This window comes from Exiguobacterium sp. s166, assembly GCF_018618855.1.
In the GTDB taxonomy this organism is placed as follows: domain Bacteria; phylum Bacillota; class Bacilli; order Exiguobacteriales; family Exiguobacteriaceae; genus Exiguobacterium_A.
This window is the reverse complement of sequence record NZ_JACSMU010000005.1, coordinates 57,672-115,342: the sequence shown is the minus strand read 5'-3', so window position 1 is coordinate 115,342 and position 57,671 is coordinate 57,672. Positions and strand designations below refer to the sequence as shown.

Genomic DNA, 57,671 nt, shown 5'->3' with positions numbered 1-57,671 from the left:
AAGATGATAGTCGTTGCAATCAACAAGAAAGCTAAAATCGACAGGCTGAAGGACATACGTTTATACTCTGCCGTCATTTCAGTAGTCAATTCCAATTTTTGTTCAAGATCACGATATAATTTTTCTTTGATTTGTGACAAGTCTTCAAGAATCGTTTGTGTGGTTTGAGTTGTTTGCTTGGCTAATTTTTTAGCACGTTGCGGATGATCTGTTTCGTAAACGGTAAAAACTTCTTGAATCTCTTCCTCCCACACATTGTTACGTAATAGTAAATCTTTAACCGCACCGGGTGTCTGATTGGATGAATTCAGTACACGTCGCAAATCATGAACTTTAGAAGTGGAAAAGTAATATTGTTCAATGTAACGGTCATCTTCATATAATAACAGGCCGCGAACGGCATTTGCCCGATCGCGATTATGTTCGATCAATTGGTCGACTTGTTTAATCATTAGAATATCTTGTGTATGCATCTCTTCCGTCAAATTAGAAATTGTACGATATCCGCTTAAGGCATACAAAAGGGGAATCGAGGCAAACAGACTGACAATCAGGATGAGGATGATACAGTGCCGCCATAGTTGATTCATACAATCCATCCTTTTTCTACAAAACTTAATGTCATTAGCTTAACCACTATTTCCCAAAAAGTGAAGGATTATTCAAAAAAATATGGAACATTTTCTTTGATTTTGCGTATTATACACAAAAAACCGCTACAACGAGTGTAGCGGCTACAGAATGTTAGACGATTAAAAAGAATAGGAGTGTTCTTTATAGTTCCCGAAGACCGTATGAATTTCAGAAAACGTAACAAAAGCGTTTGATTCGACAGAGGACACAATTTCCTGGAGTTTGAGAATTTCATTATTCTGGACGACGACATAGACCATCTTTTTCGTCCGTTTCGAATAACCGCCACGTGCATCAAGAATTGTTACGCCACGTCCGAGTTCTTTTGTGATTACTTCATTGATTTCATCGGCTTTTTCACAAATGATGATACATTGTTTAGAAGCGGAGTAAAAACTATACACCGTCTGAAGTGCTTTCGCCCGAACGAAACTCATGATTAACGCATACATGACATGCTTCAAATCAAATACGAACCAGACGAGTACATAGATGACTAAATCCTGCATTAAAAAAATACGGGGAAGCGGCCAATTGTGAAAGCGGGCATAAAAGAATTTTCCGAGGATGTCGAGTCCGCCTGTCGAGGCGCCGCCAAAGAAAATTAAAGCCATCGCTAAACCAGAGACGAGGCCGGCAAAGATGGAAGCAACCAGTGGATCATTTAAGGATTCCGGAACGATTTGCGTCGGAATCCAATCAATTAAAAATGATGAAGCCAGGACGATGAGACCGGATAAAAACATAAAACGTTTTCTCAAAAAACGAAATCCAAGTAAAAAAAGTGGAATGTTTAAGACAAGTTGTGTCAAACCAATTGGCGTGTGGAATAATTCCTGAACAATAAGTGTGATTCCCATGATTCCGCCGGATCCGATATCGTTTGGCGACAAGAGAAGACTGATGTACAACGAGTACAGCAATGTCCCAATCAAGAGAAAACCGATTTTCTCTGTACGTTTTTTCTTTGCAGGCTGTTTAGTTTTCATTGTAAGTGATGAGAAATCTCATGCTCCTCCTCCATAAAGTATCTGCCTGCAAGAGTACGCTGATATGAAGATTAATTCAACCCCTGATTTGAAAAAAGAACAATAAGATCAGCTGGTTTTAAGAAAGGAGAGCATTTTTTTGAAAAAAATCATACTGTTCATTCTGTGTATCGGGATCGGGCTGTCGGCAGGTTCGTGGGTCGTCTGGAATCAGCAGCAGCCACCGGAAGAAGAAAGTTTTAAAGATGGTCATGTCATTGCACGTCATGTCGGGACATCAGTGTCCAATACCGCTGCGATTGAAGAATTGGTCAAGCAGTTGCCGTTTTCCGAAGTGCTGACCGGTGTAACAGTGGATGGTACGGCAGTCAAGCTGACATACAAACCTACCGAAAAAGAACAGGCGGACTGGACAGGAAGCAGCGGGAAGATGATCGAATCCGGCAAGGCCTCATTTTTGGAAAGTCGTTTATCCAAGTTGATCATGCATCATACGTTAGCACTTTTTTTGAGTGTATCTGATTTATCCGAACTTCAAATTCATTATCGGGACTCATTTTCTGATGTCACGTTTGATATGGACAGACTACGTATTGAAGACTATACACCCCGGGATATTGAACGTGCCAGTTCTTCCGCAAACCGGTTTAATCGTGTCGTTGTCGAGGACTATGTACTCGTAGATTCCAGGCGGGCGGTATTCTTTGAAAAGTTCCAAGAATCGTTGCGGATCCTTCCTGAAAAGTAGTTGTATTCACCAAGAAAAAGCACTTTTCACAAACTTGACACAATGGTATCGGTTACATCCTTTTCTTTTAATAAAACGCTAAATAGTGTCTATTCATGACTTGAACATCTTATAAGATGGAAGTATGATAATAAATGAACAGACATTGTGAAGTGCTGAACAAAAGAAAGCGGGGTTTCTACAATGAATGAAGTAGAAGCATTAGAAGGATTACGGAAAAAAGCTGTCAAATCGACGCAAATGCTACGGATGCGTCCGCTCGAATATTTGGTTCGAGCGATGTTAGCAGGAGTATTCATTGGTTTTGCCATCATATTTACACTTAAAGCAATCAACGGTTTATATTTAAATGAATCACCGGTTACGACACTGGTCGGTGGGTTAACGTTTGGTGTCGCGCTTGTCTTGATCGTGTACGGGGGAGCAGAATTATTTACCGGAAATACGATGTATTTCACGACGTCGACAATGCGTGGTTTCACTTCGAAAATGGATACGTTTAAAGTATGGACATTATGTTTCATCGGGAACGGTCTCGGTGGACTCGCTTTCGCTTTACTTTTCTCACAAACAGGGATTATTCAGGAACTTGGAATGGAGAACTGGTTGTTTGCTGTTTCCGAGACGAAAATTCATCATACGACATGGGAGATCTTTACACGAGCCATTTTCTGTAACTGGATGGTCTGTCTAGCGATTTTCATTCCGAAAAACATGAAAAATGAACTCGCACAAATCATGATGATGATGATTTTGGTCGCTGTATTCTTTGCATCCGGCTTTGACCATGTCATTGCCAACATGGCATTGTTCTCACTTGCTTTAGTCGTCCCGCATCCGGAAGCGATTTCCTTTGCCGGCGCGATTCATAACCTGGTTCCGGCGTTGTTGGGAAACATTATCGGTGGAGCACTGTTCATGGGAATGGTTTACACATGGCTCAATAAATCGAAGCTTGAAGTAGATCAATCGAACGAACAGGCCGCAACAATCAATATCGCTTCAAAACAAAAAGCGTAAAATGGTAAGTTCTATGCGTTGAAGAGCAAAAAAAGAAGGATCCGATGAAAAAATCGGATCCTTCTTTTTTTGATGTTTGCCATTAGTGCCTGTTGTCATTCAAGGTGTTGAAAACGATCAACATCTGCGGCCAGTTCTTCATAAATAGCCTCGACGATTTGGGCATCATCAAACAGTCCTAAAATATTTTCGTCAGGTAAAGCATCGACCGGGGACGTGAAGTAAAGAACAGCGGTCAATAAAAGTTGCTCCTGTTCCGGTTGCATCTCGAAACGTTTGTTGTACAAAGCGCGTAACATGTCGAGCAACTGTTTGAGTTGGAAGTAAAGAACAAGTTCTGCTTCGCGTTCGACATCCGAGCCGTCCTCAGAGGCAAGGTCTGTCGTCAACCGGGCTAATCCGAGTTCTCCTTGGATTAATAAGTCTTCTTGTGCTTTCGCATTTCCGACAGCTGTTAATGCTTGTCGGTGGAAATAGGTATAAGCGGATTTAAAATCTCCTGGTGTAAATTCCATCATCAACACTCCTTCTGTATCTCTAGTTTCGCCTTATTTCTTGCAAAATTGCAACTATTTCGTGAAAATAAGAGTAATAGTTGAAAGGGGATTACATAATGCCGACTCAAGAACAATTAAAAAAGTATGCTGCACTTGCCGTACGTACAGGAATCAACCTGCAAGCCGGTCAACAGCTCGAAATTCGGGCGGGGATTGAAAATGCACCGTTAGTCCGTGAAATCACGCGTGTTGCTTATGAAGTGGGAGCTTCAAATGTCTACGTTCAATGGTCAGATGACGAAATGACGAAAATCCGTTATTTTGATGCACCGGAAGATTCATTTGATGCATTCCCGGAATGGTTAAAAGCCCGTTTTGATCAATTGGCAGAGGAAAAAACAGCCTTCTTGTCCGTTGTCAGTGAAGATCCGGATTTATTGAACGGTGTGGAATCAAGTCGAATTGCACGAGCGAACAAAGCCGCTGGTGTTGCGTTGGCAAATTGGCGCAAGTTCGTCATGAGCGATAACGTCAGTTGGTGCGTCATTGCAGCGCCGTCAGATGCCTGGGCGGCAAAGGTATTCCCAGACTCAGAAAACGCTGTAGAAGACCTATGGGATGCAATCTTGAAAGCGACACGTGTCGACCAGGACAATCCGGTCGTATCTTGGGAGCAACATGATGCCAACTTGCGGACGAAAGCTACCTTCCTGATAGAAAAGAAATACAATAAGTTGCATTATTCAGCACCAGGTACAGAACTGACGATTGAATTGCCGGAGCGTCACGTCTGGCTCGGTGGAGGTGGACCGAATGCGGATGGCGTCGACTTCATCGCCAACCTGCCGACGGAAGAAGTCTTCACGTTACCGAAGAAAACGGGCGTCAACGGTCATGTGTCAAGCACAAAACCACTCAGCTACAGCGGGAACCTGATTGATGAATTCACGTTATGGTTCGAAGACGGAAAAATCGTTAAAGCTGAAGCGAAACAGGGACAAGCAGCGCTTGACGAACTCATCTCATTGGATGAAGGTGCCCGTTATCTCGGAGAAGTGGCCCTCGTGCCTCATCACTCACCGATTTCAGATTCCGGTATTTTGTTCTACAATACGTTGTTTGACGAGAATGCTTCATGTCACTTGGCGATTGGTCGCGCCTATTCCACTTGCCTTGAAAATGGACCAGGTTTGTCGAACGAAGAATTAGCCGCACAAGGTGCGAACGATTCAATGACACACGTCGATTTCATGATTGGTTCAGGTCAGATGTCAATTGACGGCGAATTGTCTGATGGTACACGCGAACCACTGATGCGTGACGGAAACTGGGCAATCTGATAAAGATTTTTGCGTATTGGAAAGAAAAAAGGGAGCCACCGGACATGATGAACATGTCGGTTGGCTCCCTTTTTTGATCTGATGTGCTTGAAAAGAATTAAGCTTCTTCTCCGATGATTTTCACTTCAGGTTCAAGTAAGATGCCGAACTTTTCTTGAACGGTTTCCTGCACGTGGCGAATAAGCGAAATGTAGTCAGTCGCTGTCGCGTCTTGGATGTTGACGATGAAACCGGCATGTTTTTGAGAAACTTCTGCACCACCGATGCGTGCACCCTGTAATCCGCTATCCTGAATTAATTTACCAGCGAAATATCCTTCCGGTCGTTTAAAGACACTCCCGCAAGAAGGGTATTCAAGTGGTTGTTTTGTCTCACGTTTATGTGTCAAATCATCCATCATTTCTTTGATCAGGGCAGGATCGCCTTCTGTTAGTGAAAAACGTCCTTCTAAAATGATGTACTCTTTTTTCGAAAAACAGCTCGTCCGGTATCCGAGCTCAAGCTCTTCCTGTGAGATATTCAATAACTCGCCTTTACGTGTCAAGACGGTTGCGCTGTGGAGACAGTCTTTTACTTCTCCGCCATATGCTCCGGCATTCATGATCAGGGCTCCGCCAATCGTTCCGGGAATACCGCAGGCGAATTCAAGCCCGCTTAAAGCATGGTCGTAGGCGATACGTGAAGCCTGAATAATCGCAGCACCGCTTTGAGCAATCAGTTCGTGACCTTCAACCGAAATATCCGTTAACTTTTCAAAAGATAAAACGATCCCACGGATACCCCCGTCACGGACGACGAGATTCGAGCCGTTTCCGAGCATCGTCAACGGGAGATCATTTTCGTACGCATACCGGACGGCGAAGGCAGTTTCTTCGTATGTCGACGGGATGAGGAAAAGATCTGCCAATCCACCCATCTTCGTATACGTATGGTTTTTTAAGGGTTCATTAATTAAAACAGCTTCTTTTGCAATACCTTCATATAATCCAGCTAACAATTGCTCAGTCATCATGTCTCAGTCCTTTTTCATAAATTCCATTCAGCCAAAAAAACGCTCAAAATATATTTTACACTAATTCCGTGATTGATGTTTAGCATACTGTTCCCAAAATACAGAGTTGACAGATAAAAAGCAAGCTGTTCGGGAAGAATGTAATCGAATCAACATGTATATGTTGTTTTCTTTTTATAAAAATGAATGGATTAGGAATGAATGAAAGTAAAAAAGGGAAAAATAAAGAAAAGACTGTTATTCGGAAAGCGGGAGATTGAAATGGAGAGTGAACGACTGGAAATGCGACCGTTTGTGGAAGAAGATTTTACTTTTTATAAAAGTCTTGTGCAAAATGAACAAGTCATGCGGTATATCAACGGCGGTGTCATGCTGGAAGAAGATGAGGCGCGAAATTGGTTCGAACGTCAATTCGATCGTTATGAGGATGAACGGCAAACAGGTTTTTTACTGTTGATCAAAAAAGAGACGCATGAACCCGTGGGTTTTGCCGGATTAGTTTTACAACAAGTTGATGGAATCGATGAATTAGAAGTCGGCTACTGGTTGACGCCCATTCATTGGAAAGTAGGGTATGGCAGGGAAGCGGCCAAACGATTAATGCGTGAAGCGTTCGAACGGGGACATGATCGTCTGATTTCAATCATGCACCCAGAAAATCATTCTTCGCAAAATGTCGCTCGTGCGAATGGGTTACAATGGGAGAAAGATACGATTTTTAACGGAATTCCAGTTGTCATTTATTCTTGCCGGTTATCCCGGCTGTTCAGAGGTTGATTTTTCAAAAGTACAGAGGAGCGGATCAGGTATGTATCACACGAAGTGGATGGCATTTGATGAGTTGGATGGTGCACGCTTATATCAATTATTAAAATTAAGAACGGATATATTTGTGGTAGAACAGAACTGTCCGTATCCAGAACTCGATAACCGTGACCAAGAGGCGCTGCATGGTCTAGCGTACGACGGGGAACGCTTGATTGGCTGTCTGCGTATCTTACCGAGGAAGCCGTCGGGCGCAGTCGCAATCGGTCGGGTGGCGGTACAAACCGATTACCGGTCAAACGGTGTAGCGAGAAGACTGCTGAATGAAGCGATTGCCCACATTCAAGGACAGGATGAAGCATTGATTGATCTTCAGGCTCAGGCACATTTAAAACAATTTTACAGTTCATTTGGTTTTAAGGAAATATCGGACGTATATTTGGAGGACGGAATTCCCCATCTGGACATGCAGATGAGCGTAAAGGAAGTTTCAAAAAGACTTCAGGAATAGGACGGACGAACCGATGAAGAGAGCAGGAAGAACTTTGTCTGGAGGTGAGTCAGTCATTGAAAAAAGTACTGGTCATTCTCGCGTTAAGTTTGATTGGCGTGTTGTCGTTTGCTGTCGGAATTTCCTACGCTGAACTTCAAAGCAGCCAGCGCAGTGCGGAAGAGCAGTTAGCGAAGATGTTGCAGGCACAACATGACATCGATAAAACGTCACTACTCGAAGTAAAGGCCTCTTTTTCAATTCAACATCGTCAAGTGATTAAAGTACGTCTGCGCGGTGAACCGGCCATCACTTATAAATTCATTCAGCCTAAACAACAGATTGAATACAGCGGTTCGATTGGAACCAGTGTCGAAAAAACCGGAAAACAGGATGAAGCATTCCGGAATTCACATCTTCAGGTCAGTAAAAAATGAAAATCTTGGTCGCTTCCTTTTCCGTAGAAGCCACCAAGATTTTTTTTGAGCCTTTCAAGACGATTCAATATTGCGTACACTACGAAGAGAGACAACATGCAGGAGGACTAAAATTATGAAAAGATTTGTTAAAAACGAAGCAATCGCTCCAGCGATGACTGCTTTTCTTACACTTGAGAGTGAAACCTTTCAGACATACAATCAACTATTGACAGAACAAGAACGAAAAGCTTTGAATTTTATCGGACGAGCCGTTGCGTTGCAATCAGATAAACACCTTACTTTAGCCCTTGAGACGAAACAACCGCTGATCGAGGTGGATCGCCTGTTGATAAAGTTGGCAGAAAGCGGTCAGGGAGCGTCACTCTTTCAACAATTACTTACGAATGGACTGGATTTGAATCAAATCATGACAGTGGAAGGCCACCGGTCGCTTGTCAGACAGCCGTTATCTTTCCCGGTAGGTCTATATACCGTCTATGATCACGTCTTGTTTCAACTTGCCGTCGATTCAGGTTTGTACCTCGATTACACAACGGTTTTGCAACGGAGTGACCGTTTTCTTGAAACGGATGAAATCAACACACTGGATATCGTCTTATTGTTGACGCACGAACAAGCACTGGATGAACAGAGCCTTTCTCTGTTTAAACATCCGGCGACCGTCGGCTTGGTTGAACGTCTTCAACGAGCAAAGTTCGAAAGTGTCCGACCAATCATTGATCATACCCGTTACGAAGTAGCATTTCAGTATGCCAAACATTTTCCGCTCTTTTATGCCATCGTCGGTCGCCAGACTGAGCAATTTCCGAAAATGTTAGAGGATGTTTTGACGGAACCAAATCAGCAAGAAATCGTAAAAGATGCATTGTTGGCGTTCCATAATCATCAGCCGGGTCTTGCGGCAAGCATGGGAACGGACTATTACGAAAGTTTATTTGTCATCGGCAGCCAATTAAAACAACAGGCAGGCATTGATTTTAAGGAACTCGACAATCAATATGTACTCGATGAATACGTGGACATCGTTCAGCGGTTACGTGACTAACGAAACCGGTTCAGAGGAGTAACGGTGCCAATTCGAAAAAATTTGAATATCACAAAAAGCAGTCGGCTGATACAGACGAAGCGCTTCTTGATGTGTAGAACAACAATACACTTCAAACGATAAGATATTTTTCTTGTGTAACTTCGTTTGGAAGGTGTCTAAAATCCGGCGCCCGTAGCCTTGATTTTTTAATTGCGGCAAACAGGCAATTTCCAAAAGGCGGACGACTTGTTTATGCTGTTCCATTAAAATGGTTCCAACAATCGTTTTCTTGTCATAGACGAGATAAGGCAAAACACCTTGGTCGATTAAATAATCAAGATGGGCAGCATCGTAAGGAAAAAGAAATTCAGAATAACGGATGGCGTCGTTACGAATCGTCAAGAACAAATGCCGATTACGTGAGGAGAGAGGTTTGAACTGGACGGAGGCAGGTCGATCGTGTGTCAGACCAATCAGCCGAAACTGTTCACTGGATAAACAGTAACCTAAAGCGTTCCAAGTCGTGACAAATCCAAAGTCGTAAGGCGGTATGATTTGGACATCGATGTGACGGGGAGAAAACAAAAGTGCCTGTGAATGGACATAATGTGCGAGACGTTGGAATGCCTGTAAATCGGTGTAGGAAGCATTTAAGAGCTGAACAGAATGTTCGAAAACATGAAATCCGAGCGTAGCCTGCACACACTCTTCATTCCAAATCGTCCATTGCTGATGTTCGGTCGGTGGATAGGAAAATGATGAAGGGGGAGACGGATTGGTGCGGAGTAAATGATGGACCAAACGGCGTTGTGGATGAGATAACTGATCATACGATAAAATGTTCAACACGTGCACGTCCTTTCAGAAAAAATGAAAGCCAGTACATGAAGTATAACAAATAAATGGAATTAAAATGGTTATAACTGAAATTTAAGGTAAATGATTAGGTGGTGATGAGATGGCGAAACTGCTGATGGCGTTAGGCCTTTTTTGGATCTTGATTGGCATGAATCCTGTCCAAGCACAGGAAATCGAAAAAAAAGAAACAATCGTCCGGGAATCCACGACGTACGGTAGCTACGGGACGATGGATGAGATTATCACGGATCAAAAAGAGCCGACTTATGATGGCTTCGACTCACCAAATGACATGGCTTTTTTATTCGCCTGCATTGCGTTACTTGCGACAGTCGGATTAGGAATCGTGAATGCAACAGACTAAAGGAAAACGACGATAGGTTCTCGGGGATTACCGGAGAACCTATCGTCGTTTTTTTACCGGACATTGTCTTTTAAAAATGAATATGTTTTCGACGACCGACCCGTTCGATTCGGTCGTGTTCGTCATTTAATCCGGCCTTTTCAAGCAAATCCAAATAATACCGGAAGGGTGTCGAACGATGTGAAAAATAAGGGATATATTCTGTAAACAGCATTGCTTCAGCACGTTCGAGTTCGCGTAAGGCGATTAGGGCATGCAGTTCAGCAAAACGTATCTCTTGATATAACACGAGAATATCTGCGTCGATTCGAACTTTCATCTGAAGTTTCTTCGCATGTGTGTTCAACAATGCGACATAGGATTCCCGTTCACTCACATTCGTGCAATGGGTGAGGACGGCAAGGAAGAGATCACTTCGCTCCGTGTCGACATCGATTGGCACTTTGACAGCTGTATATATGGCTCGTTGCATCCAAGACTGGTCTGATGCATCAAGTTTATAATAACCGACAAGTTCCTCGAACAATTCCACTTGCGTCACTTTAATCAACCGGAAGGGATCATTACTTAAAAAAAGCGGTTCTTCTCCGGCAGCTGAGGAGAGTAAAAAAAAGAATTCCTCAAAAGCAACCCGTGTTCCATTTTTCCGACCGATATAATGCCGTAAGTGTTTGAGCAGGCGTTTCGCAGTCACATACCAGTTTTTTTGTTCGCGCATGGAGACGAGCTCATTTGGCTCCAAATAGTGAAAATCATAAGCAAGCTGGATGAATTGTTCCGTTTGTTCGATGGTTTGTTCAACGGTCGGTTGGTCGTGTTCTTTTTGTAGTCCTTTATACTTAGCAAACTGGGATAACATCAAATCAAGGTCTTTTTCTTCGATGACTTGTTTGGGGAGCTGGCGATAGATTTCTACGATGATGTCGCGAAGGGTCGTATCGCCATATTGTTCAAGTAAAAGACGGAGCTTACGAATTCTCATGATCGCCCTCCTTCGACAAAAAGACACAACACTAGTTCTATCCTTTTCCCGATTTTTTTAAGAAGTAACCGACAGCGGGCGGAATTAACAGACGATTGTTTTTGAACATGGATATCTAACATTTGCACTTACTTAAATGTTTGCCTATCGTTAAGAGAATCATTAATCAAAGGGAGCGATTATTCATGAATGAAACAATCGAACAATTACTTAGCCACCGGTCTATCCGTAAATTTAAGCCCCATCAATTAGATCAAGAGACAATTGAGACGCTCGTTCGTTCTGCACAGTCGGCTTCTACGTCTTCTTATCAGCAGGCCTATGCCATCATCGGCATCGAGGACGAAGGACTTAAACAACAGTTGGTAGGTGTGGCGAGCGGTCAATCCTATGTCGCGGAAAACAGTTACTTTTTCGTTTTTTGTATCGATTATCATAAGCATATCTTAGCAGCAGAAATCGCATCAGGTTCCGTCGATCGGACGGTCGAAACGACGGAAGCGCTGATTGTCGGTGCGGTCGATGCCGGCTTAGCCGCCCAAAACTTAGTCATTGCAGCGGAATCATTAGGATACGGGACAGTCTATATCGGTTCGCTACGCAATGATGCTGCCAAAGTGAGTGAACTGTTGGCGTTGCCGAGCCATGTCGTTCCATTATTCGGAGTCGCGGTAGGGATTCCTGATCAACAGCCAGGGAAAAAACCCCGCCTTCCGATGGATGCGGTCTTCCACCGGAATACGTATACTAATGACGACACGATGCGCCGATTGTTGTCACAGTATGAAAATGAAACGTCTGCATACTACGGCGAACGGACGGATGGACGCCGGACAGAAGGCTGGGTCTATCAGATGGCTGCTTCGATGAAGGATCCGAAACGGACGTATATGCGTGACTTTTTACAGGAAAAACATTTAGCCCGAGATTGATACGGAGGTAACCTATGGAAGAATTTCATTCAGGACGTTCTCGTCTAGAACGTAAACGTCAGGAAGAGTTGCGTGAATCAGAAAAAATGGAGCAGGAAAAGGCATCGCGGGAATTCGCGGATGCACCTCGTGAGAGCGGACGATCTGCCAGTCAACGTTATTTAGACGAGCCGTCAAGACGATCGCGCGCGCATGAGGCTGCTCCTGAAAAGGCATCTAATGCAAAACGTCTGCAATCGGGTGCCTTAACCATCGTACGTTCAGGAACCCGATTAATTAGTTTATCGCTGAATCGTTTTAGCCAACGCCGTGCATCAAGAAGCGGCAGAACGAAAGAACCAGTACGTGAAGCAGGTTCTGAGCAACGATTGAAAAAACAGCCGGTCCCAAAAAAGAAACGCCGATTCAAATCAAAGCTGATTGGTTTCTTATTACTTGTCGTGATTGCGGCCATTATCTTTGGATCACAACCGTTTACGTTTCTTCTAATCGGAAGTGACGCGCGACCGGGAGAGTCGCTGCGCGGTTCGAGATCAGACTCACTGTCCGTCATGCAATTCGTACCGCTCTCGCGGACAATTCAATTGACGTCGATTCCGCGGGATACGTATACGCCGATTGACTGTGAAAACGGGAAAAAAGATAAGATCACCCATGCGTTCGCTTACGGTGGCGAAGACTGTACGACCAGTGCAGTCAGTGGACTTCTGGATCAAGAGATCGACAGTAAGATTGTCATTTCATTTGACAGCTTCATCGGATTAATTGATGAAATCGGAGGGGTTGATTTAGTCTCGACAGGAACCTTCTCGGAACAAGATGCGAGCGGAAAAGCCAATCAGTATTCCTTCCAAAAAGGGAAAGAATATCATATGGACGGAGCGATGGCGTTAGCGTATTCCCGTCACCGTAAAACGGATACAGACGTCGCACGGGCGAATCGTCAATCGGAAGTCATTCAAGCAGTGGCGACGCATTTGATGAAACCGACGGGCTGGTCCAGTATTCCCGGAGCGAACCGCTATATGAAGGAAGAAATGAATTTAGATGTCAGCTTCCGTCAGATGATGTCAGCCGGTTTATCACTCGCTTTGTTCTCAGAACGGGAACACTTTGAAGTTGAAGGTGTCAGTGAGCGGATGAATGGTATTTTCTATGATTTCCCGAAAGAAAAAGAGCTGAAGGAATTACGTGCGAAGCTCGATACGACATTTTATGGGACACTAAAAAATGATTAATTTTTCAAAACGGGTTTGTTCTTTCTCGAACAGTGGAAATTACTAAAGGTGACTAATCTATCGAGGAGGGACCTATCATATGAAAGTATTAGTTGTAGGTGCATCAGGTACAATCGGAGCTCGTGTCGTCAAGTCGCTCGCAAAAGGTCATCAAGTTACGGTCATCGTCCGCCATCAACACCTGGTGGAACGATTTGAAAAACTTGGTGTCAAGGCGCACTATGTCGATATCGAAACAGAACTCGAAAAAGTCATCGAACAGGGTGTTTCCGGTCAGGATGCTGTCATCTGTGCAGCGACAGCCGGTGTTGACGGGGAACCTACGGAAATCGAGTTACTCGACCGGACGGTTGCTTTAAAAACGATTGATGCTGCGAAAAAGGCGCGTGTTCGTCATTTCGTCCTCCTCAGTGCCTATGGTGCTGATCGTCCCAATCAGTTTAAAAAAGAAATGTATCCGTTTTACGCTGCAAAAAACGCAGCGGAAGAACAGATTGAACATAGCGGACTCACTTACACCATCATTTGTCCGGTTGACATCGTTGACGGAGAAGGACGCGGATTAATTGAGGCTGATGAAGACTTGAAGGATGTTAAGGAAGCTACAATTTCGGAAACGGATGTTGCTTCAATCCTGGTCGCTGCTGTCGACAACCGAGCGGTCTTTAATCGCCGCCTGGAAGTTAAAGAAGGTAAAACGGCATTAAACGAAGCGCTTGGTGGAGATGAAGCAGTTGGAAGCGTTAAAGACAACCGCCAAGTGAAAAAGCAATTACCACGTTATAATTAACGAAATGATGTAAAAATCGCTGAACGTATAAAGGTCGAAAGAAAAGTCGGTCTGAATCAGGAAACAGGAGTTGGAGAATATCCAGCTCCTGTTTTTTTGTACGCAAAACAAATTTCATACAAGACTGACAAAAAAGGTGAGCCCACACAGTCTACCTTTTTTGTCACAAAATAAGTGGACGATTCTGCTACACTGAACACATAGAGGAGTGACGAAATCAGTGAAAAAATATGTAATGTACCTGATGGCAGCAGTAATCATTTCAGGGATTGCCTATACGAGTTATAGCGCGTACCAGACCAAACAAAACCAACAACAAATCCAGGCGAAACAACAAGCAGAAGGTGGACTCGAAACAGGAATGAAAGCGCCTGACCTCGAAATAGAACAAGACGGTCAACCGATTCAATTGTCTGATTTGACGAATCAACTCATCGTCATCAATTTTTGGGCGACCTGGTGTCCTCCATGTCAGCAGGAAATACCAGAGTTAAATGCTTTCGCCAAGTCAACATCGATTCCGGTGTATGGGATCAATGTGACGACCGCAGAAAGACGATTGAGCGACGTGGAGCAGTTTTTGAAAAAAAATCCTATTACGTACTCGGTCCTTTACGATACAAAAGGACAATCAGAGAAAACGTATCAACTAGTGGCGATGCCAGCTACTTATATTATTGACGAAAAAGGGGCAATTGTCGGGAAACATGTAGGACCGGTCACGGAAGAAATGTTGAAAGAAATGGTGCGGAAGATCGGAGGATAACCGGATGGAATTATATTGTGCGGTGTGTACGTATCGTCAAGTCATTGAAGTCGGTCAGCAAGAAGAGTGGAAAGGATTTCCGTCCGTGTTGACTTATGGTATGGATAATTACGCATCAGCGTTACCTTTTTTATTCGTTCCGCCGTATCAAGAGCCGTTAGTCAGTCGTCAAAAAATTGATGACCGGATTCGGGCAGATTTGATTCGAACGTACCACGCCCACATCGATGAAATTGGGGACGGGTGGGTACCGCATCAATATGATGTATTTCAGTGTCCGACATGTCAACAAATCTCAACACGATTTTGGTGTGCCTTGTTTTTGAGGTCGTCAATCATTGAACCGATCCATCGGTGTGAACAAGATAAATCGGTGTTGGTTCGACTTTCTTTGGATGAAATCACACAAACGTCCTGTCCCAACTGTGAACAACAGACACTCCATATCCGTTAAACGTACAAAAGCCATCTGTCGCAAGAAACGACTATTCGAGACAATGTGTCTGCTAGTCATTTTAAGCGGTCAGATGGCTTTTTAAGTGTCAACCCATTTGCCGAAACGAAAACGTTTGAAAGGAAGACTGAGTAGAACTGGTTGCGTCAATTGAGTAATTTGATCCGTCGAATAATATTGTGTCACCAAGCCTTGCTTCAGTAGGCAAATAGCGACGGGGGATGAAACTTGAACCGTTCTCCCAGAGAAGAACAGCATATTTGCCATCAAGCCGTTCCAGTGTGCCACGTTTGATCATAATCGAACTCCTCCTACAAAATTACATCGAACGCATCCTCAGGGGCAGGTGCAAGTTTCTCTTTTTATAATTCGCTGTAATTTTTTAATCTTATGTTTGGTATATTCCCATTTCCTTTTGAATTTACACATCTTTATTTGCAATTGCTGAATTCTGTACAATATTTGTCAAACAAAATGAAAATGAATATATTTTTAAATAATTTTCCAAGAAAAAAGCAGAACTGAAAAATCAGTTCTACTCTCAATACTATTCGGTGAAAGATATTGTTTAAGCCACCAAGTTTTCGGCAACCTTTTTAGTCGGACGAGTAAAGGCAAACACAAATGTGAAGAACGGGGAAAGCAATAAGAAAAAGGCAAATGGTACGTACGCGGTAACGGGAACACCGAGTGTGGATGCGAAGAAGGCACCGGATACGCCCCAAGGAATCAACGGATTCACGAGAGTTCCCCCGTCTTCGAGAGCGCGTGAGAGGAAGCGCGGATCAATCGAACGATCTTTAAAAATCTTTTTAAATGCTTGACCGGGTAACAAAATCGACAGGTATTGCTCACCGGCCATAAAATTGACCCCGATTGAAGCAAGAGCAGCCGCTGAGATAATACTGCCATCCCGTTTTAGTTTTGAAACCGTTCTTTCGATGATGACATCAATGACGCCAATCCCGCGAAGAACGCCACCAAAAGCCAGAGCGAGCATGACAAGCGAGACGGACCACATCATCGACTGGAGACCACCTTTACTGACGATACTCGCGACAGTGTTGTTGTCTGTTTCGATCTTTAATCCATTTTGAATGACGCTCATCCATTGTCCGACATTCCAGTTGCCTTGTGTCAATCCCGTCAATAGCAGACCGCTTAGGACGCCGGCGATCAAAGTCGGAACGACAGGAGTTTTTCGTAATGCAAGAATCATTACGAGTAAAGGGGACAGTAGTGTCCAAGGTGAAAGATTGAACAGAAGCGCCAACTCTTGTTGCGTAGACCCGATGGTTTGCGAATCAATTGCGCCATTTCCCTGTCCGAAGATGAAGAAGAGGATGAAAGTGATTGTAATGGCGGGCACTGTCGTTCCCATCATAAAACGAATGTGATCAAAGACAGAGACATTAACGATTCCGGGTGCAAAATTCGTTGTATCTGATAATGGAGACATCTTATCTCCGAAACAGGCACCGCTGATGATGGCACCGGCGGCAAGGGCAGGATCGACACCAAGTGCTACTGCGATTCCCATCAAAGCAACACCGACCGTTCCGATTGTTGTAAAGGAGCTACCGGTAAACGTTGAAACAATCATCGTAATGATTAAAGCACTTGGTGCAAACCATGTTGCAGAAAGTGTTTCAAGTCCGTAGTGGAGGAGTGTCGGAACAGCTCCGCTCATCATCCAGACAGCAATCGTCATACCGACAAGTAACATGATCAAGATCGGTTTGATTGCTTCACGAATACCATTGATCATATGTTGTTCCAGCTGTTCGTATTTAAAGCCACGAAAAGCGGCATACGCTACGACAAAAATCAGACTGGATAATATGGCGAGGTGCGGTTCGGCTTTGGCACCGAATATGACAGATAATAATATAATGATACTAACTCCTAGGACAGCTGCGGATTCACGAAAGGATATACGCATGCTTCCACCTCCTTAATTCTATGTTGCGTTTATGCTTGTTTGCTTTTACGTACGAAAGTAAAGAACAGTTGTTATGTTAAAGGATATGAATTCATTCGTCAACTATCTGAATTTCACTCGATATAACTAAAAATCATCAGAATATACGAAAATGTGACGATTTTTTGTCGTAAACGCTTTCTTTTTCACTGAAAATCTTGCACAATAGGAAATAAGAGATGTCGATTTTGTGAACAGGAGGGAATACATATGTTTACTGCAATTTTTTTCGTAGTCATTGCAATAATGGGAGCCAGTGTTTATGGAATTGATCACATGGTCGCTCAGAAAGCAGAAAAAAGATAATTTGATTTTTAGATAAAAAAGGCTTTGATCAGTCACATCTACCACGATGTCATTGATCAAAGCCTTTTTTTTATGTTCAAAATAAATAAAAATACATTTGACAGCATAAATATACATATGTTTAAATCGAGTTATCATTTAACGGCAAAGGAGTTTCCATCATGAAATGTACGATTGTAGGTGCGACCGGATATGCTGCGATTGAGCTGATACGACTGATTGAATTACATCCTCATTTAGAAATCGTCTCCTTGATCAGCGATTCGCAGACCGATCAGGAAATGAATCAGTTATACAGTTTTATGAATAAAAAACAGTTTCCGGTACTGACAGGTTTCTCATTGGAACAGATTGAAGCAGTTGAAACCGATCTTTTATTTTTAGCAACGCCAAGTGGAATTTCTACTAAATATCTAAAACAGTTATATGACTGGAAAGGAACAGTCATCGACTTGAGTGGAGACTTACGTCTTGAAAAAGCATTGTATGAAGAATGGTATCCCCATGAAGGAGTCGATTCGGACCTTCAAAAAAAAGCAACCTACGGACTGACCGAATGGAAGCGGGATCAGATTAAGGACAGTCGTTTGATTGCCAATCCCGGTTGTTATGCAACGGCCATCTTACTTGGATTACTCCCATTATTAGAAGAACACGTAATTGATCCGTCGCAAATCATCATTCATGCAAGCTCTGGATTATCAGGTGCAGGAAAAACGTTGACGGAAAAAACACACCATGTCCGGTCGAGTGAAAATGTCAGATTGTACAAAATGAATCATCATCAACACATTCCGGAAATTGAATCCATTGCTGAAGAGATTACCGGACACAAAATCACTGTGTCTCTCGCGACTTATCTAGTACCGCTCAATCGCGGGATCATGGCGACGATGACGTTACAGCCTCTTGTCGAAAAAACGGAAGCGCAGTGGCGAACATGGTTCAGTGAAAAATATAAAGAAGAACCATTTATCCGCGTCGGACAAGCCGATCCGGAAATCAAATCGGCAGCCGGAAGCAACTACTGTGATCTTTCGGTTTACCTGGATACGCGTACAGGAAGACTGACGGTCGTATCTGTCCTGGATAACATGCAAAAAGGCGCAGCCGGACAAGCAATCCAAAATGCGAACTTGATTAGTGGATATCCAGAAACGCTCGGTCTGACACAACAGCCATTCTTTATATAGAGGGGACCATGACTATGTTGAATATACAACTGACATCACCATTAACCGTGACGACACCAAAAGGATTTAAAGCGACAGGAATCCATGTCGGACTTAGACGTAAACGGAAAGATTTAGCACTTTTAATATGTGAAGCGGGTGCCGATGCTGCAGCGGTCTACACGACCAATCAGGTCCAGGCAGCACCGATTACGGTGACGAAACAGGCGATGGCAACATCAGGCGGAAAGGTACATGCCGTTTTAGTCAACAGCGGGAATGCCAATGCCTGTACAGGTCAACTCGGACTCGAACATGCATATGCTTCGCAACAAGCTGTTGCCGATCAGTTTCAATTGGCTCAGGAACACGTTGTCATCGCTTCGACCGGTATCATCGGACAACCGCTCGCCATCGATACGTTACTTCAAGGAATCGAACAGTTGCAGCCGGAGAAAGGCGAAGAGAAAGCCGATGATTTTGCACTGGCTATTTTGACGACCGATACAGGTACGAAAACAGCCGGGCGCCAAGTCTGGTTAAATGGAGAACTGGTTTCGGTCTGCGGGGTTGCGAAGGGTTCGGGGATGATTCATCCGAATATGGCAACGATGCTTGGATTTTTAACGACCGATGCCTCAATTCCTTCTCCGTTATTACAGGATACCTTGAAATCTGCAGTCAACCGGACTTTTAACTGTATCACCGTCGATGGTGACAGCTCGACGAATGACATGGTGATGATTCTTGCGAGCGGGGCCGCACAATCACAGTCACTCCAACCGGGAACAGACGAACTGGCACAATTCCAAAAAGCAGTTGAGGAAGTATGCCAGGACTTAGCGAAACAAATTGCACGTGATGGTGAAGGTGCGACGAAGCTGATTGAAGTCAACGTCCATGGTACGGCGAATGAATGGACTGCCCGGAAAATTGCCAAACAGATCGTAGGATCTTCACTCGTGAAAACAGCGATTTTTGGTGAAGATGCGAACTGGGGACGTATCATTGCAGCTGTCGGCAGCATTGATGAACCGATTGATGTCGGACAAATTGATATCCGGATCGGTTCTCAGTGGGTCCTGCGTCACAGTATGCCGATTTTATTTGATGAATCGTTAGCGTCGCGAGAACTCGCACAAGAGGTTGTTGAAATCGAAGTACATTTAAATCAAGGACCTGCCAGTGGCTATGCATTTGGTTGTGACTTGACGTATGACTACATCAAAATCAATGCGAGCTACCGGACATGACGAAACGTAAATTAATCAAACTGGGTGGAAGTATCTTTGAACAATTGGATCCGCGTTATTACGAAGAATGGAATCAGTGGCTTGCTAAGAAAAATGAATTGATTATCCTTCATGGCGGTGGTCCGGCTTTATCGGCCTATTGTCAGGACATGAATATCAAAGCCGAATTCAAAAATGGTATTCGGATGACGACAGAAGCAGTTCTTCTGGGAGCGGAACGGGTGCTCGGAGGAGAAGTGCAATCCAAAATCGTCTACACCTTGAATGAAAATGGACTGCCGGCAATCGGTTTGACGGGAATTGACGGAGCCAGTATTCGCGGAAAACAGCAACCGGCGTTCGGAGCAGTCGGAGAAGTGACGCAGATTGATCCGAAGTTGTTTATGACACTGATGGAATCGGGATTCATCCCTGTCGTCACCTCTTTGATTACAGGAATGGAAGGAACGTTGAATTGTAATGGAGACACGTGTGCGGTTGCTTTAGCGGCAGGGCTGGCTGTCGATGAATTCGAATTACTGACAGATGTATCCGGTGTCAGGATGAATGGAACGTTTCAGACAGAGGTGACGGTTTCAGAACTGGAGGCGGGCATCGGATCGGCGGAAATCGATGGTGGAATGATTCCGAAAGTCGAAGCCGTCATCGAAGCGGTCCGACAAGGGATACATCAGGTCAAGATTCGTTCTGGACACGACGTGACGAGCCGAGGGACACGGATTAAGGAGGAAACCAATGAGCGCTTTACTACCGACGTATTTACGTCATGATATTGAATTAGTCGAAGGGAAGGGATCGTTCGTCAAGGATACGACAGGTAAAACCTACCTGGATTTCATGATGGGAATTGCCGTCTGTAACACCGGTCATCGTCATCCTCATGTGGAACAGGCATTACAGGAACAACTGCAAAAATTATGGCATACGTCTAATTTATTCGTCAGCAGTAAACAGGAACGAGTCGCAGCGATGTTGACCGAAAACAGTCATTTGAGCCATGTCTTCTTTTGCAACAGTGGGACAGAAGCGAATGAAGGGGCATTTAAGCTGATTCGAAAATGGACGCAGAAAAAAGAAATCCTGACGTTTAGTCAGTCCTTCCACGGAAGAACTTTCGCCATGATGGGAGCAACGGGTCAAGACAAAATTAAAGCCGGGTTCGGAGAGATGGTTCCGGATTTTAAGCATCTGACTTTTAACGATTTCGACAGCCTTGAAATGATCACGGACCAAACTGCTGCCGTCTGGCTTGAAGTGATTCAAGGAGAAGGCGGGGTAATCGTAGCGGGAAATGCCTGGTTAGAAGCGTTGATGGAGAGAGTTCGGAAGTTTGATGTGAAAGTAGTCATCGATGAAGTACAGACAGGTATCGGACGCACCGGATCGCGTTTCGCCTTTGAGCAGACGCCGTTAAAGCCGGATATCATTACCGTGGCAAAAGGTCTCGGAAGTGGATTCCCGGTCGGAGCAATCATCACGACACCGGAAGCGACGGCCATTTTCACACCTGGTACCCACGGGTCGACATTCGGAGGGAATCCATTGGCGATGGCGGCGGCAGAAGCGACACTGGATTTATTGTTAAACGATCAGCAAATGAAACAAGTTCAACTAAAAGGACTTTATTTGATGCAACAACTCGCTCAATTGCCGAAAACGATGGTTCGGGACATCCGCGGACGTGGATTGATGATTGGGGTTGAATTTCATGAACCGGTCTCACCGCTGATCTCGGCGTTGCAACAATCCGGAATGCTCGTCGTCAGTGCGGGATCAAATGTCATTCGATTGTTACCATCTTTGTTCGTTACGGAACAGGAACTCGATACGGCTGTCGAAAAGATCAAGTCAGTATGTCAACAGGAGGTCATGATGTGAAAGCGTTAGGGGCATTAAAATTAGCGGATGGGCAAGTATATCCCGGTGAGTTCATGGGCACTTCGTCCGTTCAAGGAGAGGTCGTATTTTTCACGGGAATGACCGGTTATCAAGAAGTGTTAACCGATCCTTCCTACCGGGGACAAATCATTGTTTTTACGTATCCCCTCATCGGACAATATGGCATTTCAGAGCAGGATTCAGAAAGTTGCCAGATTCAAGTATCGGGCGTAATTGTTCAGACATTGGCGAACAACGGATTACGGTCGGACTTGGCTGATTGGTTGGCAGCATCGGATGTACCGGTTTTGACTCAAGTCGATACGCGGGCACTGGTCCATCATTTGCGCAATCATGGTGATCAAATCGGTACGATCACAAGCGACGCCTCACCTGTTCAGAAACAGTCGAACTTGATTGCGGCCGTCTCGACGAAACAGCCGGAAACTTATCAAACTAGTCACGAAGCCGGACATATCGTCTGTCTCGACTACGGGGTTAAAAAATCGATGATTGAGGCGTTGCAGGTACGTCGGATGAAAGTGACGGTCGTTCCGTTTGATACACCGAAGTCGGTCATCGACGCATTGCAACCCGATGGTCTGCTTTTCTCAAATGGACCGGGAAATCCGAGTCAGCTCGATCATTTGATTCCTGAAATCAAGGAACTGGCGCTTGCCTATCCGACGCTCGGCATCTGTATGGGGCATCAACTGATTGCGAAATCTTTTGGTTGTCAAATCGAAAAACAGCATCACGGTCATCGTGGAGCCAATCATCCTGTCCGTCAGGTAAAGACCGGACGTGTCTTCATGACATCACAAAATCACGGGTATGTTGTCCAGGCGGACAGTGTCCGGAAATCTGAATTGAATGTCGCATATGAGCATATCAACGATGGTTCAATCGAAGGGCTGTTTCATCCGACACACCCTATCTTGACAGTTCAGTTTCACCCGGAAGCCCATCCCGGTCCACTGGAGGCAATGGTGATATTTGATCAATTCGTGACGAGCATCTTAAAGCAGGAGGTAGCATATGCAGGAACATAAAAAAGTCCTGGTCATCGGATCAGGCCCGATCGTGATTGGTCAAGCAGCAGAATTTGATTACTCGGGTACACAGGCATGTCAAACGCTTCGGGAAGCGGGATGCGAGGTCATGTTGATGAATTCGAATCCGGCTACGATCATGACGGATCCATCAACAGCGGATCATATCTATATCGAAGCAATGACGCTTGAAAAAGCGACTGCCATTATCAAACGTGAGCGACCGACCCATTTATTAGCGACAGTTGGCGGACAAACCGCTTTAAATCTTGCTTTATCACTCGAAGAGGCGGGAGTGCTTGAGCAGTATCAAGTCGAACTGCTGGGAACATCACTTGAGACGATCCGGGACGGCGAAGACCGCGAACGGTTTAAACAACGGATGCTGGAACTAAATCAACCGCTCCCGATCAGTCAAACGATTGAGACACTGGAAGAACTGGAAGGATTCATGGAAAAGGCAGGAGTCCCGCTTGTTGTCCGTCCTGCATTTACGCTAGGAGGAACCGGGGGCGGTATTGCTCAAACGAAAGCAGATGCCCGCAAACTTGCAGCGAATGGACTTCAGGCCAGCCCGATTTCACAATGTCTCGTCGAAGCCAGCATTGCCGGTTATAAAGAAGTCGAGTACGAAGTGATGCGGGATGCTTTTGATACGACGATCATCGTCTGCAACATGGAGAATATCGATCCGGTCGGTGTGCACACGGGAGATTCTGTCGTCTTCGCACCCATCCAATCGATATCCGATCAAATGAATCAAACCTTACGGACGGCATCATGGGAAATCGTTTCAGCGCTCGGTGTCGTTGGGGGATGTAATATCCAATTTGCAATCCATCCGACAGAACAGACGTACTATGTCATTGAGGTGAATCCCCGGGTCAGCCGTTCTTCGGCTTTAGCTTCAAAAGCAACGGGTTACCCGATTGCGAAATTAGCGACCCGTCTTGCACTCGGTGAGCGTCTCGATGATTGCATCAATCCGGTGACGAAAGAAACGATGGCCAGTTTCGAACCAGTCCTGGATTATGTCACAGCTAAAGTTCCTTGTTTCCCGTTTGATCTTTTCCCTGTAAGTGACCGCACACTCGGTACGCAGATGAAGGCGACCGGAGAAAGTATGGCGATGGGGAAGACACTCGAGGAAGCCTTACAAAAAGCATGGCGCGGTGCCGGAATCGAACAAGCCCCGTTGTATCCGGGCTGGATGAAAGAGGCCGAAACGGATGTATTATGGCAGGAAGTCAGCCAAATCACGGACCGCCGATTGTTAGCGATGTTGGCATTGCTGGACCGACAGGCGACGACACACAACGAGTTAGCTGAAAAAACACAAATTCAGTCCTTGTTCATCACGACGCTCGAGACTTTAATTCTGATGCAGGAAACGTTGGATTTGAATTTAAAAGAATCGCTGCAACAAGCAAAACGCTTCGGATTTACCGACCGGCAGATTGCGCAGATTGCCGATGTACCGGTGGAAGTCGTCCAGCAACAACGCCGTTCCTTTCTAATTCAGCCGAGTTTTCAAATGATTGATACCTGTGGAGCAGAATTTTCAAGTCTGACGCCGTACTTTTACGGCAGTTGGTCCGGCCGGACGGAAGTCACGCCATCCAGCCGGAAGAAAGTTGCTGTCCTCGGGGCCGGACCGATTCGGATCGGACAGGGAATCGAGTTTGACTACTGCTCGGTCCATGCCGTCCGTGCCTTGCAGCAAGCCGGTTATGAAACGATTATGATCAACAATAATCCGGAAACCGTTTCGACCGACTTTGAGGTCGCGGATCGTCTTTACGTCGAACCGTTGACGATTGAAGATGTTGTGCATGTCCTGGAAGCAGAGCAATGTCAGCAGGTGCTTGTCCAGTTCGGCGGACAGACCGCCATCACACTGGCAGCCGGGCTCGAACAGCTGGGTTACCAGCTGTTAGGGACGACGGCAGACACAATTGACGAGATGGAAGACCGTGATCGTTTTTATCAGTTTTTGGACCGGTTACAGATTGACCGCATACCGGGTCAAGAAGTTTCAAACCCTGAAGAGCTGACAGCAGTCGTACAAAAACTTGGTTATCCGTTGATGATTCGTCCATCGTACGTCATTGGCGGAAAAGGAATGCATCGTTTAACGACAGCAAGCGATTTAGAGAAATTATTGCCGGAAATCGCATTTCCGATCCTGGTGGATGCGTACATCGAAGGACAAGAGTTCGAAGTCGACTGCATTTCAGACAAGACAACGACGTACGTACCGGTCATCATGGAACAAATTGAAGCCGCCGGTGTTCATTCAGGTGATTCAACGATGATTTTACCCCCGGTTTCAGCTTCGGCAGACTTACAGGACGAGATTGAACGGATTGCGCAAACAATCGGTCAACACTTGGATTACCAAGGGGCCTTCAATATTCAGTTTGTCGTCAAAGATCAAACGATCTATGTGCTCGAGATTAATCCCCGCGCATCACGGACGTTACCGATCGTCTCGAAGGTGACGGGACAACCGTTGCTTGAATGGGCTGTTCAAGCAGCCATCGGGATGCAGGTCGATGCCTTGCCGACTGCTCGATTGACATTGCCGTTTCATGCCGTCAAGACGCCGGTTTTTTCAACATTGAAGTTACGTGGGGTTGATCCGATGACAGGTCCAGTCATGCGTTCAACCGGAGAAACGTTACAGTGGACGGAAGCGGGATTTGCCAAAGAACGGTTCGTCTTCGATCAGACGACGAAAGCCGCGATGTCGAAACGCACACGTCGTATCTGTGGAGCGGGAACCCACACATGGTCGGACGGAGAGGAACTAGAGCAGGATACCGAGTTTGATACGTGTCTCGTGTTCTTCTCAAAGGCGGAAGAGGAACGGATACAACGGGAAAAAGCACTTGCTCAGGGAGCGATTGTCATTACTGAAGAACATCTTGCCCACTATTTTGAATCCGTCCAAGCTATACCGATGTGTACCGTGAAACGGTTAGCCGAATGGACGAAACAAAAGGAGCCGATCCAATGACGACAACACAACGATTAAAACATTTGCTGACACTGGGAGAGTTGACCGCAGAAGGACTGACTGAGTTGCTGGAACTGGCGAAGGCCGTCAAAGCCTCTCCTGCGACTTATGCTCAAACACTTGCAGGAAAAAAAGTTGCTTTGCTGTTTGAAAAAGCATCGACGCGCACACGGATTTCTTTTGAAGTCGGTGTCGTCGAATTAGGGGGATATCCGGTCGTCTTAAACGGATCGGATATGCAAATCGGTCGCGGAGAATCTCTCAGCGATACGATTCAAGTCATGAGCCGTTATGTTGACGCCTTGATGATTCGGACCTTTGCCCATGAAACGGTCGAGACGTTAGCGGCACACGGGACAATTCCAATTATCAACGGATTGACTGACCTTCATCATCCGTGTCAGGTGTTAGCTGATTTACTGACGATCGAAGAACATTTTGGTCAACGTCAAGGCAAGATACTCGCTTATGTTGGAGATGGAAACAACATGGCACATTCGCTGCTTTTAGGAGGAGCGTTAAGTGGAATGACAGTTCGAATTTGCAGTCCGGCCGCCTATGCACCGGATCAAACGATTATCGATCAAGCAAAAGTACTGGCACAAAAGTCAGGCGGCCGAATCGAACAATATACGGATCCTGTTCAAGCGGTTGCGGGTGCAGATGTCATCTACAGTGATGTATTTGCCAGCATGGGACAAGAAGAAGAGTCGGCAGATCGTCTGAAAGCATTCCAAGGATATCAAGTCAATCAAGCGTTGTTGATGACAGCTGCTGACGATGTGATTTTCCTGCACTGTCTTCCGGCACATCGCGGGGAAGAAGTGACGGCAGAAGTCATTGACGGCAGTCACTCACTTGTATTTGACCAGGCGGAAAACCGGCTCCATGCTCAAAAAGCATTAATGATCGAATTGATTGGAGTAATGGACTAAGCGAAAAGACAGACTGTTGGTTCCGATAAGGAACACAGTCTGTCTTTTGTTTTAATCGTATTGACGCCGGGCGAGCTGCTCAGTCTGTTCTTTTGTAATCTGCCGTTTATTTTTTTCGTGCAACCGCCCCATGAAGGACGTTCGCTGCCATGAGGGCGACCAGTCCGACTCCTTATGTGCACGTAAGGCTAAGATGTAGTCGTAACTCAAATGAAGGCGTTCAATCATTTCCGTGCGAACGTCACAAATATGACCGTGTCCTGGAATAAGTAGCTTTACCTCATACTCATAAATGAACGATTCAAGCAATTCAAGCGTTGTTAAATATTCACCCGAATCGTGTTCAATCAAAGGAATTTCGACGTCGGATGCATAGTCACCACAGACGAGGATATGGAGCGGCATCACCACGAACGATAAGTGAGTAGATTCATGACCGGGAGTCAGGAAAAACATCAGTTTGGTTTTACCGATCGTCAACGTCGTTTCGGACTCCTCGATGACGTGTGTAATATTCGGAAAAAGGACAGGGGACTCGATATAGTATTCGTCATTAAAATTTTGGACTTCTTCCAGTGCTGCCGTCCGGTTCACATCCACAAAGCGGCGAGACGCGATCGCGATCGCATCTTTGAAAGCATAGGCACCTAATATATGATCGAAATGGGCATGTGTATACACAATATAAAGAGGACGGTCGTGTCGGATGATTTCCACATCGCGGCGGATTGTTGCGATTTCATCCGGTAACCAGCCCGGATCAACGACGATCAGACAGTCGGGTGTCTCAATCAAGGTCGAGGTCGTTTTCATTAATGTACTTTGGTAGACCGTGACACCGGGCATTTTCATTTGAATCATGACAGTCCTCCTCTTTTCTTGTAGTAACGTTTTATACCGAACTATACCCGAAAGCAGACGGAATGTATCCTGGAGACAACAAAAAGACGGCTTGCAAATTGCAAGCCGTCCGCCCTCGAGGGCATAAAAGTCGTTGACCTATGTGTCGTTGACCTATGTTATGTCATAAATTGGAGCGGGTGAAGAGAATCGAACTCTCATCATCAGCTTGGAAGGCTGAGGTTTTACCACTAAACTACACCCGCAAAAGTGACTACATGAAATATAGTAGCATAGCAAAGCGTTTATTTCCATAACTTTTATGAAAAAAGGTAATTCTTTCGATTTTATGTGTACAATAATAAGAGCTAAATCGTTTACATGAGCTTCCTGTAACGAGAGTGAGTGGCTGAGGATGGAAAGAGGAGCGAATGACTGGTGAACAAAGTTCGAGTTTGGAGCGAACAGCTGATGGGAAGAGGATGGATGGCGACATGTCACCATCAAATCGATCGTTATCGCTTCACGACAGGAGAGTGGTTTCTTAACGCAAGCTTACTTGCCTTTTCAATCGAACAGGATGCAGATATGCTACCGGACGTGCTTCCGAACGAATTGAGGATCCCCTTAGTATCTGAACGGATGAAACAGATATTGGAGCGGCTGACACCGTTTTCCGTCCAATGTCTTCGTGTCCAGCTGAAGACACGAACGGGACTCATCAATTACTATCTCATCAATATTCTAGCGGTAAGACGGGTGGAACATCTACATAAGACGGAAATTTTCCGCACTCTTCGGAAAAAACAAGTCTACTTCATGACGGAGCGAATCATCAGTACATCGCTTGGTCCCCACCACATCTTGCGGGATGAACGTACGGAACGTATTTTCCTCTCGGATACGCTAGCACGGTGTTTCCAGCAACTAGCCGTGACAGGCATACATTTTGACGAGATAAATCGAATGGAGGAAATTATATGAAACAGTACACGGTCGATAATTGGATTACACTGCAATATCCAAAAACGTTTGAATACCAAGAAGAGGAAACATTCGTTAGTTTTTATTCGACGGAAGAAAATGCGATGGGGACGTTACAGTTATCCATCTACGAGTCGGATGCAGAAGAACTGACACCTTTTGAAGCGGCAGAACAGGAAATCAACTTATTGGTGGAAGAGTTTGGTATTGAACTGACTGGACCACTTGAAGCACGTCGGAATTCTTCCAAAGAAGCACTTCTTGCTGTAGACGGGAAAGAAGAGGAGGTCTTCATCCGGATTTATGCATATTCAGACGGAGAACGACTTGTTCTATTAACGTATTCTGCAGATCGTGAGTCACTGGAATTGGAAGAAATTGAAGCGATGATCTTATCATTGAACTGGATTCACTAATACAAAAGCGAAGTGCCCTCAATTGAGGGCACCTCGCTTTTGTTCATTATGGATGTCCTTGTTTCCGCAGTGAAGAAAGCGGATGTGAGCCGATCTGCTTGTTCAGCCAACCTGCGATATCCGCAAAAATACGGATCCGCTCAAACTCGTGGAATAACTCATGCCGCAATCCACGGTAGACCGTGAGTTGCACCCCTTCGACACGAACCCGGTTGTAGGCATCAAACAGGGCATGAATTCCTTTGCCGTCGAATGCGACCGGGTCATCTTCCCCGGCTATCAGCAGCAACGGTAAATGACGCGGATGTTGATACAGATAAGCCAGTGAGTTGACGGATTTGGTCGCCGACAGTAATTCGTTAAAAAAGCCGAGTGTGACGGTTTGCCCCGATAGAGGATCTTCATCGTAACGTACGACGGATTGAGGATCGGAGGATAACCAGGCATTCGAAGAGAGTGCCGGGAAGAAACGTAAGTTATACCGACCGAAAATTAGCTTACTGAGTCCTTCTGCCGGATGTTGAGAAGAAGTTTGTTCGATCAGTCGTCCGACAATTTTTTGACTGACGGTGCCGAGTAAACCATTGTCTGTCGGAGGACCACTTGCGATGACCCCTGCCAACTCGTGTCCGAGTGTTTGGCCAAGGCGTCTTGAAATGAGTGAACCAAAACTGTGGCCAAACACGAAAATCGGTAAATCCGGATAACGATCTTTGATATCGTAAACCAGTTCTTCAGCATCCTGCATCAATTGCGCAAAACCATGATTTGGCTCCAAATGCCCAAGGGAGTCCAGCTGTTGTGCGCGTGTGCCAAAACAACGCACATCCGGAATAATCGTATGGTAGTGGTGGGCATAGAGGAACTCTGCAAACTCTTGGTAGCGCGCACCGTGCTCCATCATTCCGTGAAAAACAATGACGACCCCTTTCGGAGCGGTAGCTTCTAACAGATGCATCGTCGTCGTGTAGCCGTCTGATGCAATCCAGTGTGTATGGTCGATTGTCACATCTATCATCCTTCCCTGATTAAGAAAGTCCGTATATTGTTCCGTCTTCAGAAATTCCCATCTTATTGGCAGCTGGTGTTTTCGGTAAACCCGGCATGGTTAATACATTCCCGGTCAAGGCGACGATGAACCCCGCACCGATGGATGGTTTGATTTCGCGGACAGTAATCGTAAATCCTTCGACACGTCCGTACTTGCTTGGATCATCCGTCAATGAGAAAGGTGTTTTTGCCATACAGATCGGCAGATGTCCCAGTCCCTGCTCGGTGCAACGCTCAAGCTCACGTAATGCCTTTTCTTCGAAATGCACATCTGCTGCACCATATACTCGTTTAGCAATCCGTTCGATTTTTTGTGTCAGCGGCAGTTCGGCCGGATAAAGCGGAGTAAACTGACTCTCTTCCTCCAAAGCCTCAAAGACCTGCTCCGCCAGTGCTTCTCCACCGGCTCCCCCTTGGCTGAAGACTTCGCTTTCAGCGACGCGGATCTTGCGTTCACGGCACCATTCGAGCACCGTCTCGCGCTCCGTATCGGTATCGCTTGCGAAACGATTCAAGGCGACAACGGCCGGCACGCCGAACAAATCCATTGTTTCAACGTGCTTCTCGAGTAAAGCCAGTCCTTCGACTAAAGCGGATAAATTTTCTTCCGCCAATTGATCCTTTGCAACCCCGCCATGCATTTTCAACGCACGGACAGTCGCAACGACGACAACCGCATCCGGATGCAGATTGCCAATTCTGGATTTAATGTTAAAGAATTTTTCTGCTCCGAGATCTGCTCCGAATCCGGCTTCCGTGACGACATAATCACTCAGCTTCAAGGCAGTACGTGTCGCAATCAGCGAGTTACAACCGTGGGCAATATTTGCGAACGGACCGCCATGGATTAAAGCCGGTGTGCCTTCGACCGTCTGGACAAGATTTGGGCGGAAGGCTTCTTTTAAAAGTAACGTCGCAGCACCGGCAGCTTCGATATCCTGAACTGTAACCGGTTGTTGATCATACGAATAGGCGACGACAATCCGGCTGATCCGTTCTTCTAAATCCGTGATGGAATCGGCGAGGCAGAGAACAGCCATGATTTCCGAAGCGACCGTGATATCAAACCCATCTTGACGCGGAACGCCATGAGCCGGTCCACCCAGTCCGATCGTGATTTGTCGCAAGGCCCGGTCATTGAGATCGAGGACACGTTTCCAAGTGACCCGACGAGGATCAATTCCTAAGTCATTCCCTTGATGAAGATGATTATCGAGTAGGGCACTGATTGTATTGTGGGCTGACGTGATGGCATGCATATCGCCTGTAAAATGAAGGTTAATTTCTTCCATCGGCAAGACTTGGCTGTAACCGCCACCGCACGCTCCGCCTTTCAACCCCATCGTTGGTCCAAGTGATGGTTCGCGTAAACAGATCATCGTCTTATGATTGAGGCGATGCAATGCTTGACCAAGTCCGACCGTCACTGTCGATTTTCCTTCGCCGGCAGCCGTCGGATTGATCGCCGTGACAAGAATCAGTTTTCCATCCGTCTTCGTCGCCAATCGTTTAACTAATCCGTCCGTCAACTTCGCTTTGTATTTTCCGTACGTATCATAATCCGCATCGGTTAATCCAATATGTTTAGCAATTTCGGAGATGGGGCGCAGAATGGTTTGTTGGGCAATTTCTAGATCAGAACGAATCGTTTTTTCCATGGCGTAATCTTCCTCTCAAGATGAATTTCTCTATATTTCCTTAATAGTAGCGTATCTGAAACTGACACGCCAAATAATCGTTCAATATATTCCACCCAACTTGTCAAATGGTTGCGTTTTCATTTTATGGAAAGTTGCGTAGTCTAGGGATAGAGGAGGGATGAGCAATGGCAGTAAGCAATAAGAAAAAAGTAAAGCGCGGACTTGAATTTTGGATGTTTGTCGGACCCGTCTTTTTAGTGTTCGCAGTGATTGTTCTCGTACCTTTTTTTAATGGTGTCATGTATTCATTCACGGATTGGAACGGAATTACGGGTGAATTAAATTGGATTGGATTTGATAACTATGTCCGCCTCTTTACAGTGGACGAACAGTTTCAGCAGTCCTTTTGGCTGACGACAAAATATACCGTCGTTGCCGTAATTTTAACAAACCTGGTCGGATTCATTTTAGCGTTTTTACTCACGCAAAATATTCGGACACGAAACTTCTTACGGACGATTTTCTTCATGCCAAACTTAATTGGTGGATTGATTCTTGGGTTCGTCTGGCAGTTTATTTACGTTAAAGGATTTGCGTCGATTGGAGAATTGACAGGTTGGAGTTTATTCGAACTTCCATGGCTCGGTGACGCCCGAACTGGTTTCTGGGGCATTGTCATCGTCTCGATTTGGCAAGGTGGGGGATATATCATGGTCATCTATATCGCTGCCCTGCAAAATGTACCGCAGGAACTGATTGAAGCAGCCAAAATCGATGGAGCCAACCGATTATCCACGTTGCGAAATATTACGATTCCACTGATCATGCCGTCTGTTACGATTTGTCTGTTCTTGACGATTTCTTGGTCCTTTAAATTATTTGATACGAACTTATCGCTGACAAATGGTGGTCCGTTCAAATCGACAGAAATGCTTGCGCTGAACATCTATAAAGAATCGTTTACAAACAATAACCTGGGTCTTGGTTCTGCCAAAGCGATCATCTTCTTTGTTGTCGTTGCCGCGATTACCGTTACTCAAGTCTACTTGACGAAAAAACGGGAGGTGGAAGCATGAGTACTGCACAACCTTTGCCGAAACCGGAACTGACGCCGGAGAAACCGGCACCGAAAAAGCGTGGTCGTTATTCCGTGCGTCTCGGTACCGTTGAGATTGCCGCACTGTTGATGGGCTTACTGTATATGATTCCGTTTTATTATGTCATTTCGAACTCGTTTAAAACGCAAGGAGATATCTTTACAAATACATCGGGGCTTCCGAAAGAATGGATCACCTCAAACTATACAGATGCCTGGGCAGCGATGAATTTTGGAAAAGTGTTTCTGAATTCTGTCATCATTACAGTTGGTGCAAATGCAGTTATTGTTATTTTTTGTTCGATGGCCGCCTGGAAACTTGTTCGGACGAAAACCCGCTTGTCGACCATCATCTTTTTCCTGTTTGTCGCCGCGATGATCATTCCGTTTCAGTCGATCATGATTCCGTTATCGAAGCTGTCGGGTGATCTCGGTCTGCAAAACAGTTATTGGGGTCTGATTTTGATGTATCTCGGCTTTGGTTCCGGCTTGTCGATTTTCTTGTATCATGGATTCATGAAATCGATTCCGGAAGAGATTGAAGAAGCAGCCATCATTGACGGTTGCTCGCAGTGGGGCGTCTTTTGGCGGATTGTGTTCCCGTTGCTTAAACCGATCACGGTAACGATTGTCATTTTGAACACACTTTGGATTTGGAATGATTTCTTGTTGCCGTCCCTGATGTTGCGTGATGTCGAACTGCGGACGATTCCGCTCGCAACGTTCTATTTCTTCGGTCAGTACACGAAGCAGTGGGACTTGGCGCTAGCCGGATTAATTCTCGGGATTATTCCGTTGTTACTCTTCTTCTTTGCGATGCAAAAACAAATTATTCAAGGGATTACGAGTGGTTCAATCAAATAAAGATGTAAGCGCGTTCTCGCTTCTGCGGGAACGTTTTTATATGACATATCTAGTCTGATTAGTCAGATTATTTTATTTTTTTTTGAAAAAAGGGCTTTTCAAATGCTTGCCGGATGGTGTACGATGTTCTCAATTCAATTGTAACAACGACGTTGAAGGGAAGAGTAACATCTTGTAAAACCGGATTAGCGAGCTGGGGGCGGTGAGAGCCCAGTCGGAAACAAGTTGCGAAGAACATCCCGGAGTCGCTACCCGAACACTGAAGTCAGTAGGCGTAGCCGGAGTTGCCTGTCCGTTATCATATGGCCGAAGATTGAGATGATAATTGATCATCAGTCTTTTGAGTGAGCAGCTGAGCTGTTAACATGGGTGGTACCGCGGAACCGAGTCTTTCGTCCCATATTCTTGGGAGAGAAGGGCTCTTTTTTATGGCTTCTTTTTCAAACACACAATTGAGGAGGAAGAATACCATGACAACACTCGTATCTATGAAACAGACACAGGAAGCCATCACACTTGTAAAAAAACGCTTTGAGGAGCAGTTCTCGGCACAACTCGGATTAACACGCGTCGAAGCGCCGTTATTCGTCGAAAGCACACTTGGAGTCAACGATCATCTGAACGGAATCGAACGTGTCATCCGCTTTGATGCAATTGACCATCAGGCAGAACTCGAGATCGTTCAATCTCTTGCGAAGTGGAAACGCCAGGCACTCCACACATACGGATTCTCAAAAGGGGAAGGCTTGTACACATTGATGCATGCCATCCGTCGTGATGAAGTACTGGACGAAACTCATTCGATTCACGTCGACCAGTGGGACTGGGAACGTGTCATTACAAAAGAAGAGCGGACGATTGACTACTTGCAAACGACGGTTCGTGCGATTTACGAGTCGATTCGCCAAGTGGAACGTGAAGTCGAAGAGAAACTTGCGATTGAAGCGATTTTACCGGAGACGATTCATTTCATGACGACACAAGAACTTGAAGATGCATACCCGACACTTTCGACAAAAGAGCGCGAGACCGAAGTGACGAAAGAGTATGGTGCTGTCTTTTTGATGCAGATTGGTGGTGCATTGGCATCCGGAGAAAAACATGACGGTCGAGCAGCAGACTACGATGACTGGACGCTCAACGGTGATATTTTAGTTCACCATCCGGAAATCGGAGCATTTGAACTGTCGTCGATGGGTATCCGGGTCGACCGCGAAACATTGCTGGCGCAGATCGAAACGACGGGCGAACACACGAAACTTGATTTCCCGTTCCACCAAGGTGTATTGGCAGAGAAACTGCCGCTGACAATCGGTGGAGGAATCGGACAATCCCGGATGGCGATGTTCCTCTTGAAGAAACGTCATATCGGTGAAGTTCAAGCATCGGTCTGGTCGGAAGAAACACGCGCGTCGTACCGTGAACAAGGTGTGCACCTGCTGTAAGAACGAGTGATGTACTGATAAATCTGATTCAAAATGTCCTACTGGCCATGATTTCATGGCCAGAAGGACATTTTTTTATAGGGTAAAATAAGTTCATCCGACCTCAGACGGAGGAAAGACGTGTGAAAACACGTTATAATGGGCATATGAACTAATAAGAGAGAGGTGAAGACATGTCAGCGATACTCATTACAGGATTAGTGTTTGCCCTACTTTTCGTCGTGTTTCTTTGGTTTAACATCAAAGGATTACGGACGATGTGGCGTGATTACAAACGCACAGGATCAATGATGGCACTTGGCTTCTTTATCGTCGGAATCATCGGGATCTTTACAGGAGTCTGGACGACGCTCGTCGTCATAATTTATTATCTTCTTCGTCCTGCACGAGGCTGATTTAGAGGAGTGGTTGGATGTTAGAATGGTTGTTCTCAGCCGGAGAGTCGAATCTCTGGCTGTTTTTAGGAATTATGATTCTTGGACTCGGGACGGAATTAATCCCGGCTGAAGTCGGGTTGCCGGTACTCGGTCTTTATGTATCAAACGGGACAATTAGTTGGACCGCAGCCGTCTTGATCGGTTTTCTCGGCAGTCTGATGGGGGCGACATTATTTTATTTTCTCGGTCGTTACGCCGGACGTCCAATTTTGGTTCGTTACGGAAAATGGCTAATGATTAAGGAACGGGAAATCGTTCAAGGGGAACGAATCGTATCGAAATACGGTTCCTGGTCAGCATTGTTTGGCCGCTTCTTCCCGGTCGTTCGTTCTGTTGTTTCCATTCCGTGTGGTTTGTTCAATTTGTCTTTCAAACGATATGTATTGGCCTCAAGCATTGGCTTGTTCCCGGTATCGTTCTTCTATGTGTGGTTAGGAGAAAGGTTTGGGGTGGAACGGGCAGAGTCGATGTTGAAAGGACTCGAACAGGAGTTATGGTGGATTCTTGGTATTATCGTCGTCGGAATCATCGGATACATTGTGTATCGCCGCGTTAAATCAAAGCGTTAAGAGAAATGACAAAAAAGAGCTGACAGCGACGTCAGCTCTTTTTTGTCATCTCTTTTTGCGGGAATAAAAAACGTTTGAGTGTTTTAATCCGATGTTTTGGTGTTAATAGAAGTAATTGATCCCGTCCTTCAAAAATTGTATCGCCGCGTGGTGTCACGATTTGATCGTTACGGATGATGGCCGTAATTAAAAATTCCTGCGGCAGATCAATATCCGAGATGGCTTCCCCGACAAACGGATGAGAGTTCGGAATCGTCAATTCGATGATTTCCGCATTCGGTTTACCGATCGACATGAACTCAATGACCGTTTGAATCGTGGATGAACCGGTCTCGTTTAAATGAAGCCGGTCCGCCAAGAAGGTCAACATACTCCCTTGGATTAACGTCGATAACAAAACAGTGAAAAAGACGATGTTGAAGATCATGCCGGCATTATCGATTCCGGCAACAAGCGGATAAGTTGCGAGAATGATTGGAACAGCTCCTTTTAAACCGGCAAAAGAGACAAATACTTTTTCCTGCCAGGAATAGTTAAAGGGAAGGAGACTGAGCCAAACGGAAACCGGACGAGCGATAAAGATTAAAATCAAAGCGAGGGCAATCGATGATAAAATCACCTGTGGATCAAGCAACTGTTTCGGAAACACAAGTAATCCGAGCACGATGAACATTCCGATTTGCGCCAAGTGCGCCATGCTCATTGTGAAACGGACGAGCGTCTGCCGGTAGACCAACTCATGATTGCTAATATAAATCGCTGTCACGTAAACAGCGAGGAAACCGCTGGCGTGAATCGTGTCCGCAATACCGAACGAAAGAAAAGCGAATGACATTAGCAGAATCGGATAAAAGCTCGAGGAACTGAGATCAATCCGGTTAAGTAATGTTGAAGCAATCCAGCCGATGAATAGACCGAGCAGTAAACCGATCACCATTTCCCAGACTAGCGAAGTTAAGCCGGAAACAAGTGAGGCCTCTTTAGGATTCGTCACGAATTCCAGGAAGAAGACGGTCAGAAAAACAGCCATCGGATCATTCGTACCGGATTCGAGTTCCAGCGTCGATCCTACTTTCCGCCGGACGGATTGTCCGCTGAGTACTGAAAAAATCGCGGCAGCATCCGTCGATCCGACAATGGCACCGAGGAGAAAGGCGTTAGCCCAGCTGAATCCGAGAATATAATGGGACGCAACGGCGACAATCGTCGTTGCGATGAAGACACCAAACGTTGCAAGTGAAAGAGAGGGTGACAATTCCGTCTTCACTTCTTTCCAGGCAGTTTGAAGACCTCCCTCAAATAAGATGATAATCAGTGCCACGGTACCGAGCAATTGCGCCAGTTCCGCATCATCGAACCGGATAAAACCGGTAATATCACTGCCGGCAATCATACCAAGAGCGATGAAAATCAAGAGAGCGGGAATGTTCAAGCGACTGGATAATTTCGTTGTCCAGACTGCGGTAAATAACAATAAACCAATCAATAAAATCGTGAACTGTAGGGACATTGCATCAAACTCCTTCGTTAAATAGTATCTATTTTTATCATACACTAATCCCGACTTTTTTTATCGGATAACGATTGTTCAATATTTTCCACCGCACCGGACAAAATTATCCGTTTTTATTGCAAGCGTTTTCATTTATTGTAAAAGCGTAGCACGATTATCAACTCGAAAATCAGGGAGGTATCCGAATGCGTAAACGTAAATGGGCAGCACTACCAGTTATGACGACCGCAATGGTCGTAGCACTTGCAGCATGTGGTGGCGGTGGGACACTCAATAGTGATGACTCAAAGGACAGTGGCTCTTCTAAGGACGGGAAGACCCTCAACGTATTCCAATTTAAAGCTGAAATCGCAAAAGACATGGAAAAGATGGCAAAGGCCTATGAAAAAGAAACAGGCGTAAAAGTCGTCGTTCAAACGGTTGGTGGCGGATCGGATTACGGCGCAGCCTTGAAATCGCAGTTTGCTTCAGGGAATGAACCGGATGTCTTTAATAACGGTGGATTTACAGAAGCGAAAACATGGCAAGACAAATTGGAAGATCTTTCGGATGAAAAATGGGTCAGTGATTTAACAGACCTTTCAAAAGAACCGATGACAATTGACGGGAAACTTTATGGTATGCCGATGAACCTGGAAGGTTATGGTTTCATCTACAATAAAGAAATCTTCAAGAAAGCCGGTATTACAGAGTTACCAAAAACTTTAACAGAATTAACAGAAGCGTCTAAGAAACTGAAAGCGGATGGTGTTACGCCATTCTCAATCGGATACGGCGAATGGTGGATTCTTGGAAACCACTTAATGAATATCCCGATGGCGCAACAGGATGATCCGGATCAGTTCATTGCCGATTTGAACTCTGGAAAAGGAAAGTTCGAAGACAATAAACAATTTAAAGAGTTTATGAACTTGTTTGATTTGACGATCGAATACGGAAACAAAAATCCGTTGACGACGGATTACAATACACAAGTTTCTCAGTTTGCTGAAGGGAAAACAGCAATGATCCAACAAGGAAACTGGGCGCAACAATTGATCACGGATGTTAATCCGGACATCGAGATGGGCTTCATCCCGATGCCGATCAATGATGATAAAGAAAAAATGGACCGCCTTCCGGTCGGCGTTCCGAATAACTGGGTCGTCAACAAAAACTCGAAAAATAAAGAGGAAGGTAAAAAGTTCCTCGAGTGGATGGCGACATCTGACACAGGAAAAGATTACATGGTCAACAAGTTCAAGTTCATTCCGGCTTTCAAATCAATCGAAGCAGCCGATCTTGGACCACTGGCTGACGATATCATCAAGTACTCTAAAGAAGATAAAACCATCTCATGGAACTGGTTTAAATATCCGGACGGCGCTGTCAATGAATTTGGTGCCATCATGCAGGCATATGTAGGGAAACAAAAAACATCGGAAGAGATGTTACAAGACTTTACGAAGACATGGGAAAAAATGAAGAAATAATAAAAAAAGTGCTGTTTCCAAGAAAAATTGGAAGCAGCACTTTTTTTTACACGTTTTTTTATTCATTAATGCAGAAAAAACAATTGAATGAAAAACAGAACGGCGAACAGATAAATCAAGAAGTGGACCCGCTGTTTTTGTACAGCCTTCATGATGGGATAGATGATGAATCCGAACGCGATACCTGTTGCGATACTGCCGGATAGCGGCATGATGATGATCACCATGAACGCGGTAAAGGCTTCACTGAAATCTTCCCACTGGATCTGTTTGATGTTTTGTAGCATCAATGCACCAACAAGGAGTAATGCCGGAGCCGTAATGGCCGGAACGCTTGAAATCGATTGAACGATTGGGCCGAAAACTGCTGACAGCGCAAACAAGATTCCAACTGTGACGGATGTCAAACCGGTTCGTCCGCCGGCTGCGACACCGGAAGCCGATTCGACATAGGCCGTGGTTGGACTTGTTCCGAACATAGCTCCGGCAATCATCGCCGTTGAATCGGATAACAAAGCACGTTCACTGTTTTTCAGGGAACCATCCTCTTCGATCAGTCCAGCCTGTTCACCGACTGCGACCATCGTACCGGTCGTATCAAACATCGTGACGAGCACAAACGAAAGCACACCACTGAAGAGTCCGTATTGAATGACGTCTTGAACGGCAGTGAGCGGATTCGCGACAAGAATGCCTTCCGGTAAAGTCGGCAAAGCAATCAAGGTTTTCGAGAACGTCAACTCACCGGTCAAGAAAGCCAGCAGTCCGGATAAAATCATCGCGTACAAAAGCCCGCCCGGAACACGTTTAACTGTCAGAATAGCTGCTATCAGTAAACCGACTAACGTAATAAGGGCTTCCGGGGATGTTAAGGAGCCGATTGTAATCAAGGTTGCAGGGTCTGCGACAAGGATTCCGGACATTTTCAAACCGAGGGAAGCAATGAACAAACCGATTCCTCCAGTGATAGCCAATTTGAGTGTGGTCGGAATGACTTCAATCAATTTAGTCCGTAAAGGAGACAGGGATAACAAAAGAAAAATAATGCCGGCAACGAAGACGACCGATAAGGCTGTTTGATAAGGTATTTTTTCACCAATTACCAAGGTATACGTAAAATAAGCATTTAATCCCATTCCCGGTGCTACGGCAATCGGTAAGTTAGCATAAAAGCCCATCAATAACGTCCCTATCAGCGTGGCAATAATTGTCGCCGAGAAAGCTTGATCTTGTGGAATTCCTGCTTCGGACAAAATGGTTGGGTTGACGAATAGAATATAGGCCATCGTGATAAACGTGATAAAACCAGCTTGAATTTCACGTTTGACCGTTGTATCGTGTGCGGATAGTTTAAACATGAACCAAAGACCACCTTAATCTTAAAAGTTTGTTAAAAACGAACATTAACGATGTTATATCAATATTCATTCGGAATCAAGTGTTGTTTTTTTAGAAATCCAATTTGAAGAAAATCGTGAGGGGCACAAACAAATAAAACACGTACATGTAAGCGGATACAGCTATGCTATACTACTTATTAGAAGAAAAAGGATGGAGGAGACGGCGATGAAGAGCATCCGAACACGTTTGATCCGACTTGTCGTCTTAGCGATTCTGATTCCGACGACGCTTGCTACATCAGCTTCTTATCTCTATGTACGGAATCAAAATGTGGAGCAGGCGGAACGTTCAAGCTTGAGCGCTTTGAAAAGAGGAAGCAACCAAATCAGTCATTATATGGAAGATATAAGACGATTACCTACAAGTTTGTATGCGAATCGCTCCTTACTCAATATTATGAATGTCGGGGCGGATGCTGAGCTCAGTGAATCGGAGGGTGTGATTTCACGGGCGCTTCTCGGACTCTTTTTATCCAGACAAGATATTGAGCAGCTTCACTTCGTCATCTTAAAAGGAAACTCGGAGTACTCGGTTTATAACATGAAGACATCCAGCCGGGGGAAGTTTGATTGGTTACAGGAGACCGACTACTTTCGTTTGATGAAACAAAAAAACGGCTGGTTGATTGATCCGGCACATCAGATTACTGCCTATAATACACATACGATGATTTTGGATGACAAACAGATTGTCAGCTTCCGTTACCGGATCAATCGTGTGGAAACAGATGAACCGCTTGGATTTCTTTCTGTCGACATTCCAACGAGTGTCTTTGAACAGCAATTAAAGCTGTTTGAAAACTTCCCCGGTGAATCGCTTTGGCTGTTGAATGGAAATCAATTGATTGCCAAGACGGGAAAAGAGCTTCCGGTCACGAATGACCGATTTACAGGTAAAAGTGGCAGCATGCGAGTCGGGGACTCCTTCATCGTTTATGCCAAAACGAAAACACAGGGTGTTCCTATCACACTTGTTAAGACGACGCCATACGCCTCTGTCGTCAAAAGTGCTAATGAAACAGCTCTGATTTTAATTTTGATCGGAATTGGCTCGTTAGTCTTGATGATTATTGCAGCAAGTCTCGTGGCACTTGAAATCACAAAGCCGATTAAACAGCTGACAGCAAACGTGTGGCGTGTCGAACAAGGCGATTTATCGGCTCAATTCATTGCGACAACCAATGATGAGATTGGATTGCTGAATCGGCAGTTCCAGCGGATGATTCAACGAATCGACCGGCTGATCAAACGTGAATACCGTTTGGCACTGGAAAACCGGACGAATGAATTGCGGGCCTTACAATCCCAGTTGAATCCGCATTTTTTGTTTAATGCCTTGCAATCAATCGGGACGACGACGTTACAGGGCGACCGAAAAGTTGCATATCGTTCGATTACAGGACTTTCGCAAATGATGCGTTATTCGATGAATAATGAACAGACAATTGTGACGTTGAAGCAGGAAGTCGATCATCTTCAGTCCTATATGCGTCTTCAGCAGCAACGCTTTCCCGATCGATTCCGCTACATCGTTGATGTGCCGTGGCACATGAATTCGATTGAAGTCCCGAAAATGATTTTACAACCCTTTGCTGAAAATTATTTTAAGCATGCGTTTAATCAACAGGTAGATGCAACCGAAAACTATCTCGCCTATAAAGTCAGAAGTGACGGGGATCAACTGATCATTCAAGTCGAAAACAGCGGGGCAGTCATGGAGTCGACGGAACTGAAAAGTATTGATCAAACGATGCGGATGCACCGTCGGCCGGAAGACCGTCAAACATCCGGGATCGGTCTACACAATATCTACGAACGTCTATTAATCTTTTATGGAGAGGAAGCCAGTATGATCCTGCAGTCTCCAACTGAAGGTGGTTTTAGAATCGTCATTCGAATTCCCGTTGAACAGGAGGAACTATGATGAATGTATTGATCGTAGACGACGAAAAACATGTTCGTGATGCCGTTAAATTGCTTGGCGAGTGGGATACATGGCAGGTAGACAACATCTTTGAAGCGGATGACGGAGTCACTGCCAAACGTTTTTTGGAACAGGAAAAAATCGATTTGATGTTAACAGATGTCGAAATGCCCGGACTGGACGGACTAAGTTTACTCGAATGGACAAAAAATCATCATCCAAAGGTCGTCACGATTGTATTGACAGGGTATGATGATTATACGTATATGCGTCGTGCGATTTTGCATCAATCGTTTGATTACTTACTCAAGCCAATCGATCCTGATATTTTAAACGATGCTGTCGGGCGTGCGATGGAATTGATAGGTCCTGTTCCGGAACAAGGAGAAGCGATTGATCAGATTGCGAAGTACATTGCGACACACTATGCGGAAGAACTAACGCTTCAACTCATGAGCGAACGCTTTTACTTAAGCCGGGAATACATTTCAAGACGATTCAAACAACGTTTTTCGGTCAATCTATCGGATTATATTCAAACGATCCGTTTAAATCGGGCGAAGGAATTGTTGGGTGAGACGGATGCTCGAATCTACGAGATCGCGCTTGAAGTCGGATACCATGATGATAAATATTTTCGGAAAGTCTTTAAAAAGCAGTTTGGAATGACTCCAAATGAGTTCCGGGAGTTGTTGTCGGTTTAGTCACTATTTAGAGGAGGAATCGTACATGAGCGTACACATTAACGCAACAGAAGGTCAGATTGCAGAAACCGTATTACTTCCAGGAGATCCACTTCGTGCAAAATACATTGCCGATACATTTTTAGAGGACGTCGTTTTGTATAACGAAGTTCGCGGAATGTATGGTTTTACAGGAACGTATAAAGGTAAAAAAGTTTCTGTTCAAGGAACAGGGATGGGTGTCCCGTCGATGTCGATTTATGCAAACGAATTAATACAATCATACGGAGCTAAAAACCTGATTCGTGTCGGTACTGCCGGCGGGATCACGCCGGACGTCAAAGTCCGCGACGTCGTCATCGCGATGAGTGCGTCACACGATATGGCACAAAACCGGGTTCGGTTCAACGGACTGGATTATGCGCCGACAGCATCGTTTGACTTATTGCACAAAGCTTATATGACAGCGAAAGAACACGGCATCGATGCAAAAGTCGGTCAAATCTTCACGACCGATCAATTTTACCAAGATGATTTCCACCACTTCAAAAAATGGGCGGACTTCGGTTGCCTCGCAATCGAGATGGAAGCGGCAGGTCTCTACACACTCGCTGCAAAACATAAAGTCAACGCCTTGACGATCTTAACGATTTCCGATCACTTGTTGACGGGTGAAGAGACGACGTCGGAAGAACGTCAAACGACGTTTAACGACATGATGAAAGTCGCACTTGAAACAGCAATCCAACTGTAAACGGAAGGCGGAGAAAAGACTCTCCGCTTTTTTTATTTGCCCTGGCAGCTATGGTAGAATGAGAAGGAAGAAATGAATGAGCTCACAAGGGGGATTTACGGATGGGATTGACGACAACGGGATTAGATGTAGCACGTCAGGTCGAGGTACAACGGACTTTTTTCAAGACAGGCGCAACAAGAAGCATTGCTTTTCGTTTAAGTATGTTGACGTTCTTGAAACAAGCGATTGAAACGCATGAAGCAGCCATTTACGATGCCTTGAAAGTCGACTTGAATAAAGGGCGTCAAGACGCTTTTACGACAGAAATCGGTTTTGTCTACGGCGAAATCAATCGGATGGAAAAACAATTGCGCCGTCTTGCAAAGCCGCGCCGTGTGGGGACGCCATTGTTGCATTTTGGCTCGAAAAGTGAAATCCGTTTCGAACCGTACGGAAACGTTCTTGTCATCGCACCTTGGAATTATCCTTTCCAACTTGCCCTTGCACCTGTCGTAGGCGCGATTGCAGCGGGGAATACCGTCGTTTTGAAACCTTCGGAATTAACGCCAAACGTCTCACGTGTGCTACGCGAAGTCTTTGAGACGGCCTTCCATGAACGTTTTGGTGTCGTAATCGAAGGTGATGCGGAAGTGAGTACAGCAGTGTTAGAAGAAAAGTTTGATTACATCTTTTTTACGGGTTCGACACGCGTCGGAAAAATCGTTCATCAGGCGGCAGCGAAACACCTGACACCGGTCACACTTGAACTCGGCGGTAAGTCTCCGACGATTGTCCACAAGGATGCAGACTTAAGACTCGCGGCGAAACGGATTGCCTGGGGCAAATGGTTAAATGCCGGACAAACATGTATCGCACCGGATTATGTTTTTGTTCATCGGGATGTACAAGAAACATTCCTGCGTTATATCGAGGAAGAAGCATTTTCACAGTATGGAAATGGGGTGGGAGTTGGATCATACGTCAAAATTGTATCCGACAGTCACTTGGAACGCTTGACGGGCTATCTCGATCAGGGAGACATTGAATTCGGCGGACAAGTCAATCCGGAAACAAGAAAAATGGCTCCGACCGTCATGACGAACGTTCCTCTTGATTCGAAATTGATGCAAGAAGAAATTTTCGGTCCGATTTTGCCGGTTCTTGTATATGATGAAATTGAAGATGTCATCACATTTGTCACAGACCGTGATAAACCACTTGCACTCTATTTGTTCACAGAAAATGACTTCGTCAAGGAACGTGTCCTGAACCGGATTTCCTTTGGTGGCGGTTGTGTGAATGATACGCTCATGCATGTCGCACAACATAACTTACCGTTTGGTGGTGTCGGTGCCAGCGGGATTGGTGGATATCATGGCAAGTACAGCTTTGAAACGTTCAGCCATCAAAAAGGCCTTGTGCACAATACGACGAAGTTTGATTTACCATTCCGTTATATGCGTTCAAATACTGATTCCAAATGGATGCGCTTTTTGTTATGATGGTTGAGGTTTGATTAATATGAAGTGTTATAAAAAGTAAATTTTTGTTGAATTAAGGAGTACATGTTTTGAAACGTCAATTACGTCAGTGGATCAAGAAAACTAAACTGGTCGAAACGGGATTGCACCTCGTGATGCGGTTGTTTGCTTGTTTGCCGGTTCACCCAAATCGCTTCCTTTTCGAAAGCTTTTTAGGAAAACAATACAGCGACAATCCACGTGCCATTTATGAAGCGTTAAAACAAGAACATCCGGAACTTGAGTTGATTTTCAGTAAAGATCGACAGAGTGTATTAACGGATCCGACGGTGCAGACAGTCAATCGAATGACGATTCGCTGGATTTATCTGCTCGCTACATCGCGCGTCTGGATTTCTAACAGCAGGCTTCCCTCTTGGTTGTTCAAACGAAAAGGGACCATCTATTTACAGACGTGGCATGGAACGCCGTTAAAGAAGCTGGCACTCGACATGGATGATGTGCAGATGGCCAATACGACGACAAAACGCTATAAGCGTGACTTTGCGCGTGAAGCATCAAAGTGGGATTTTTTGATTTCACCGAATACCTATTCAAGTCGGATTTTTCGACGGGCCTTTCATTTTTCAGGTGAAATGCTTGAAGTCGGTTATCCACGCAATGATGTGTTTTACCAGACGGAACGGCATCCGGAAATCGTCGAACGGGTTTATTCGCGGTATCAAATTGATCGGACTAAGAAAATCATTCTGTATGCGCCGACCTGGCGAGACAACGAGTACGTGGCACAAGGATTGTATTCCTTTACGTTGCCATTTTCGTTGGAACAGTTCGAAAAACGGTTTGGTGCTGAATATACGTTGCTGATCCGGATGCATTATTTAGTAGCGGATCAAGTGGATACGTCAGCTTATCTATCTGTCCACAACGCTTCGGATTACCCGGATATTTCAGATTTATATATCGCAGCAGATGCTATGATTACAGATTATTCATCCGTCATGTTTGACTATGCTCATCTGAAACGACCGATGATTTTTTACACGTATGATTTAGAACATTATCGGGATCAACTGCGCGGATTCTATTTTGACTTTGAGCAGGAAGCACCGGGTCCGCTCGTTTTACAACAAGCACGATTATTTGAAGAGATTGATCGGTTGCATGAATGGAGTAATCGATATGGCGCAAAATTTGCTGCATTTGAAAAGAAATTTTGTCAATGGGATGACGGAACAGCGTCTTTACAAGCCTATCAACGTCTTTTGCAACCTGTCAGCAATCAGCATAAAGGAGAATTATCATGAAAAAAGTCATCACGTACGGCACATTTGATTTACTGCATTGGGGTCACATCAACATCCTCAAACGCGCAAAGGAAATGGGCGATTATTTAGTCGTCGCGATTTCGACGGACGAGTTCAATCGATTGAAACATAAAGAATCGTATCACAGCTTCGAAAACCGTAAATTGATTTTGGAATCGATTCGTTACGTTGACGAAGTCATTGCGGAAAACAATTGGGATCAGAAAATCACCGATGTACAAGAACATCAAATCGATACATTTGTCATGGGAGATGACTGGGCCGGTGAATTCGATTTCTTGAAAGAATATTGTGAAGTCGTTTATCTCAGTCGGACGGAAGGTATTTCGACAAGCCAGATCAAAACGGAGTTAGGAAAAGGTTCGTGAACAAAAAAGACCACACCCTGCGTGCGGTCTTTCTTCATGGAAGGGAGGGAATAACGTGAGAGAGAGTATCGTGCAAATCTACTTGCTGCTTTTCCGGATTTTCTATCGAATCTTCTGCTTGTTACCTGTGAGACCCGTGACGCTCTTTTGGGTCACTTACGGTGATAATGTGAAACCGATCAATGATGCGCTCCTGACGGAATTTCCGAACGAAAAACGGTATTTGATTTATGATAAAAAATTTGTGAAATATCCGGAAGCATGGTCGGCGGAATATGCATTGCCTTATCGCAGACTGAGTTTTATTCGGCTGGCGTACCTTCTTGCAACATCGAAGCATCATTTCATCGATAACTATATCGGCGAATATAGTGTCGCCCCGATTCGTCAGGGAACAAAACGGATCCAGTTATGGCATGCTGCAGGGACACTAAAGAAATTCGGTTTGACGTCATCAAAGAGTTTGATGGTACCGAAGCATGTCCTGCGACGTTTCAAACGGGTGTACCAGCGTTATGGGGACTTCATCGTACCGGGAGGAGCTTGCGCGAAACAATTCATGGGACCACATGATCTTCCGCGGACAGTCTTCAAAACATTTGGTGTGCCCCGGACAGATTACTGGTTTGACGAACAACATCAACACACCAAAAAAAAACTTCACGATGCTTACGTCAAACAGGAACGTCGTATTCTATTGTATGCGCCAACCTACCGGGAATATAATGGAATGGAAGGACAGACTATCCGCCAACTCGAACAATTGACCGATCAAGGATGGACAATTCTTGTCAAATTACATCCGACGGTCCGTTCGATGTTCACACATCAAAAAAAACATGTGCACTTCGTTACGGACGAATATTCAATCAATGATTACTTACTCATCACCGATGTATTGATCACCGATTATTCCTCGATTCCTTTTGAAAGTTGTCTGCTGGATGTTCCGACCATTCTTTACACACCAGATATCGACACGTACCGGCAGATTCCGGGTATCATCGATTCCTATCCGGACCCGTTACCGGTTACTTGCACAAATCAATTTGATGTTATATTGAACTGGATTAATTCGGATGCAGCGCTAGAAGAAAGCCGGACAGCGATGGAAAAATTCAAAACAGTCTGGTATACGGAACAACCGGGACAAGCGACACGTCGGATTGTCGATCATTACTACCGGAAAGTACGTTGAAGTAAAAAAATGATCTACGTTTTTAAACGAAACTAGAATCATTTTTTTAAAACATTTTGTGAAAACATGAACAAAGTTTGACAATCTTTTGAAAAAACGTTTTTTTGACGTGTGATGTTCTATACTAGGAGCAGAAGGAATCAAGGAAAGGAGAATGCGAAATGCTTGCTTGCGGAACAACAGAAGCCAATACGTTTGTCTTATCAGCAGAGACACGAATGATACTGGAAGACTTCATGACAGAGGTGACGTTTAAAAAGGATTCAATCGTTTGTTGGGAAGGTGAGTTAAACGATAAGTTGTTTTATGTGAAGCAAGGCGGTGTCAAACTGTCTAAACTGACGAAAAAAGGCAGCCCTTTAATGATGTTTTTATACTTTAAGGGTGATTTGTTCGGTGAGTTTGATGTCGGCGAAGCATTTCCAAGTTCTTATAGCGTTGAAACAATGGAAGACAGTGTCCTGGGTGTCATTTCGAAAACGAAGCTTGAGGAATTGATGAAGCAGGACGGTGTATTTGCCTTAGAAATCATGCGTTGGCAAGCCTTGATGCGAAAGCAGTCCGAAACGAAACTGCGTGACCTGTTATTGTTTGGGAAACAAGGTGCACTGGCCTCGACCTTACTCCGGTTGATTGCCATGCATGGAAAACAGGTTGGGGAAGACTATGTCATTTCCAAACGACCATCCGATAGCGAACTCGGTCAGTTGATCGGGGCGCCGCGCGAAACGGTCAATCGCATGTTTTCCCAGTGGAAAAAAGACAAGGTCATTTCATCAACGACGACTAAAATCATCGTCCATGATGCTAACTATTTGAGAGATTTATGCCATTGTGAAGGATGTCCGGTAGGTGTATGCCGGATTTAAAAATAAAACGAATCCTCTTGTCCTTGAGACAAGGGGATTTTTTTGAGAGCTTCTTCTTAAAATGTGAACTTTATGTGTGTTTTTAGAAGGGAAAGCGAGAAATCGTCACAAATGGTGTGACATTTATCACGGTCTCAAGCGGTACGTCTTTTCTAGAATGAAGACAGGACATCAAGTTGAAATGAGAAGGGAGACAGGCATCATGAGCAGTAAACCAGAACCGAATTTATCAGGCACAATCATCGCCGTTTTTATTGTTGCTTCCGTCATCATCGGGATGTGGGGATCGATTTTTCTATTATTTAGTTCCAGATAAGGAGGAGAGGCAATGCACATTCATCGTTTGGAGAAAATTTGGTTAGTATTTGGTTGTGTGATGTTAGCCGTTTTTTTAGTCATCATTGGTATTTCTGCTTTTGCATCCGGCAATCAACCGCCGTCTGACGCTACATTAATTGATCCGACACAAGTGGATCAGACCAAACCATTTGATAAACCGGGGTTGAAAAAAATTGACGAAAACCGCTATGAAGCAGTCATGGTGTCGCAAGCGTTTCAGTTCACGCCACAAGATATGGTAATTAAAAAAGGGGCAACGGTAGACTTTCTCGTGACGTCAAAAGATGTCGTTCACGGTTTTGAAATCGTAAAGACAAATGTCAACATGATGGTCGTACCCGGTCATATCAATTCAATCGAATATACCTTTAAAAAAGCCGGAGAGTATTTGATTGTCTGTAATGAGTATTGCGGAAGCGGTCACCATATGATGTCGACAAAAATTAAGGTGGTGGAGTAAATGAATGCCATTTCGAGAAAATTAAAAGAATTTGAGATGGAGCGGGGAATGCCGGCGACGGCAATTGGCTTAAAAGAAGCGAAACTGGCTTTTGCCCATGTCAGCTTTTCGCTCGTCGCCTTGTTGATTGGCGGGTTATGCGGGTTACTGCAGACACTCGTGCGGACCGGTGTGATTCCGGAAATTGCAGGCGTCGGCTATTATGAATTATTGACGGCCCACGGGTTGATGCTGGCGATTGTATTTACGACATTATTTATTTTTGGCTTACTATTTTCTTTTTTAGGACAATCGTTTGGGCGTTTCGAAGAATTTCCAAGACGGCTCGGTTGGGTCGGATTTTGGTTTATGATGCTTGGTGTCGTCCTCGTCACATGGATGGTCCTCGCAGGAGAAGCTTCTGTTTTATATACCTTTTATGCACCATTGAAGGCTCACCCGGTGTTTTATATCGGACTTGTCATCTTTGTTGTCGGAACGTGGATTTCTTCCGGTGCGATGTTCCGGATGTACGCGGACTATAAACGGGAGCACAAAGGTGTTCATCCACCGCTTCAGGCATACATGAGTATCATGACGGTATTGTTATGGGTCGTCGCGACACTCGGAGTCGCTGCTACGATTTTGTTTCAACTCTTACCGTTGTCACTCGGTTGGACGGATAAAGTCGGAATTGAGTTGTCACGGACGCTCTTTTGGTACTTTGGTCATCCGCTTGTATATTTTTGGCTGTTGCCGGCATATATCGTCTGGTACACCGTGATTCCGAAAATCGTCGGCGGAAAGATTTTTTCAGATGCATTGGCCCGGATGTCCTTTTTATTATTTTTACTGTTTTCCTTCCCGGTCGGATTCCATCATCAATTGTTGGAACCGGGTATCTCAGCCTTTTGGAAATACATTCAGGTCGTTCTCACGTTTTTGGTCATCATCCCGTCACTCATGACAGCCTTCTCGATGTTTGCGACTTTTGAACTGGCAGGGCGGCGTCAAGGCGCAACCGGACTGTTCGGCTGGATCAAGAAGATGCCGTACCGGGATGTCCGCTTTTTAGCACCGTTTGTCGGAATGTTATTTTTCATTCCGGCGGGAGCAGGTGGAGTCATCAATGCGTCGCATCAATTAAACATTGTTGTCCACAACACACTGTGGGTGACCGGTCATTTTCATATCACGGTCGGAGCTGCCGTTGCCTTAACGTTTTTTGGAACTGCCTATTGGTTGGTCCCCTTGCTCAGAGGACGGACGCTGACGAAACAACTCAACCGGATCGGACTGATCCAAACGATGTTGTGGACGGTCGGTATGCTGTTCATGTCGACAGCGATGCATATTTCAGGGTTACTCGGTAATCCGAGACGAACAGGTCCGGCAGCTTACTTCAAAGATTCGCTTGTTGCCGACTGGATTCCGTATCATGTTGCGATGGCAATTGGCGGAACGATTTTATTCCTTTCCATTCTGTTGTTCTTATTTGCGATGTTCCAACTCGCTTTCCGGGCACCGAAAGGCATGGAAGAGTTCCCGGTTGCTGAAACAGAAAAAGCAGCGATGCAAACACCGCTGTTCTTCGAAAATTGGAAGCTTTGGATTTTCGTGACGTTTGCGTTAATTGCATTTGCCTATACGGTTCCAATTTGGCATATGATTGAGAATGCGCCGCCTGGAGCACCAGGCTGGAAATTGTGGTGACAGAACGAAAACAAATAAATGACCGGGTTCCTCTGAGATACAGGAGGAACCCGGTCATTTTCATTGAGTATGAGAGCAATTGTAAGTATAGAAAAATGCTGAAGATTACTTAACGATGTTGTGTTTAAACGCATAAACGACAGCTTGCGTCCGGTCAACGACATCAAGCTTCGACAAGATGTTCGAAACATGTGTTTTGACAGTCTTCAAAGAGATGAACAGTTCGTCGGCAATTTCCTGGTTCGCCATTCCGCGTGCCATCAGTTGCAATACTTCCTGTTCGCGTTCTGTCAAATCATCATGGAGATGGCTCGTTGGTTTTCGTAAACGTTCCATCATTTTCCCCGTGACTTGGGCCGCCATGACGGATTGACCACTTGCTGTTTTTCGAATCGCTTCCGCAATTTCAAAGGCACTTGCTGTTTTTAAGACATAACTCATTGCACCGGCCTCGATGACAGGGTAGACCTTTTCATCATCTAAAAAGCTGGTGACGACTAGAATTTTGGCATCTGGCCATTCTTTTCGAATCAACCGTGTTCCTTCAACGCCATCGACCGGCTCCATGACTAAATCCATTAAAACGACATCCGGACGATGTTTCAATGCAAGCTCAGCACCTGCTTGTCCGTCCGATGCTTCTGCTACGACCTCGATATCTGGTTGAGTGGACAAAAAAGCAGAAACACCTGCACGGACCATTTCGTGATCATCGACTAATAACACACGTATCATACTTGCACCATCCGATCTTTTCTTAATTTTACTTCAATTTGCGTTCCTTGTCCCGGAACACTGACGAGACGAATCGCTCCACCCATCTCAGCTGTCCGTTCCCGCATCGAATTGATGCCGTAAGAAGCGAGTTTTTTTTCATCGACGATAAAACCAACGCCGTCATCATTCATGCTTAAGATGACTGTATCATTGAATTGACGAAGTTCGATGTCCATATGTGACGCTTTGGCATGGCGCAATGCATTGGTCAGTCCTTCTTGGACAATCCGGAACAATTCGTTCTCAATCGGGCGGGGTAATTCGATGGATTCAAGCTTCCAACTCAGCTCGGTGGACTGCTTTCTTGATAACTCTTCCAACAATTGAGTCAGGCCTTGCTGAAGGGTCATGCCTTCGAGTTCGACCGGGCGTAATTGTAATAACAGGGAACGCATTTCTGACTGTGCCGTCTGGGCCATTGTTTCGACCAAATCGATTTGTTTGGCAGCTGTTTCAGGTTGCGTCAGAATCGTCTGTTTCGCTGCTGTCGTCATCATCGAGATGGCATACAGCTGCTGGGAAACAGAGTCGTGTAAATCACGGGCCAGCCGTTTTCGCTCTTCTGTAATGGCCTGGACACGGACTTGTTCGATGTGTTGGGGACGGGTACTGATTTTTTGAACGGTTTCGACCTGTTCATCAATCCGTTTCCCGATCCGCGACAGACGTGTCAGCGTGTGGAAATAAGGACCGTTGACAATTGTCACTTCTTTTCCTTGCTCCAGTTCAATGATGGCCGTTGTGACTCTCTTGAAATCGCGCCGTAAAAAGAAATAGTGGATACTGCCAACTGCTAACGGTAATAAAAGCGATAAACCGATGACGAGCAGAAAAACAGGAAAGTCCTGTTGACGGACGAAAAGTACATGCCAATTGACTTGGCGTGTACTTAGAAATAATAACGTCGTCATCACAGCCGTCAAAAAACCGGTCATGACCTGGAGTGCGATGACACCAAGCGGAAATTGATCACGTTTCATATCGAGGTCACCTCCACGTTCCCGATTCCAAGCATGACATGAATCCGGACTTTTCGGACAGCCTCGTCATATTCGGGGGCACGGTACTGGATTCGGCGATTAAAGAAAGTCGGAATACGACGGACATCTGTCTTGACGCTCCCGAAACCAATCGATGTATCGAGCGTGTAATCGTAACCGGACGGTAACAGGATTCGGACATCACCGACGACACCACTGACGACGATCAGTGTTTCGCCTTCCGGAACATAAGCATGCGTCAAGTCGATTTCGAGATCACGGACGATGAATTGTTCGCTCAAATCTTTTAAAACGTAGGGAAGTTCCTGTTGTGTCGCAAAAGAATAGGCCGGTTGAATCTTAATGCCTTCCTCCTCATATAAGCTCGGTGAAATTTTTGAGAAGAAAAATTCCCGGACAGAGTGACGGGTTACGAGAATGATTCCGAGATACAGCAGAATACCGGCGATGACGAATCCGATCGCTGCCGAACTGAGGACGACACCGGCTAAGATGATTGTACCAACGATGTAAAACAGGATAGCCAGTTTTTCATGATTTCTTTTTCGGAAATGAATCCCGACATAATACAGGAGGAAGGGGAAAAGCACTCCGAATAATACATTTCCCGCGCCTGTCATCAAATCATAGAAGAGTCCGAGAGCAAACAGGATCGACACGTAGCCGACTAGTTGTTTTGTACTTAATCGTCGCACGGGCAATCTCCTTCCTGACATGACAAAGGGAGGCAAGAATGCCTCCTTCGTCCGAATACTTATTTTTGGAAACGACGTTCGAGATCGGCAATCCGCGCATCAATATCATCTTCTGCAATCGGCGCTTCCTCTTCTTTCGTTTCAGGTTCGTTTGTTGTGAATGGATGTTGTTCTTGTTTAATAGTAGCATTTGGTTCGCGTTCTAGCACCTGGTTCATCTTCGATTTTAAATTCGAGACGTTTTCACGCATCATCCATTCATACCGTTTGTTTTGTAAGTCTTCCAGCTTCAGTTTCAATTCCAGTGCTTCCCGTTCGAGCTGATTGAGCTCACGTTTCGTTTCGACAATCAGTTCTTCAAAGAAGCGGAACTGTTCCCCGTAATGTTTCGACTCGATGGCCGCCCGTTCTGCAAGTTCTTGTTCGCCTGCTTCTTTGGCGATTTCAACTTGTGTAAAACGTTTATCTGCGAGTTCCTTCGCTTCATCCTGTTTTTGTGTCAGTTCAACAAGCAACGTCCGTTGACGTTCCAGTAAACGGTCGATTTCTTTTAAGTCCGATTCGGTTGTCCGGATGTGGCGGACCAGCTTTTTAGCAGGTGCTTCTCCCTGATCGGCGGCTTTTTTTACTTCTGTCATCATTTGATTGGCAAACTCATTTAATTGATCGAATACGTTTTTCATCAAAAATTCCTCCTTGGATGTTAAATCTACAAAGTATCGGTTCGTGATGTACTGTCCATTTGTTAGCGTTTTTGATCGAGATTTTGCCAATCGGCTTCAAAGTGGGACGATGCGGCCGGACGACGGCGGGCGAACAGTTGATTCAAATCAACACGTTGCAGTTTCATACGCATGTATCCGATGTAGAGTGCAAGTGCGGCAGCGATCCCGACAACAGCCCAGATGTTTGATAGGGCAACACCGATTCCGATTGCTGCGAACAGTCCAAATCCGATTTTCGCGAAAACGCTTGATGTTTGGATAAACTTACTGATGGCGTAAAAAGCGAGTAGCGCGCCGAGCCCGAGTCCGATCATATGCGGTAATGTACCGATGACGACAGCGAGAAGGGCGAGACCGGCAAGTGCCATCAAGACCTGTTTTCCTTTTGATTGCTTCATGATGAAGCCTCCTTTTTCTTGATACTCTTATCTTACCGAAGTGAATCCGCAATCACGACGCCCTTCGGACCGGAATCATCTCCGACTTGAGGCGGAGGAGGGAAGTCTGACTTTAATGAGTCTACTAGGTCAGCTGAATAGAATATGGTAAAATTCGACTATAAGAAACGAGAGGAGTGGTGTTTTTATGTATGCAATCAGCCACATAACAGAAAACCATATCGGAACACAGGGAGGGGTTTCCCTCCCTTAAATCAGAGGAGGAGACCATTTGAACGAATGGGGTAAAGTACCGGCACATGAAGTCGGTATAAATGAACAGTTAGGTCGTGTCACGGCAGTCTTTCAAAAACAGTTCCGTGTGATGACGGCTGACGGGGAAACATTAAGTGAGTTATCCGGAAAGCTGCGATTTGAAGCCATGACGAAATCCGAATTGCCGGCAGTCGGGGACTGGGTGATTCAGAGCGGACGGGAAGCCGGTAAGGGACGGATTGAACGTGTCTTGCCGCGAAGTACGCAATTTTCCAGAAAAGCAGCCGGAACGGAAACCGAGGAACAAGTTATTTGTGCGAATGTCGACATTGCATTGCTCGTCATGGCATTTGGACATGATTTTAACGTGCGTCGCCTGGAACGATATCTGACGGTCGCCTGGGAAGCCGGGGTCACACCACTTATCGTCTTGACGAAAAAAAGTTTAGTGGATTCGGTCGACGAGTTCCTGTCGGAGATGGAAACCGTCGCCTTTGGGACACCGTATTTCGCTGTGGATTCGTTGACGGGTGACGGGGTGACCGAATTAAGAGACGCGTTGCACCCACGGGAGACGATTGTCCTGGTCGGCTCATCCGGCGTCGGGAAATCGACACTCGTCAATGCGTTGGCAGAAGAACAGCTGATGGAAACGGGCGGTGTCCGGGAAGATGATGAACGGGGCCGGCATACGACGACACACCGGGAGTTAAAACGATTGTCGAACGGTCTGTTACTCGTCGATACACCGGGAATGCGGGAACTCGGATTATGGGACGGAACAGAAGGACTGGCAGCGACCTTCTCGGATATTGAGGAGCTGGCGGAATCCTGCCGTTTCCGGGACTGTCAGCACGTAGAAGAACCAGGCTGTGCTGTCCAAGCCGCTTTGGCAGATGGAAAGCTGTCGCGCGAACGGTGGGACAGTTTCCTGAAGCTGAAACGTGAAGTCGCTTATGCAGAACGAAAGCAAAATGCAGCTCTTCAGGCAGCAGAAAAAGAGAAGTGGAAAAAGATTCACAAACAGGCCCAGGCACGGACGAAACTGAAGTATCAAAAACGATGATTTTATTTAAAATCACAAAGGAACGACACCTTTCTGACGAATCAGAGAAGGTGTCGTTCCTTTTGTTGAAAAGATCTTTAATCACGGTCAAAATCGATCGTACCCGTCAAATCTTCAAGACGTTTCAAATCATTTTGAATGACCTCAATGTCACTCGGCTGCTGTTCGCGCAATTGTTTTGTCCCGACCGGATGAACGGTCGCATGTTCATGTGGATCGAGCGAGATGGTCCGGTTCGAAAGACGGTCGTTAAAGTAACGGTCATGTGATACGAACAACAATTCACCCGGAAAGACATCGAGGGCGGCTTCGATTTGTTCGCGGGTCGTCAAATCAAGGTAGTTGGTCGGCTCATCGAGAATCAACAGACGGGCACCGGAAAAGTAAAGGCGTAAGAACGCAATCCGGCACCGTTCACCCATGCTTGCTTCAGTAATTGGTTTATATACCTGATCCCGGCGAAATAGAAAACAAGCGAGCAGCGTCCGGGCATCGGTCTCAGAAATCGTCGTTTCCTGCATCAACGTGTCGAGCAGAGAGCCGGAAGTCGGTAAATCCGCAAGTGCCTGCGAAAAGTAACCGACTGTCAGAGCAGGATGGCGTGTCACCGTTCCTTCCGTCGGGTTGAGCTCCCCTCGAATTAGCCGGAGCAAAGTCGTCTTGCCGGAACCATTCCGACCGATGACGGCAATCCGGTCGCCTTGTTGTATGGAAAAACTCAGTTTTTGAAACAATGTCCGGTCATCGTACGAAAAGGAAACGGCGTCCAGTGCAAGCAACTGCTTGGCGGCAAACGATGCCGCTTCAAAGGCTACATGAACGGAGGACGGGGATTCCGGTTTAGCGACACGGCGGTCGAGCACCTGCTCGAGTTGTTTTTCTTTCGCCTTAAATTTTTTAGCTTGTTTTGCTGCTTTTTTCTTGGCGTAAGGATTCCGTTCACTGGCGTGAGCGACAGCTTGCTGATGCCAATTTTGATACTGGGTAATCATCCGTTTGAGTTCCTTTC

At 45.4% G+C, this 57,671-nt stretch carries 58 protein-coding genes, 1 tRNA gene and 1 other annotated feature (2 of these 60 cut by a window edge); of the genes, 39 read left to right on the top strand and 20 right to left on the bottom strand.

Annotated elements, in window-relative coordinates; all coding sequences use genetic code 11:
• Together KNP93_RS12055 and KNP93_RS12050 are read right to left on the bottom strand one after the other, a co-directional pair.
• Window positions 1-590 carry the 5' portion of a CHASE3 domain-containing protein gene (locus KNP93_RS12055; protein WP_131973637.1) on the bottom strand. Its footprint begins 43 nt before the window's first position, so only the first 590 of its 633 coding nucleotides appear in the window; the start codon lies at window positions 588-590; its stop codon lies off the left edge, out of view.
• A gap of 162 nt (window positions 591-752) precedes the next feature.
• On the bottom strand, window positions 753-1,622 hold the full coding sequence (locus KNP93_RS12050; protein WP_114596883.1) for a YitT family protein: 870 nt from the start codon (window positions 1,620-1,622) through the stop codon (window positions 753-755).
• Window positions 1,623-1,761: 139 nt separating this feature from the next.
• Between KNP93_RS12050 and KNP93_RS12045 the strand changes: the two genes are divergently transcribed.
• Both KNP93_RS12045 and KNP93_RS12040 read left to right on the top strand, forming a co-directional pair.
• A complete protein-coding gene (locus KNP93_RS12045; protein WP_214855460.1) occupies window positions 1,762-2,370 on the top strand; it encodes a hypothetical protein in 609 nt (202 codons plus the stop codon).
• Between the two features lie 183 nt (window positions 2,371-2,553).
• Entirely contained in the window at window positions 2,554-3,390 is an 837-nt protein-coding gene (locus KNP93_RS12040; protein WP_026829220.1) for a formate/nitrite transporter family protein, read from the top strand.
• A gap of 95 nt (window positions 3,391-3,485) precedes the next feature.
• Here KNP93_RS12040 and KNP93_RS12035 read toward each other — a convergent pair whose 3' ends face one another.
• The gene (locus KNP93_RS12035; protein WP_233494596.1) at window positions 3,486-3,905 is read right to left on the bottom strand and encodes a DUF1232 domain-containing protein; all 420 of its coding nucleotides are present in this window, start codon (window positions 3,903-3,905) and stop codon (window positions 3,486-3,488) included.
• A 98-nt stretch (window positions 3,906-4,003) separates the two neighbouring features.
• Here KNP93_RS12035 and KNP93_RS12030 point away from each other — a divergent pair, with 98 nt between their 5' ends.
• Complete coding sequence (locus tag KNP93_RS12030) at window positions 4,004-5,227, top strand: aminopeptidase (RefSeq protein WP_214855458.1); 1,224 nt, start codon at window positions 4,004-4,006, stop codon at window positions 5,225-5,227.
• A 97-nt stretch (window positions 5,228-5,324) separates the two neighbouring features.
• Here KNP93_RS12030 and murB read toward each other — a convergent pair whose 3' ends face one another.
• On the bottom strand, window positions 5,325-6,239 hold the full coding sequence (gene murB / locus KNP93_RS12025; protein ID WP_114596878.1) for a UDP-N-acetylmuramate dehydrogenase: 915 nt from the start codon (window positions 6,237-6,239) through the stop codon (window positions 5,325-5,327).
• A gap of 261 nt (window positions 6,240-6,500) precedes the next feature.
• Here murB and KNP93_RS12020 point away from each other — a divergent pair, with 261 nt between their 5' ends.
• From KNP93_RS12020 to KNP93_RS12005, 4 genes are all read left to right on the top strand, one after another.
• Complete coding sequence (locus KNP93_RS12020; RefSeq protein ID WP_214855456.1) at window positions 6,501-7,016, top strand: GNAT family N-acetyltransferase; 516 nt, start codon at window positions 6,501-6,503, stop codon at window positions 7,014-7,016.
• A 31-nt stretch (window positions 7,017-7,047) separates the two neighbouring features.
• Entirely contained in the window at window positions 7,048-7,515 is a 468-nt protein-coding gene (locus tag KNP93_RS12015) for a GNAT family N-acetyltransferase (protein WP_131504254.1), read from the top strand.
• Between the two features lie 56 nt (window positions 7,516-7,571).
• Complete coding sequence (locus KNP93_RS12010; RefSeq protein ID WP_131504253.1) at window positions 7,572-7,931, top strand: hypothetical protein; 360 nt, start codon at window positions 7,572-7,574, stop codon at window positions 7,929-7,931.
• Between the two features lie 115 nt (window positions 7,932-8,046).
• Window positions 8,047-8,979, top strand: coding sequence for a hypothetical protein (locus KNP93_RS12005; protein WP_214855454.1), 933 nt, complete (start codon window positions 8,047-8,049; stop codon window positions 8,977-8,979).
• Here the strand turns inward: KNP93_RS12005 and KNP93_RS12000 are convergent.
• A complete protein-coding gene (locus KNP93_RS12000) occupies window positions 8,968-9,810 on the bottom strand; it encodes a GNAT family N-acetyltransferase (protein ID WP_131973631.1) in 843 nt (280 codons plus the stop codon). The genes KNP93_RS12005 and KNP93_RS12000 overlap by 12 nt on opposite strands.
• 109 nt (window positions 9,811-9,919) lie before the next feature.
• Between KNP93_RS12000 and KNP93_RS11995 the strand changes: the two genes are divergently transcribed.
• Complete coding sequence (locus KNP93_RS11995; protein ID WP_131973630.1) at window positions 9,920-10,183, top strand: hypothetical protein; 264 nt, start codon at window positions 9,920-9,922, stop codon at window positions 10,181-10,183.
• A 70-nt stretch (window positions 10,184-10,253) separates the two neighbouring features.
• Here the strand turns inward: KNP93_RS11995 and KNP93_RS11990 are convergent, their stop codons facing one another.
• On the bottom strand, window positions 10,254-11,165 hold the full coding sequence (locus tag KNP93_RS11990) for a hypothetical protein (RefSeq protein ID WP_214855452.1): 912 nt from the start codon (window positions 11,163-11,165) through the stop codon (window positions 10,254-10,256).
• Between the two features lie 185 nt (window positions 11,166-11,350).
• Between KNP93_RS11990 and nfsA the strand changes: the two genes are divergently transcribed.
• The 5 genes from nfsA (at window position 11,351) to KNP93_RS11965 (ending at window position 15,345) form a co-directional block, all read left to right on the top strand.
• Window positions 11,351-12,097: an oxygen-insensitive NADPH nitroreductase gene (gene nfsA / locus KNP93_RS11985; protein ID WP_131973629.1), complete on the top strand. Its 747-nt coding sequence runs from the start codon at window positions 11,351-11,353 to the stop codon at window positions 12,095-12,097.
• A 14-nt stretch (window positions 12,098-12,111) separates the two neighbouring features.
• Entirely contained in the window at window positions 12,112-13,335 is a 1,224-nt protein-coding gene (locus KNP93_RS11980; RefSeq protein WP_251138798.1) for an LCP family protein, read from the top strand.
• 79 nt (window positions 13,336-13,414) lie between these two features.
• Window positions 13,415-14,125 carry an NAD(P)H-binding protein gene (locus KNP93_RS11975; RefSeq protein ID WP_131504247.1) on the top strand — a complete coding sequence of 237 codons (711 nt, stop codon included), beginning with the start codon at window positions 13,415-13,417 and terminating at the stop codon, window positions 14,123-14,125.
• 220 nt (window positions 14,126-14,345) lie between these two features.
• The gene (locus KNP93_RS11970) at window positions 14,346-14,891 is read left to right on the top strand and encodes a TlpA family protein disulfide reductase (protein ID WP_131504246.1); all 546 of its coding nucleotides are present in this window, start codon (window positions 14,346-14,348) and stop codon (window positions 14,889-14,891) included.
• A gap of 4 nt (window positions 14,892-14,895) precedes the next feature.
• A complete protein-coding gene (locus KNP93_RS11965; RefSeq protein ID WP_214855449.1) occupies window positions 14,896-15,345 on the top strand; it encodes a hypothetical protein in 450 nt (149 codons plus the stop codon).
• Between the two features lie 88 nt (window positions 15,346-15,433).
• On the opposite strand, the gene KNP93_RS11960 is transcribed toward KNP93_RS11965, so the two are convergent.
• The gene (locus KNP93_RS11960) at window positions 15,434-15,643 is read right to left on the bottom strand and encodes a DUF3006 domain-containing protein (protein WP_026829204.1); all 210 of its coding nucleotides are present in this window, start codon (window positions 15,641-15,643) and stop codon (window positions 15,434-15,436) included.
• A 270-nt stretch (window positions 15,644-15,913) separates the two neighbouring features.
• The gene (gene nhaC, locus KNP93_RS11955) at window positions 15,914-17,287 is read right to left on the bottom strand and encodes a Na+/H+ antiporter NhaC (RefSeq protein WP_214855446.1); all 1,374 of its coding nucleotides are present in this window, start codon (window positions 17,285-17,287) and stop codon (window positions 15,914-15,916) included.
• A gap of 506 nt (window positions 17,288-17,793) precedes the next feature.
• On the opposite strand from nhaC, the gene argC reads away from it, so the two are divergent.
• The 7 genes from argC to argF are packed head-to-tail and all read left to right on the top strand — an operon-like array spanning window position 17,794 to window position 26,941.
• A complete protein-coding gene (gene argC / locus KNP93_RS11950) occupies window positions 17,794-18,825 on the top strand; it encodes an N-acetyl-gamma-glutamyl-phosphate reductase (RefSeq protein WP_214855443.1) in 1,032 nt (343 codons plus the stop codon).
• Window positions 18,826-18,839: 14 nt separating this feature from the next.
• A complete protein-coding gene (argJ, locus tag KNP93_RS11945) occupies window positions 18,840-20,057 on the top strand; it encodes a bifunctional glutamate N-acetyltransferase/amino-acid acetyltransferase ArgJ (protein WP_305798038.1) in 1,218 nt (405 codons plus the stop codon).
• Complete coding sequence (gene argB, locus KNP93_RS11940) at window positions 20,054-20,827, top strand: acetylglutamate kinase (RefSeq protein WP_214855438.1); 774 nt, start codon at window positions 20,054-20,056, stop codon at window positions 20,825-20,827. The genes argJ and argB overlap by 4 nt, the downstream gene beginning before the upstream one ends.
• A complete protein-coding gene (locus tag KNP93_RS11935) occupies window positions 20,793-21,935 on the top strand; it encodes an acetylornithine transaminase (protein WP_214855435.1) in 1,143 nt (380 codons plus the stop codon). Before argB ends, KNP93_RS11935 begins: the two co-directional genes overlap by 35 nt.
• Window positions 21,932-22,987, top strand: a complete 1,056-nt coding sequence (locus KNP93_RS11930; protein ID WP_214855432.1) for a carbamoyl phosphate synthase small subunit — start codon at window positions 21,932-21,934, stop codon at window positions 22,985-22,987. The genes KNP93_RS11935 and KNP93_RS11930 overlap by 4 nt, the downstream gene beginning before the upstream one ends.
• Entirely contained in the window at window positions 22,974-26,006 is a 3,033-nt protein-coding gene (gene carB, locus KNP93_RS11925; RefSeq protein ID WP_214855429.1) for a carbamoyl-phosphate synthase (glutamine-hydrolyzing) large subunit, read from the top strand. The genes KNP93_RS11930 and carB overlap by 14 nt, the downstream gene beginning before the upstream one ends.
• Window positions 26,003-26,941 carry an ornithine carbamoyltransferase gene (argF, locus tag KNP93_RS11920; protein WP_214855426.1) on the top strand — a complete coding sequence of 313 codons (939 nt, stop codon included), beginning with the start codon at window positions 26,003-26,005 and terminating at the stop codon, window positions 26,939-26,941. The genes carB and argF overlap by 4 nt, the downstream gene beginning before the upstream one ends.
• 51 nt (window positions 26,942-26,992) lie before the next feature.
• On the opposite strand, the gene KNP93_RS11915 is transcribed toward argF, so the two are convergent.
• Both KNP93_RS11915 and KNP93_RS11910 read right to left on the bottom strand, forming a co-directional pair.
• Entirely contained in the window at window positions 26,993-27,802 is an 810-nt protein-coding gene (locus KNP93_RS11915; RefSeq protein WP_131504235.1) for an MBL fold metallo-hydrolase, read from the bottom strand.
• 171 nt (window positions 27,803-27,973) lie between these two features.
• Window positions 27,974-28,047 (bottom strand) — tRNA-Gly (locus tag KNP93_RS11910).
• Window positions 28,048-28,219: 172 nt separating this feature from the next.
• Between KNP93_RS11910 and KNP93_RS11905 the strand changes: the two genes are divergently transcribed.
• Both KNP93_RS11905 and KNP93_RS11900 read left to right on the top strand, forming a co-directional pair.
• On the top strand, window positions 28,220-28,765 hold the full coding sequence (locus tag KNP93_RS11905) for an imm11 family protein (RefSeq protein ID WP_371819928.1): 546 nt from the start codon (window positions 28,220-28,222) through the stop codon (window positions 28,763-28,765).
• Window positions 28,762-29,181: a hypothetical protein gene (locus KNP93_RS11900; protein ID WP_131504234.1), complete on the top strand. Its 420-nt coding sequence runs from the start codon at window positions 28,762-28,764 to the stop codon at window positions 29,179-29,181. Before KNP93_RS11905 ends, KNP93_RS11900 begins: the two co-directional genes overlap by 4 nt.
• Before the next feature lie 46 nt (window positions 29,182-29,227).
• Here KNP93_RS11900 and KNP93_RS11895 read toward each other — a convergent pair whose 3' ends face one another.
• Both KNP93_RS11895 and KNP93_RS11890 read right to left on the bottom strand, forming a co-directional pair.
• Window positions 29,228-30,199 carry an alpha/beta fold hydrolase gene (locus KNP93_RS11895; RefSeq protein ID WP_214855423.1) on the bottom strand — a complete coding sequence of 324 codons (972 nt, stop codon included), beginning with the start codon at window positions 30,197-30,199 and terminating at the stop codon, window positions 29,228-29,230.
• Window positions 30,200-30,209: 10 nt separating this feature from the next.
• The gene (locus tag KNP93_RS11890; protein WP_131504232.1) at window positions 30,210-31,889 is read right to left on the bottom strand and encodes a formate--tetrahydrofolate ligase; all 1,680 of its coding nucleotides are present in this window, start codon (window positions 31,887-31,889) and stop codon (window positions 30,210-30,212) included.
• Window positions 31,890-32,056: 167 nt separating this feature from the next.
• On the opposite strand from KNP93_RS11890, the gene KNP93_RS11885 reads away from it, so the two are divergent.
• The 5 genes from KNP93_RS11885 (at window position 32,057) to KNP93_RS11865 (ending at window position 36,282) form a co-directional block, all read left to right on the top strand.
• Window positions 32,057-32,947, top strand: coding sequence for a carbohydrate ABC transporter permease (locus KNP93_RS11885; RefSeq protein ID WP_026829190.1), 891 nt, complete (start codon window positions 32,057-32,059; stop codon window positions 32,945-32,947).
• Entirely contained in the window at window positions 32,944-33,831 is an 888-nt protein-coding gene (locus tag KNP93_RS11880; RefSeq protein WP_131504231.1) for a carbohydrate ABC transporter permease, read from the top strand. The genes KNP93_RS11885 and KNP93_RS11880 overlap by 4 nt, the downstream gene beginning before the upstream one ends.
• A gap of 143 nt (window positions 33,832-33,974) precedes the next feature.
• Window positions 33,975-34,234, top strand: a binding site (T-box leader).
• Between the two features lie 67 nt (window positions 34,235-34,301).
• Complete coding sequence (asnA, locus tag KNP93_RS11875) at window positions 34,302-35,276, top strand: aspartate--ammonia ligase (RefSeq protein ID WP_131973621.1); 975 nt, start codon at window positions 34,302-34,304, stop codon at window positions 35,274-35,276.
• A 173-nt stretch (window positions 35,277-35,449) separates the two neighbouring features.
• On the top strand, window positions 35,450-35,671 hold the full coding sequence (locus KNP93_RS11870) for a hypothetical protein (RefSeq protein ID WP_014969583.1): 222 nt from the start codon (window positions 35,450-35,452) through the stop codon (window positions 35,669-35,671).
• Between the two features lie 17 nt (window positions 35,672-35,688).
• Window positions 35,689-36,282, top strand: coding sequence for a DedA family protein (locus KNP93_RS11865; protein WP_131504229.1), 594 nt, complete (start codon window positions 35,689-35,691; stop codon window positions 36,280-36,282).
• A gap of 31 nt (window positions 36,283-36,313) precedes the next feature.
• Here the strand turns inward: KNP93_RS11865 and KNP93_RS11860 are convergent, their stop codons facing one another.
• Window positions 36,314-37,792 carry a potassium/proton antiporter gene (locus tag KNP93_RS11860; RefSeq protein ID WP_131504228.1) on the bottom strand — a complete coding sequence of 493 codons (1,479 nt, stop codon included), beginning with the start codon at window positions 37,790-37,792 and terminating at the stop codon, window positions 36,314-36,316.
• Between the two features lie 188 nt (window positions 37,793-37,980).
• Between KNP93_RS11860 and KNP93_RS11855 the strand changes: the two genes are divergently transcribed.
• The gene (locus KNP93_RS11855) at window positions 37,981-39,267 is read left to right on the top strand and encodes an ABC transporter substrate-binding protein (RefSeq protein WP_114596851.1); all 1,287 of its coding nucleotides are present in this window, start codon (window positions 37,981-37,983) and stop codon (window positions 39,265-39,267) included.
• A 65-nt stretch (window positions 39,268-39,332) separates the two neighbouring features.
• On the opposite strand, the gene KNP93_RS11850 is transcribed toward KNP93_RS11855, so the two are convergent.
• Window positions 39,333-40,625, bottom strand: a complete 1,293-nt coding sequence (locus KNP93_RS11850) for an NCS2 family permease (protein WP_131504227.1) — start codon at window positions 40,623-40,625, stop codon at window positions 39,333-39,335.
• Between the two features lie 208 nt (window positions 40,626-40,833).
• On the opposite strand from KNP93_RS11850, the gene KNP93_RS11845 reads away from it, so the two are divergent.
• The 10 genes from KNP93_RS11845 to KNP93_RS11795 all read left to right on the top strand — a co-directional run bounded on the left by KNP93_RS11845 (window position 40,834) and on the right by KNP93_RS11795 (window position 51,745).
• Window positions 40,834-42,591 carry a sensor histidine kinase gene (locus tag KNP93_RS11845; protein ID WP_131504226.1) on the top strand — a complete coding sequence of 586 codons (1,758 nt, stop codon included), beginning with the start codon at window positions 40,834-40,836 and terminating at the stop codon, window positions 42,589-42,591.
• The gene (locus tag KNP93_RS11840; RefSeq protein WP_251138797.1) at window positions 42,591-43,295 is read left to right on the top strand and encodes a response regulator transcription factor; all 705 of its coding nucleotides are present in this window, start codon (window positions 42,591-42,593) and stop codon (window positions 43,293-43,295) included. Before KNP93_RS11845 ends, KNP93_RS11840 begins: the two co-directional genes overlap by 1 nt.
• A 25-nt stretch (window positions 43,296-43,320) precedes the next feature.
• The gene (deoD, locus tag KNP93_RS11835; protein WP_026829180.1) at window positions 43,321-44,028 is read left to right on the top strand and encodes a purine-nucleoside phosphorylase; all 708 of its coding nucleotides are present in this window, start codon (window positions 43,321-43,323) and stop codon (window positions 44,026-44,028) included.
• Between the two features lie 101 nt (window positions 44,029-44,129).
• Entirely contained in the window at window positions 44,130-45,512 is a 1,383-nt protein-coding gene (locus tag KNP93_RS11830) for an aldehyde dehydrogenase (RefSeq protein WP_131504224.1), read from the top strand.
• Window positions 45,513-45,580: 68 nt separating this feature from the next.
• Window positions 45,581-46,798 carry a CDP-glycerol glycerophosphotransferase family protein gene (locus KNP93_RS11825; protein WP_214855420.1) on the top strand — a complete coding sequence of 406 codons (1,218 nt, stop codon included), beginning with the start codon at window positions 45,581-45,583 and terminating at the stop codon, window positions 46,796-46,798.
• Window positions 46,795-47,187: a glycerol-3-phosphate cytidylyltransferase gene (tagD, locus tag KNP93_RS11820; protein ID WP_131504222.1), complete on the top strand. Its 393-nt coding sequence runs from the start codon at window positions 46,795-46,797 to the stop codon at window positions 47,185-47,187. Before KNP93_RS11825 ends, tagD begins: the two co-directional genes overlap by 4 nt.
• Before the next feature lie 55 nt (window positions 47,188-47,242).
• On the top strand, window positions 47,243-48,385 hold the full coding sequence (locus tag KNP93_RS11815) for a CDP-glycerol glycerophosphotransferase family protein (protein WP_214855418.1): 1,143 nt from the start codon (window positions 47,243-47,245) through the stop codon (window positions 48,383-48,385).
• 161 nt (window positions 48,386-48,546) lie between these two features.
• A complete protein-coding gene (locus tag KNP93_RS11810; protein ID WP_131504220.1) occupies window positions 48,547-49,254 on the top strand; it encodes a Crp/Fnr family transcriptional regulator in 708 nt (235 codons plus the stop codon).
• A gap of 328 nt (window positions 49,255-49,582) precedes the next feature.
• Window positions 49,583-50,053 carry a cytochrome c oxidase subunit II gene (locus KNP93_RS11800; protein WP_188005181.1) on the top strand — a complete coding sequence of 157 codons (471 nt, stop codon included), beginning with the start codon at window positions 49,583-49,585 and terminating at the stop codon, window positions 50,051-50,053.
• On the top strand, window positions 50,054-51,745 hold the full coding sequence (locus KNP93_RS11795) for a b(o/a)3-type cytochrome-c oxidase subunit 1 (protein WP_131504219.1): 1,692 nt from the start codon (window positions 50,054-50,056) through the stop codon (window positions 51,743-51,745).
• Between the two features lie 105 nt (window positions 51,746-51,850).
• Here the strand turns inward: KNP93_RS11795 and KNP93_RS11790 are convergent, their stop codons facing one another.
• From KNP93_RS11790 to KNP93_RS11770, 5 genes are all read right to left on the bottom strand, one after another.
• A complete protein-coding gene (locus KNP93_RS11790; protein ID WP_131504218.1) occupies window positions 51,851-52,480 on the bottom strand; it encodes a response regulator in 630 nt (209 codons plus the stop codon).
• Window positions 52,477-53,502, bottom strand: a complete 1,026-nt coding sequence (locus KNP93_RS11785; RefSeq protein WP_131504217.1) for a sensor histidine kinase — start codon at window positions 53,500-53,502, stop codon at window positions 52,477-52,479. The genes KNP93_RS11790 and KNP93_RS11785 overlap by 4 nt, the downstream gene beginning before the upstream one ends.
• Window positions 53,499-54,218, bottom strand: coding sequence for a cell wall-active antibiotics response protein LiaF (liaF, locus tag KNP93_RS11780; RefSeq protein WP_012369506.1), 720 nt, complete (start codon window positions 54,216-54,218; stop codon window positions 53,499-53,501). The genes KNP93_RS11785 and liaF overlap by 4 nt, the downstream gene beginning before the upstream one ends.
• Window positions 54,219-54,277: 59 nt before the next feature.
• Window positions 54,278-54,901, bottom strand: a complete 624-nt coding sequence (locus tag KNP93_RS11775) for a PspA/IM30 family protein (protein WP_131504216.1) — start codon at window positions 54,899-54,901, stop codon at window positions 54,278-54,280.
• Window positions 54,902-54,963: 62 nt separating this feature from the next.
• On the bottom strand, window positions 54,964-55,341 hold the full coding sequence (locus tag KNP93_RS11770; RefSeq protein WP_214855414.1) for a lmo0954 family membrane protein: 378 nt from the start codon (window positions 55,339-55,341) through the stop codon (window positions 54,964-54,966).
• A 271-nt stretch (window positions 55,342-55,612) separates the two neighbouring features.
• Here KNP93_RS11770 and rsgA point away from each other — a divergent pair, with 271 nt between their 5' ends.
• On the top strand, window positions 55,613-56,662 hold the full coding sequence (gene rsgA / locus KNP93_RS11765; RefSeq protein WP_131504214.1) for a ribosome small subunit-dependent GTPase A: 1,050 nt from the start codon (window positions 55,613-55,615) through the stop codon (window positions 56,660-56,662).
• Window positions 56,663-56,739: 77 nt separating this feature from the next.
• Here rsgA and abc-f read toward each other — a convergent pair whose 3' ends face one another.
• Window positions 56,740-57,671, bottom strand: partial view of a ribosomal protection-like ABC-F family protein gene (gene abc-f, locus KNP93_RS11760; protein WP_214855412.1) — the 3' portion only. Its footprint extends 751 nt past the window's final position; only the last 932 of its 1,683 coding nucleotides appear in the window; the start codon falls outside the window, past its right edge; its stop codon occupies window positions 56,740-56,742.

Bases quoted from the DNA above. Each gene is read 5' to 3' on its own strand.
- KNP93_RS12050 (WP_114596883.1), bottom strand. From the start codon at position 1,622: ATGAAAACTAAACAGCCTGCAAAGAAAAAACGTACAGAGAAAATCGGT.
- KNP93_RS12040 (WP_026829220.1), top strand. From the start codon at position 2,554: ATGAATGAAGTAGAAGCATTAGAAGGATTACGGAAAAAAGCTGTCAAA.
- KNP93_RS12035 (WP_233494596.1), bottom strand. From the start codon at position 3,905: ATGGAATTTACACCAGGAGATTTTAAATCCGCTTATACCTATTTCCAC.
- KNP93_RS12030 (WP_214855458.1), top strand. From the start codon at position 4,004: ATGCCGACTCAAGAACAATTAAAAAAGTATGCTGCACTTGCCGTACGT.
- murB (WP_114596878.1), bottom strand. From the start codon at position 6,239: ATGATGACTGAGCAATTGTTAGCTGGATTATATGAAGGTATTGCAAAA.
- KNP93_RS12020 (WP_214855456.1), top strand. From the start codon at position 6,501: ATGGAGAGTGAACGACTGGAAATGCGACCGTTTGTGGAAGAAGATTTT.
- KNP93_RS12015 (WP_131504254.1), top strand. From the start codon at position 7,048: ATGTATCACACGAAGTGGATGGCATTTGATGAGTTGGATGGTGCACGC.
- KNP93_RS12005 (WP_214855454.1), top strand. From the start codon at position 8,047: ATGAAAAGATTTGTTAAAAACGAAGCAATCGCTCCAGCGATGACTGCT.
- KNP93_RS11995 (WP_131973630.1), top strand. From the start codon at position 9,920: ATGGCGAAACTGCTGATGGCGTTAGGCCTTTTTTGGATCTTGATTGGC.
- KNP93_RS11990 (WP_214855452.1), bottom strand. From the start codon at position 11,165: ATGAGAATTCGTAAGCTCCGTCTTTTACTTGAACAATATGGCGATACG.
- nfsA (WP_131973629.1), top strand. From the start codon at position 11,351: ATGAATGAAACAATCGAACAATTACTTAGCCACCGGTCTATCCGTAAA.
- KNP93_RS11980 (WP_251138798.1), top strand. From the start codon at position 12,112: ATGGAAGAATTTCATTCAGGACGTTCTCGTCTAGAACGTAAACGTCAG.
- KNP93_RS11975 (WP_131504247.1), top strand. From the start codon at position 13,415: ATGAAAGTATTAGTTGTAGGTGCATCAGGTACAATCGGAGCTCGTGTC.
- KNP93_RS11965 (WP_214855449.1), top strand. From the start codon at position 14,896: ATGGAATTATATTGTGCGGTGTGTACGTATCGTCAAGTCATTGAAGTC.
- KNP93_RS11960 (WP_026829204.1), bottom strand. From the start codon at position 15,643: ATGATCAAACGTGGCACACTGGAACGGCTTGATGGCAAATATGCTGTT.
- nhaC (WP_214855446.1), bottom strand. From the start codon at position 17,287: ATGCGTATATCCTTTCGTGAATCCGCAGCTGTCCTAGGAGTTAGTATC.
- argC (WP_214855443.1), top strand. From the start codon at position 17,794: ATGAAATGTACGATTGTAGGTGCGACCGGATATGCTGCGATTGAGCTG.
- argJ (WP_305798038.1), top strand. From the start codon at position 18,840: ATGTTGAATATACAACTGACATCACCATTAACCGTGACGACACCAAAA.
- argB (WP_214855438.1), top strand. From the start codon at position 20,054: ATGACGAAACGTAAATTAATCAAACTGGGTGGAAGTATCTTTGAACAA.
- KNP93_RS11935 (WP_214855435.1), top strand. From the start codon at position 20,793: ATGAGCGCTTTACTACCGACGTATTTACGTCATGATATTGAATTAGTC.
- carB (WP_214855429.1), top strand. From the start codon at position 22,974: ATGCAGGAACATAAAAAAGTCCTGGTCATCGGATCAGGCCCGATCGTG.
- argF (WP_214855426.1), top strand. From the start codon at position 26,003: ATGACGACAACACAACGATTAAAACATTTGCTGACACTGGGAGAGTTG.
- KNP93_RS11915 (WP_131504235.1), bottom strand. From the start codon at position 27,802: ATGATTCAAATGAAAATGCCCGGTGTCACGGTCTACCAAAGTACATTA.
- KNP93_RS11900 (WP_131504234.1), top strand. From the start codon at position 28,762: ATGAAACAGTACACGGTCGATAATTGGATTACACTGCAATATCCAAAA.
- KNP93_RS11895 (WP_214855423.1), bottom strand. From the start codon at position 30,199: ATGATAGATGTGACAATCGACCATACACACTGGATTGCATCAGACGGC.
- KNP93_RS11890 (WP_131504232.1), bottom strand. From the start codon at position 31,889: ATGGAAAAAACGATTCGTTCTGATCTAGAAATTGCCCAACAAACCATT.
- KNP93_RS11885 (WP_026829190.1), top strand. From the start codon at position 32,057: ATGGCAGTAAGCAATAAGAAAAAAGTAAAGCGCGGACTTGAATTTTGG.
- KNP93_RS11880 (WP_131504231.1), top strand. From the start codon at position 32,944: ATGAGTACTGCACAACCTTTGCCGAAACCGGAACTGACGCCGGAGAAA.
- asnA (WP_131973621.1), top strand. From the start codon at position 34,302: ATGACAACACTCGTATCTATGAAACAGACACAGGAAGCCATCACACTT.
- KNP93_RS11870 (WP_014969583.1), top strand. From the start codon at position 35,450: ATGTCAGCGATACTCATTACAGGATTAGTGTTTGCCCTACTTTTCGTC.
- KNP93_RS11865 (WP_131504229.1), top strand. From the start codon at position 35,689: ATGTTAGAATGGTTGTTCTCAGCCGGAGAGTCGAATCTCTGGCTGTTT.
- KNP93_RS11860 (WP_131504228.1), bottom strand. From the start codon at position 37,792: ATGTCCCTACAGTTCACGATTTTATTGATTGGTTTATTGTTATTTACC.
- KNP93_RS11855 (WP_114596851.1), top strand. From the start codon at position 37,981: ATGCGTAAACGTAAATGGGCAGCACTACCAGTTATGACGACCGCAATG.
- KNP93_RS11850 (WP_131504227.1), bottom strand. From the start codon at position 40,625: ATGTTTAAACTATCCGCACACGATACAACGGTCAAACGTGAAATTCAA.
- KNP93_RS11845 (WP_131504226.1), top strand. From the start codon at position 40,834: ATGAAGAGCATCCGAACACGTTTGATCCGACTTGTCGTCTTAGCGATT.
- KNP93_RS11840 (WP_251138797.1), top strand. From the start codon at position 42,591: ATGAATGTATTGATCGTAGACGACGAAAAACATGTTCGTGATGCCGTT.
- deoD (WP_026829180.1), top strand. From the start codon at position 43,321: ATGAGCGTACACATTAACGCAACAGAAGGTCAGATTGCAGAAACCGTA.
- KNP93_RS11830 (WP_131504224.1), top strand. From the start codon at position 44,130: ATGGGATTGACGACAACGGGATTAGATGTAGCACGTCAGGTCGAGGTA.
- tagD (WP_131504222.1), top strand. From the start codon at position 46,795: ATGAAAAAAGTCATCACGTACGGCACATTTGATTTACTGCATTGGGGT.
- KNP93_RS11810 (WP_131504220.1), top strand. From the start codon at position 48,547: ATGCTTGCTTGCGGAACAACAGAAGCCAATACGTTTGTCTTATCAGCA.
- KNP93_RS11800 (WP_188005181.1), top strand. From the start codon at position 49,583: ATGCACATTCATCGTTTGGAGAAAATTTGGTTAGTATTTGGTTGTGTG.
- KNP93_RS11795 (WP_131504219.1), top strand. From the start codon at position 50,054: ATGAATGCCATTTCGAGAAAATTAAAAGAATTTGAGATGGAGCGGGGA.
- KNP93_RS11790 (WP_131504218.1), bottom strand. From the start codon at position 52,480: ATGATACGTGTGTTATTAGTCGATGATCACGAAATGGTCCGTGCAGGT.
- KNP93_RS11785 (WP_131504217.1), bottom strand. From the start codon at position 53,502: ATGAAACGTGATCAATTTCCGCTTGGTGTCATCGCACTCCAGGTCATG.
- KNP93_RS11775 (WP_131504216.1), bottom strand. From the start codon at position 54,901: ATGAAAAACGTATTCGATCAATTAAATGAGTTTGCCAATCAAATGATG.
- KNP93_RS11770 (WP_214855414.1), bottom strand. From the start codon at position 55,341: ATGAAGCAATCAAAAGGAAAACAGGTCTTGATGGCACTTGCCGGTCTC.